At 40.4% G+C, this 50,108-nt stretch carries 50 protein-coding genes (1 of these 50 only partly in view); 21 read left to right on the top strand and 29 right to left on the bottom strand.

The window, feature by feature from the left end; translation table 11 throughout:
- From CLV81_RS09555 to CLV81_RS09570, 4 genes are all read left to right on the top strand, one after another.
- On the top strand, nt 1-450 hold the 3' portion of the coding sequence (locus CLV81_RS09555) for an NRDE family protein (protein WP_106144783.1). It extends 273 nt beyond the left edge of the window; 450 of the gene's 723 nt are visible here — the last part of the coding sequence; its start codon lies beyond the left edge, outside the window; its stop codon occupies nt 448-450.
- A gap of 1 nt (nt 451) precedes the next feature.
- Nucleotides 452-1,495 (top strand): ATP-grasp domain-containing protein, encoded by a 1,044-nt coding sequence (locus tag CLV81_RS09560; RefSeq protein ID WP_106144784.1) that lies wholly within the window; start codon nt 452-454, stop codon nt 1,493-1,495.
- A gap of 1 nt (nt 1,496) precedes the next feature.
- Nucleotides 1,497-2,069: a hypothetical protein gene (locus CLV81_RS09565; RefSeq protein WP_106144785.1), complete on the top strand. Its 573-nt coding sequence runs from the start codon at nt 1,497-1,499 to the stop codon at nt 2,067-2,069.
- 89 nt (nt 2,070-2,158) lie between these two features.
- Nucleotides 2,159-2,785, top strand: a complete 627-nt coding sequence (locus tag CLV81_RS09570) for a hypothetical protein (protein ID WP_146129874.1) — start codon at nt 2,159-2,161, stop codon at nt 2,783-2,785.
- A gap of 16 nt (nt 2,786-2,801) precedes the next feature.
- On the opposite strand, the gene CLV81_RS09575 is transcribed toward CLV81_RS09570, so the two are convergent.
- Genes CLV81_RS09575 through rpe form a run of 3 tightly spaced genes read right to left on the bottom strand, consistent with a single transcriptional unit; the run spans nt 2,802 to nt 5,252 of the window.
- Nucleotides 2,802-3,551, bottom strand: coding sequence for a hypothetical protein (locus CLV81_RS09575; protein WP_106144787.1), 750 nt, complete (start codon nt 3,549-3,551; stop codon nt 2,802-2,804).
- A 58-nt stretch (nt 3,552-3,609) separates the two neighbouring features.
- A complete protein-coding gene (locus tag CLV81_RS09580) occupies nt 3,610-4,593 on the bottom strand; it encodes a YpdA family putative bacillithiol disulfide reductase (RefSeq protein ID WP_106144788.1) in 984 nt (327 codons plus the stop codon).
- The gene (gene rpe / locus CLV81_RS09585) at nt 4,593-5,252 is read right to left on the bottom strand and encodes a ribulose-phosphate 3-epimerase (RefSeq protein ID WP_106144789.1); all 660 of its coding nucleotides are present in this window, start codon (nt 5,250-5,252) and stop codon (nt 4,593-4,595) included. The genes CLV81_RS09580 and rpe overlap by 1 nt, the downstream gene beginning before the upstream one ends.
- A 689-nt stretch (nt 5,253-5,941) precedes the next feature.
- Here rpe and CLV81_RS09595 point away from each other — a divergent pair.
- Nucleotides 5,942-6,484, top strand: a complete 543-nt coding sequence (locus CLV81_RS09595) for a conjugal transfer protein TraO (RefSeq protein WP_106144791.1) — start codon at nt 5,942-5,944, stop codon at nt 6,482-6,484.
- 213 nt (nt 6,485-6,697) lie between these two features.
- Here the strand turns inward: CLV81_RS09595 and CLV81_RS09600 are convergent, their stop codons facing one another.
- The 3 genes from CLV81_RS09600 to rpsO all read right to left on the bottom strand — a co-directional run bounded on the left by CLV81_RS09600 (nt 6,698) and on the right by rpsO (nt 10,404).
- The gene (locus tag CLV81_RS09600; RefSeq protein ID WP_073180565.1) at nt 6,698-7,561 is read right to left on the bottom strand and encodes a sigma-70 family RNA polymerase sigma factor; all 864 of its coding nucleotides are present in this window, start codon (nt 7,559-7,561) and stop codon (nt 6,698-6,700) included.
- 161 nt (nt 7,562-7,722) lie between these two features.
- The gene (locus CLV81_RS09605) at nt 7,723-9,945 is read right to left on the bottom strand and encodes a polyribonucleotide nucleotidyltransferase (protein ID WP_106144792.1); all 2,223 of its coding nucleotides are present in this window, start codon (nt 9,943-9,945) and stop codon (nt 7,723-7,725) included.
- A gap of 189 nt (nt 9,946-10,134) precedes the next feature.
- Nucleotides 10,135-10,404 carry a 30S ribosomal protein S15 gene (gene rpsO, locus CLV81_RS09610; protein ID WP_106144793.1) on the bottom strand — a complete coding sequence of 90 codons (270 nt, stop codon included), beginning with the start codon at nt 10,402-10,404 and terminating at the stop codon, nt 10,135-10,137.
- A 154-nt stretch (nt 10,405-10,558) separates the two neighbouring features.
- On the opposite strand from rpsO, the gene CLV81_RS09615 reads away from it, so the two are divergent.
- Nucleotides 10,559-11,440, top strand: a complete 882-nt coding sequence (locus tag CLV81_RS09615; RefSeq protein WP_106144794.1) for a hypothetical protein — start codon at nt 10,559-10,561, stop codon at nt 11,438-11,440.
- A gap of 134 nt (nt 11,441-11,574) precedes the next feature.
- Complete coding sequence (locus tag CLV81_RS09620) at nt 11,575-12,324, top strand: hypothetical protein (protein ID WP_106144795.1); 750 nt, start codon at nt 11,575-11,577, stop codon at nt 12,322-12,324.
- 30 nt (nt 12,325-12,354) lie between these two features.
- Here the strand turns inward: CLV81_RS09620 and CLV81_RS09625 are convergent, their stop codons facing one another.
- Genes CLV81_RS09625 through tamL form a run of 4 tightly spaced genes read right to left on the bottom strand, consistent with a single transcriptional unit; the run spans nt 12,355 to nt 17,458 of the window.
- A complete protein-coding gene (locus CLV81_RS09625; protein ID WP_106144796.1) occupies nt 12,355-12,852 on the bottom strand; it encodes a hypothetical protein in 498 nt (165 codons plus the stop codon).
- Nucleotides 12,853-12,856: 4 nt separating this feature from the next.
- A complete protein-coding gene (accD, locus tag CLV81_RS09630; protein ID WP_106144797.1) occupies nt 12,857-13,717 on the bottom strand; it encodes an acetyl-CoA carboxylase, carboxyltransferase subunit beta in 861 nt (286 codons plus the stop codon).
- Nucleotides 13,718-13,747: 30 nt separating this feature from the next.
- Nucleotides 13,748-14,815, bottom strand: a complete 1,068-nt coding sequence (gene fbaA, locus CLV81_RS09635) for a class II fructose-bisphosphate aldolase (RefSeq protein WP_106144798.1) — start codon at nt 14,813-14,815, stop codon at nt 13,748-13,750.
- 54 nt (nt 14,816-14,869) lie between these two features.
- Entirely contained in the window at nt 14,870-17,458 is a 2,589-nt protein-coding gene (tamL, locus tag CLV81_RS09640) for a translocation and assembly module lipoprotein TamL (protein WP_106144799.1), read from the bottom strand.
- A 23-nt stretch (nt 17,459-17,481) separates the two neighbouring features.
- Here tamL and CLV81_RS09645 point away from each other — a divergent pair, with 23 nt between their 5' ends.
- Nucleotides 17,482-18,207 carry a TrmH family RNA methyltransferase gene (locus CLV81_RS09645; protein WP_106144800.1) on the top strand — a complete coding sequence of 242 codons (726 nt, stop codon included), beginning with the start codon at nt 17,482-17,484 and terminating at the stop codon, nt 18,205-18,207.
- Between the two features lie 9 nt (nt 18,208-18,216).
- Here CLV81_RS09645 and porT read toward each other — a convergent pair whose 3' ends face one another.
- Nucleotides 18,217-18,915, bottom strand: coding sequence for a type IX secretion/gliding motility protein PorT/SprT (gene porT / locus CLV81_RS09650; protein WP_106144801.1), 699 nt, complete (start codon nt 18,913-18,915; stop codon nt 18,217-18,219).
- A 4-nt stretch (nt 18,916-18,919) separates the two neighbouring features.
- Nucleotides 18,920-19,648 carry a bifunctional demethylmenaquinone methyltransferase/2-methoxy-6-polyprenyl-1,4-benzoquinol methylase UbiE gene (gene ubiE, locus CLV81_RS09655; RefSeq protein ID WP_106144802.1) on the bottom strand — a complete coding sequence of 243 codons (729 nt, stop codon included), beginning with the start codon at nt 19,646-19,648 and terminating at the stop codon, nt 18,920-18,922.
- A gap of 193 nt (nt 19,649-19,841) precedes the next feature.
- Between ubiE and trkA the strand changes: the two genes are divergently transcribed.
- Together trkA and CLV81_RS09665 are read left to right on the top strand one after the other, a co-directional pair.
- Nucleotides 19,842-21,191: a Trk system potassium transporter TrkA gene (gene trkA, locus CLV81_RS09660; protein WP_106144803.1), complete on the top strand. Its 1,350-nt coding sequence runs from the start codon at nt 19,842-19,844 to the stop codon at nt 21,189-21,191.
- Entirely contained in the window at nt 21,191-22,681 is a 1,491-nt protein-coding gene (locus tag CLV81_RS09665) for a TrkH family potassium uptake protein (RefSeq protein WP_106144804.1), read from the top strand. The genes trkA and CLV81_RS09665 overlap by 1 nt, the downstream gene beginning before the upstream one ends.
- Before the next feature lie 16 nt (nt 22,682-22,697).
- Here CLV81_RS09665 and CLV81_RS09670 read toward each other — a convergent pair whose 3' ends face one another.
- Together CLV81_RS09670 and CLV81_RS09675 are read right to left on the bottom strand one after the other, a co-directional pair.
- Nucleotides 22,698-23,885 carry a pyridoxal phosphate-dependent aminotransferase gene (locus CLV81_RS09670; protein WP_106144805.1) on the bottom strand — a complete coding sequence of 396 codons (1,188 nt, stop codon included), beginning with the start codon at nt 23,883-23,885 and terminating at the stop codon, nt 22,698-22,700.
- 14 nt (nt 23,886-23,899) lie between these two features.
- Nucleotides 23,900-25,003, bottom strand: a complete 1,104-nt coding sequence (locus CLV81_RS09675; RefSeq protein ID WP_106144967.1) for a fatty acid desaturase family protein — start codon at nt 25,001-25,003, stop codon at nt 23,900-23,902.
- A 113-nt stretch (nt 25,004-25,116) separates the two neighbouring features.
- Here CLV81_RS09675 and rsmG point away from each other — a divergent pair, with 113 nt between their 5' ends.
- Nucleotides 25,117-25,752 (top strand): 16S rRNA (guanine(527)-N(7))-methyltransferase RsmG, encoded by a 636-nt coding sequence (gene rsmG / locus CLV81_RS09680; protein ID WP_106144806.1) that lies wholly within the window; start codon nt 25,117-25,119, stop codon nt 25,750-25,752.
- 160 nt (nt 25,753-25,912) lie between these two features.
- On the opposite strand, the gene CLV81_RS09685 is transcribed toward rsmG, so the two are convergent.
- The 6 genes from CLV81_RS09685 to CLV81_RS09710 all read right to left on the bottom strand — a co-directional run bounded on the left by CLV81_RS09685 (nt 25,913) and on the right by CLV81_RS09710 (nt 31,904).
- Nucleotides 25,913-26,434, bottom strand: coding sequence for a DinB family protein (locus CLV81_RS09685; protein ID WP_106144807.1), 522 nt, complete (start codon nt 26,432-26,434; stop codon nt 25,913-25,915).
- Between the two features lie 116 nt (nt 26,435-26,550).
- Nucleotides 26,551-27,189: a DUF4377 domain-containing protein gene (locus tag CLV81_RS09690; protein ID WP_106144808.1), complete on the bottom strand. Its 639-nt coding sequence runs from the start codon at nt 27,187-27,189 to the stop codon at nt 26,551-26,553.
- A gap of 145 nt (nt 27,190-27,334) precedes the next feature.
- Entirely contained in the window at nt 27,335-28,963 is a 1,629-nt protein-coding gene (pruA, locus tag CLV81_RS09695) for an L-glutamate gamma-semialdehyde dehydrogenase (protein ID WP_106144809.1), read from the bottom strand.
- Nucleotides 28,964-29,035: 72 nt separating this feature from the next.
- Complete coding sequence (gene apaG, locus CLV81_RS09700; RefSeq protein WP_106144810.1) at nt 29,036-29,422, bottom strand: Co2+/Mg2+ efflux protein ApaG; 387 nt, start codon at nt 29,420-29,422, stop codon at nt 29,036-29,038.
- A gap of 4 nt (nt 29,423-29,426) precedes the next feature.
- On the bottom strand, nt 29,427-30,629 hold the full coding sequence (locus tag CLV81_RS09705) for a DUF3667 domain-containing protein (RefSeq protein WP_106144811.1): 1,203 nt from the start codon (nt 30,627-30,629) through the stop codon (nt 29,427-29,429).
- A 30-nt stretch (nt 30,630-30,659) separates the two neighbouring features.
- A complete protein-coding gene (locus CLV81_RS09710) occupies nt 30,660-31,904 on the bottom strand; it encodes a type IX secretion system plug protein (RefSeq protein ID WP_106144812.1) in 1,245 nt (414 codons plus the stop codon).
- Nucleotides 31,905-32,053: 149 nt separating this feature from the next.
- On the opposite strand from CLV81_RS09710, the gene CLV81_RS09715 reads away from it, so the two are divergent.
- From CLV81_RS09715 to CLV81_RS09755, 9 genes are all read left to right on the top strand, one after another.
- A complete protein-coding gene (locus CLV81_RS09715) occupies nt 32,054-33,406 on the top strand; it encodes a Na(+)-translocating NADH-quinone reductase subunit A (protein WP_106144813.1) in 1,353 nt (450 codons plus the stop codon).
- A gap of 3 nt (nt 33,407-33,409) precedes the next feature.
- The gene (locus tag CLV81_RS09720; protein ID WP_106144814.1) at nt 33,410-34,663 is read left to right on the top strand and encodes an NADH:ubiquinone reductase (Na(+)-transporting) subunit B; all 1,254 of its coding nucleotides are present in this window, start codon (nt 33,410-33,412) and stop codon (nt 34,661-34,663) included.
- Nucleotides 34,664-34,665: 2 nt separating this feature from the next.
- A complete protein-coding gene (locus tag CLV81_RS09725; RefSeq protein WP_106144815.1) occupies nt 34,666-35,415 on the top strand; it encodes a Na(+)-translocating NADH-quinone reductase subunit C in 750 nt (249 codons plus the stop codon).
- A 2-nt stretch (nt 35,416-35,417) separates the two neighbouring features.
- Nucleotides 35,418-36,065 carry an NADH:ubiquinone reductase (Na(+)-transporting) subunit D gene (locus tag CLV81_RS09730; protein ID WP_106144816.1) on the top strand — a complete coding sequence of 216 codons (648 nt, stop codon included), beginning with the start codon at nt 35,418-35,420 and terminating at the stop codon, nt 36,063-36,065.
- 10 nt (nt 36,066-36,075) lie between these two features.
- Complete coding sequence (gene nqrE / locus CLV81_RS09735) at nt 36,076-36,819, top strand: NADH:ubiquinone reductase (Na(+)-transporting) subunit E (RefSeq protein ID WP_106144817.1); 744 nt, start codon at nt 36,076-36,078, stop codon at nt 36,817-36,819.
- Nucleotides 36,820-36,821: 2 nt separating this feature from the next.
- Nucleotides 36,822-38,132: an NADH:ubiquinone reductase (Na(+)-transporting) subunit F gene (gene nqrF, locus CLV81_RS09740; RefSeq protein WP_106144818.1), complete on the top strand. Its 1,311-nt coding sequence runs from the start codon at nt 36,822-36,824 to the stop codon at nt 38,130-38,132.
- A gap of 87 nt (nt 38,133-38,219) precedes the next feature.
- On the top strand, nt 38,220-39,080 hold the full coding sequence (locus tag CLV81_RS09745; RefSeq protein ID WP_106144968.1) for a DUF4846 domain-containing protein: 861 nt from the start codon (nt 38,220-38,222) through the stop codon (nt 39,078-39,080).
- Nucleotides 39,081-39,103: 23 nt separating this feature from the next.
- Nucleotides 39,104-39,466: a Na(+)-translocating NADH-quinone reductase subunit F gene (locus CLV81_RS09750; protein ID WP_106144819.1), complete on the top strand. Its 363-nt coding sequence runs from the start codon at nt 39,104-39,106 to the stop codon at nt 39,464-39,466.
- A 1-nt stretch (nt 39,467) separates the two neighbouring features.
- Nucleotides 39,468-40,475 (top strand): FAD:protein FMN transferase, encoded by a 1,008-nt coding sequence (locus CLV81_RS09755; RefSeq protein WP_106144820.1) that lies wholly within the window; start codon nt 39,468-39,470, stop codon nt 40,473-40,475.
- On the opposite strand, the gene CLV81_RS09760 is transcribed toward CLV81_RS09755, so the two are convergent.
- The 3 genes from CLV81_RS09760 to gpmI form a co-directional block, all read right to left on the bottom strand.
- On the bottom strand, nt 40,468-41,244 hold the full coding sequence (locus tag CLV81_RS09760) for a class I SAM-dependent methyltransferase (RefSeq protein ID WP_106144821.1): 777 nt from the start codon (nt 41,242-41,244) through the stop codon (nt 40,468-40,470). The genes CLV81_RS09755 and CLV81_RS09760 overlap by 8 nt on opposite strands.
- A gap of 41 nt (nt 41,245-41,285) precedes the next feature.
- Nucleotides 41,286-42,104 carry a type I methionyl aminopeptidase gene (gene map, locus CLV81_RS09765; protein WP_106144822.1) on the bottom strand — a complete coding sequence of 273 codons (819 nt, stop codon included), beginning with the start codon at nt 42,102-42,104 and terminating at the stop codon, nt 41,286-41,288.
- Between the two features lie 72 nt (nt 42,105-42,176).
- Nucleotides 42,177-43,697, bottom strand: coding sequence for a 2,3-bisphosphoglycerate-independent phosphoglycerate mutase (gpmI, locus tag CLV81_RS09770; RefSeq protein ID WP_106144823.1), 1,521 nt, complete (start codon nt 43,695-43,697; stop codon nt 42,177-42,179).
- Nucleotides 43,698-43,907: 210 nt separating this feature from the next.
- Between gpmI and CLV81_RS09775 the strand changes: the two genes are divergently transcribed.
- Entirely contained in the window at nt 43,908-44,294 is a 387-nt protein-coding gene (locus CLV81_RS09775) for an ankyrin repeat domain-containing protein (RefSeq protein ID WP_106144824.1), read from the top strand.
- Nucleotides 44,295-44,387: 93 nt separating this feature from the next.
- Here CLV81_RS09775 and CLV81_RS20650 read toward each other — a convergent pair whose 3' ends face one another.
- The 6 genes from CLV81_RS20650 to CLV81_RS09800 form a co-directional block, all read right to left on the bottom strand.
- A complete protein-coding gene (locus CLV81_RS20650) occupies nt 44,388-44,555 on the bottom strand; it encodes a DUF6747 family protein (RefSeq protein ID WP_170068329.1) in 168 nt (55 codons plus the stop codon).
- Nucleotides 44,556-44,671: 116 nt separating this feature from the next.
- Nucleotides 44,672-45,436, bottom strand: a complete 765-nt coding sequence (locus CLV81_RS09780; RefSeq protein WP_106144825.1) for a M48 family metalloprotease — start codon at nt 45,434-45,436, stop codon at nt 44,672-44,674.
- A 40-nt stretch (nt 45,437-45,476) separates the two neighbouring features.
- On the bottom strand, nt 45,477-46,214 hold the full coding sequence (locus CLV81_RS09785; RefSeq protein ID WP_106144826.1) for a M15 family metallopeptidase: 738 nt from the start codon (nt 46,212-46,214) through the stop codon (nt 45,477-45,479).
- Nucleotides 46,215-46,286: 72 nt separating this feature from the next.
- Nucleotides 46,287-47,468, bottom strand: coding sequence for a gliding motility-associated C-terminal domain-containing protein (locus CLV81_RS09790; RefSeq protein ID WP_106144827.1), 1,182 nt, complete (start codon nt 47,466-47,468; stop codon nt 46,287-46,289).
- Between the two features lie 2 nt (nt 47,469-47,470).
- On the bottom strand, nt 47,471-48,124 hold the full coding sequence (locus CLV81_RS09795; protein ID WP_106144828.1) for a hypothetical protein: 654 nt from the start codon (nt 48,122-48,124) through the stop codon (nt 47,471-47,473).
- A gap of 4 nt (nt 48,125-48,128) precedes the next feature.
- The coding region (locus tag CLV81_RS09800; RefSeq protein ID WP_211297994.1) for a beta strand repeat-containing protein at nt 48,129-50,108 on the bottom strand (1,980 nt) is incomplete at its 5' end.

A 50,108-nucleotide genomic window follows, 5' to 3' on the forward strand; every position in this document is an offset into this window, starting at 1 on the left:
TCAAAGGAATCACCAGAAAAATACCTTGATGAAATTGACCTGGAAGGGATAGAACCGTTCACTGTAGTGCTATTCCAACAAGGTCGATTATTGGAGATGCGTTGGGATGAAAACGAACAACACAAAAAAAACCTAAACATTTCAGGGAACTATATTTGGTCTTCGGCAACCCTTTATGATGAAGAAGTGATACGACACCGAGAATCGCTTTTTTCCAATTTTATGGGGAATGTTTCAGATGTTAATCCGGAGGATGTGGTTGATTTCCATTCCAACAATCATTCAGATTTTGAAAATGGCTTTATTATAGACCGTAAGACGGGTTTGAAAACGTTCAGTGTCACCCAAGCCGTTTTAAAAGAGGATGAAGTTTCCTTAGGGCATTTTGACCTTTTGAACGATAAGAAATCAATTATTTCATTTAATACGGACCAGTTAACCCTCTATTAAAATGAAAAACTGGCAGCTAAAACTACATAAATGGACACACTGGGAGTATTGGCCCTTCCCCTTGGTCTACTATCCTATGTTTCCAGTTTGGCTGTACTTCTCTTTGAGGGCACGTTCTTTTTTCTTTTTCAATGCCGCTAACCCGACCATGAAAAATGGAGGGATGGCAATGGAATCCAAAATGCAGATTTACGATTTGATTCCGCAGGGAAATTATCCAAACACGATATACATTTCCAAACAAGAGAATTTGGAAAACGCCCTGAACAAAGTCTTTTCATCTCGAATTTCATATCCTTTTATCGTAAAGCCAGATATTGGAATGAAATCATTCGGGGTGGATAAGATTAGGAATCAAGAAGAATTTCGCAGTTATTTCTTGCGAATGCACGATGATTTCTTGGTGCAAGAATTGATTCCCTACCAAAACGAATTGGGTATTTTTTATGTCAGAAAACCAGGAGAAGAAAAGGGAAAGATTACTGGAATGGTATCCAAGAAGTTTTTATCTGTCATTGGAGATGGAAAAAGCTCGATTTTACAATTAATTAAGCGGAACCCTCGAAGTCACTTTCAATTGAAGGCGTTGCAAAAAAAATACGGTTTCAAATTGAACATGGTTTTGGATGAAGGAAAAGAATTTATTTTGGTTCCCTTCGGAAGTCACACAAGAGGAGCTGAATTTAGAGATGTTAGCCACTTGCTCAATGATGAGCTTTTGGAAACCATAGATGGAGTTTGTTCCAAAGTGGAAGGCTTTCATTATGGACGTTTGGATGTACTCTATAATTCTTTTGAAGAATTGAGCAGAGGCGAAAAATTCAGCATAATAGAGATTAATGGAGCAGGAGGGGAGCCGACCCATATTTATGACCCAAAACATTCGGTTTTCTTTGCTTGGAGGGAAATTTTCAGGCATTGGAAAATGATGAATGATATCAGTATCATGAATCACAAAAAGGGATATACCTATCTTAGTTTCAAGGACGGTAGGGCTATGTTGAAGGATAGCAATATTGTAGAACAACAAATAAAAGCTATTTAAGATGAAACTGAAGTTTGCTTTTTTGTTTTCGCTTTTCATTTTATCTGCGATTTCAGTATCTGCCCAGAAAACCCCAGCAAATGAGGGAACATATCTCGGGGTATCTGTGCAAGCCTATCCTGCTGGAATTATTCCCACTGTAAATCTGGAGACGTATTTAAATGAAAAATCTTCACTCTTGTTTAGGTTGGGAGCCAATTTTACAGATAGACAAGACTTCAGCGATGTAAACCTGACGGAAGAAGGAGAGGGTTTTGGAGGCTCGATAGGGTTTAGAAAGCATTTTCCTTTAAAAACCGGAAAAATCGTGGCAGGACTGATTACGGATTTATGGAGTTTGGAAATTGATTGGACCGATGTTGGGCCAGCGGACAACCCAATTTCTGGTACCACAGATATTCTGGTATTGCAACCCTATTTGGAAGGGGGTTACTTTCTACCCATAAAGAATTCTTCTTCGCAAATTGGTCTCACCCTTGGATTTGGGCGTGAAATCAATATTGTTACAGATGGCGATGAGGTGGCACAGGACTTTATCGCAAGTATTGCTCTTCAGTTTATGTTTGGCCTTTAGGTTTTGATTTCATGAAAAGGAATTTGAAATTTTCGTTTCTTATTCTTTTTATGGGCTTAAGCAGTCCAGCTTTTAGCCAAACTCCGAAAGTGAAGTTTCTTCCAGAGGATTTTCGAGCTTCCGATTACGAGAAATATTCTTTGAAGAAAAAATTTCCAAAAGAAATAGAGGCTCAAGTACTAACTGCCCTGTCTTTTTATCCACAATTGCTGGATACTCGCATTAAGTTTCGATTCAAAAAGAGAAAGACCCCATTGACCTCAAGGCCCAGAATAATGCACGTCTTCTTGCCTAAAAAATGGCGAACCTACATAATTACAATCAGCTCGGAAACTACTGAGAGTTTTGCTCCGATTTTATTCTCAAGGCTTCCATATAATGCGCAAATAGGAGTATTGGGTCATGAAATTGCCCATGTTCTGGAATATAGGACACAAACCAGTTTTCAGTTGATTGCCTTGGGTTTCAAACTGGGAAACCCTCATTTTACCGATAAGTTTGAATTTAGGACAGATGAGCGCACCATATCCCACGGCTTGGGATATCAACTGTTTGGTTGGAGCTCTTTTGTCCGTAAAGAACTTAAGGTAGCCGAATGGAAAGGTGCTTCGGAAGTATTGGAATCAGGAAATATTCCAGAGGCAAAAGAACGTTATATGAATCCCAAAACCATTAAAAAATACATGGTTGAAAATCCCATTTATGACATCAAGTAAGAAGTCATTATGTGTTTTAAGACCTATATGCTTGAATGGCCTCATTAAAAAACGTTATTGCTTCTTTCTTATTAGTGCGGAAAGCTGGAAGAACGGCACCTTTAAAACCATCATCCACCCAGTGTCCTTTGCTTAAGGGTTTGAAGTTAGAAGTGTCCAAACCTGTGTGTCCGTGATAACCGCTGATATAAAAATAATAATCATCCATAAGTGAATCAGGAATGGTGAGCCCCATGCCTACTGCGGTTTCCAAATCCTCGTCCAAAGGTGAGAAAGCCCCAGTGTCAAAATGGTGTGGCCAAATTCGAATGTCAGAACTCAAGTGATTTTCTTTTAAGACCTCGGAAAGGACCGTATTACCCATTATTCTTAATTGAACCAGCTCCTCCACTTTCTCCGGATTGTTATGCTGGAATGTTTCATCTGTACCCATTTGATAAGGAAGATCATAATGAAGCTTGTATTCATAGGTTTTTGAAGAATTCAAATGGGCCGAGACTTCTTTTAACCAGTTGACCACCTCTTCATGTGATTTTCCATGAAGGGCAAATGTTTTTGGTTCACCAGATACCCACTTCAAGGAAAAACTGGGATAGTCCAAACAAAGTTTAGTTCTTTTCTGGTCCAAAGGCCATGTTTCAAGACCCTTTTCTGTGTTCGAAAAGGCCAAGTTGGTGTGACTGTCATCCTCTTTTTTTTCCAAAAAACTGATTGCTGTTGTGGCTAGGTACTGTGCTGCCAAATGCAGCTGCATGGGCATGTCCATACTATTGGTTTAAGGTTGTCTTCTAAAAATAAGGATTTATGGCCTTATTTTTTCAGAATCAAGCCCTTGGGACCAATTGCATTTTTTCCAAAATCGATCTTATGATGATTTCGGCATGAATTCTTGAATTCTCAATGAACCATTTATGGGTTTCCATGCCTCCGCATATGACGCCTGCCAAATAAAGCCCCTCAACATTCGTTTCCATGGTATCTGGATTGTATTGAGGTAGTCTTTTTTCATCATTGGAAAGTTGGATGCCAAGCTGTTCCAAAAACTCGAAATTGGGCATATACCCTGTCAAGGCGAGGACAAAATCGTTTGGTAAATTGATTACTCCATCAGGTGTATCAACAATAAGCTCCTCCTCAAGAATTTCTTTTACTGTGGAATTGTAATAGGCCTTGATACTTCCCTCTTCAATGCGGTTGATGATATCCGGTCTAACCCAATACTTTACTCGCTGACCAACTTCCGGACCTCGAATAATCAAAGTTACATCTGCTCCCTTTCGGTAACATTCAAGTGCGGCATCAATAGCTGAATTGCTTGCCCCTATCACCGCCAATTTTTGACTTGCGTAAAAATGTGGGTCTTTGTAATAGTGCGAGACTTTGGGTAAATCTTCGCCAGGAACATGGATTTTATTTGGTAAATCATAAAATCCCGTGGCCACAATAATATTTTTAGTCCTATACCTATTTTTGGAGGTGTTGACGACAAAAGAATCTTCATATTTCTCTACATCATCTACGGATTCAAATAGATGAATATTGAGTTTGTTTGAAGTGACAATTCTCCGATAGTACTCCAAGGCTTCATTCCGTTTGGGCTTGGCCTCTTTACTAATGAAAGGAATATCATCAATTTCCAGTTTTTCAGATGAGGAGAAAAACTGCATGTTTATGGGATAATTGAAAAGGGAATTTACAATGGTTCCTTTTTCAATAATTATATAGGAGAGTCCTTTTTTTTTGGCCTCCAAACCACAGGCTATACCTATTGGGCCTCCACCAATTATAGCCAAATCATAATCCTGCATCACGAGATTTCATCTTTAAGGGCCGATATAGTAGCGGTAGGGTCTTCGCTTCCAAAGACAAAACTACCTGCAACCAATACATCAGCTCCAGCTTCAACTAACTTTTTGGCATTTGTCGTACTTACACCACCATCAATTTCAATTAATGCCTGAGAATTTTTCTTTTCAATTAGGTTTTTAAGGTTACTAACCTTTTTGTAGGTGTTTTCGATGAAGGATTGTCCTCCAAAACCTGGATTCACACTCATTACACAAACCAAATCAATATCTTGGATAATGTCTTCCAAAAGATTGACGGAAGTATGTGGGTTCAGTGCAACCCCAGCCTTCATATCTTCTTCATGGATAGCATGTACCGTACGATGTAAATGATTGCATGCTTCAATATGTACGGTCAAGTTATCACTACCCAGCTCAGCAAAGGTTTTAATATAGCGGTCTGGTTCAACAATCATTAAATGTACATCCAATGTTTTTTGGGTATGTTCAGCCATGGATTTTATAACCGGCATCCCAAAGGAGATGTTGGGGACGAAAACGCCATCCATTACATCCAAATGAAACCAATCCGCCCTACTTTGGTTGACCATTTCAATGTCCCGCTGCATGTTGGCAAAATCGGCTGCAAGTAAAGAAGGGGCTACCAAACGCTCACTCATCGTTCATTTTGTTTTAGGGTACAAAAGTAGCGAAATGAATCGGTATGCTTTTATACCGATAGCCGAGTAGCGATTCTTATTTCTTAATGGTTCAAGATGGATTCTTCTGTCTGTTCAAACATTAAAAAAATTGGATAGGGACGTCTACTCTTTAAAAATAATCAATGTATGGGGATAACCTTTTTTCTGTGGTCGTACGAGTATCTGCCTCATCGCTTCTTGATTTTTTTTATTGGAAAATGAAGCGTATCCACCTTTTCCATACTGGAGGTTTGAGTGCATGTCCATCATTTGATTTTTGCAATTCACTTGTTTCTGCATATGGGTTCGACTCAATTTCCAAGGTTTTGGAAGGAATAACCAATTGTATCAAACGATACCATATATATAATAAAGCCAGTGCAGCTAAAATCACTATTGTCCAAAAGGCGATCATGTGATAAAACTAGAGGTTATGCTTAAAAGAATCCTGTCTAATTGATGTATGCTGAAAGAAGTTTGATTAAACCCTATATCTACTTGACGATTTAAAGACCGAGCTACACCAATACTGTTTTCCGTTTTTATCAATTCATATACCTCAACCGTCAATTGGTGATTTGAGCCAATAAAACAATCTATACTTTGAGTGGCTAATCAAGGAAATTTTAAAAACTGGTAGTAGCCTAAATCTTATCCGTTTGATAAAAATGAGTAAAAGAAATGTTTTTAGTTTGGTTTTTTTGATTCTATTTATGTCCATAGTACATGCGCAGCGAAGTAATGCTTCCTTTGGTGTATTACCTATATACAAGGTAAATGGATATGGAATTAGTGGGAATTTCAACTATTATCATAATGCTACGGATTATTTTCAAATATCACTGGTGGCTGCCTTTTCCGAAGAACAGCCTAACTCTGCTGCAGCATTCCCATTTGAGGATTATCTGGTAAACCTTGGCTATTTCACTACAGTTTTGACCTCTACGAAACGAGGAATATCCATTTTTTTTGGTGGCGGACCTTCGTTGGGATATGAAATTATTAATGATAATATGGTTGAGGTCTCTTTTGGAGTTCAAACTCCAGAAAGTACATGGGTCTATAGAGCTTTTGCGTCCTTTGAGATGAATTTTTACTTGACGGACTCTTTATCATTGATAGTACCCACCACGGGTATATACCACTACAATAGCGAGGTTGAGGAGATAAAGTTGCTCTTAGGATTGGGAATCCGTTTTTATTTGAATTGATGTGTAAATGAGAATTTACCAGTATTTAGACGGGGGATTTTTATGGAGAAGAGCTTATAAATGAAAAAACTCCGGTAATCAGCCGGAGTTTATTCATCAATCAAAAAACGAACAGTCATGATAAACTGTTATAGGGTTACAAATTACAACTTTCTTGCCAAAAAACCAATTTAAGGTTTGTTTAACTGTAATTTGTGGTAATAATTAGGTCAATTACCCCAGATAGGTCTTTAAAATTTTACTTCTGGAGGTGTGCTTCAACCTTCTAATAGCTTTTTCCTTTATTTGTCGAACACGTTCTCTGGTCAAGTCAAAAGTCTCACCAATTTCTTCCAAGGTCATGGAGTGTTGCCCCGCTAAACCAAAGTATAGCCTGATAACATCAGCTTCTCTTGGTGTCAAAGTTTCCAAGGCGCGCTCAATTTCGGTACGCAAAGACTCATGCAACAATTCCTTATCTGGATTTGGAGATTCACCACTTCGCAATACGTCGTACAAGTTGGAATCCTCACCATCAATCAATGGTGCATCCATGGATACGTGTCGTCCAGAGTTTTTCAAAGATTGTTTAACATCTTCAACAGTCATGTCCAATTCTTTGGCAATCTCTTCTGCCGATGGCACACGTTCATGAGCTTGCTCCAAGAAAGCAAAAGTCTTATTGATTTTGTTGATAGAACCAATCTTATTCAATGGCAAGCGAACAATACGGGATTGTTCTGCCAATGCCTGAAGAATGGACTGACGAATCCACCATACGGCATAGGATATGAATTTAAATCCACGGGTTTCATCAAAACGCTGCGCGGCTTTAATCAATCCCAAGTTTCCTTCATTTATCAAATCGGGAAGCGTCAATCCTTGGTTTTGATACTGTTTTGCAACAGAAACCACGAATCTGAGGTTGGCTTTAGTTAATTTTTCCAAGGCTATCTGGTCTCCCGCTTTGATTCGCTGTGCCAATTCTACTTCTTCATCGGCAGTAATCAAATCCACCTTACCGATTTCCTGTAAATACTTGTCCAACGATGCGGTTTCCCTATTGGTAACCTGTTTTGTAATCTTTAACTGTCTCATTTAATTTCCCTTCAATATTTAGTTCGTGAGCAGAGCTCATTAGTTTATACGTAGGAAACTTCAAAAAGTTACAATTTGATAAATTTTATTTGAAATATTTTTTGTAAATGAAAAAACCCTGGATGATTGTCCAGGGTTTTTGATACATATTAAAAAGAGGTTTAATCTCTTCTTGGTTTTCGATCACGATTGTCGTTTCTACGATCACCGCCACTTCTACGATCACCTTTATCACGTCTTGGAGGTCTTTCTACATACCCCTCTGGTTTTGGCAATAAGGCTTTTCGTGAAACCTTTTCCTTTTTGGTCCTTGGATCCAAACCAAAATACTTTACATCGATTACATCACCAAGATTCACAACATCGGTTACTTTGTCCGTACGTTCCCAAGCCAATTCAGAAACGTGCAGCAGTACCTCGTTACCAGGAGCTTCGTTATATTCAACTACGGCACCAAAGTCAAGCAATTTAATCACCTTCACCTCATAAATACTCCCCACTTCAGGTTTGAACATAACGGCGTCGATTTTTGCGATTACAGCATCAATACCCGCCTGGTCAGTACCTAAAATCTCAACAATACCTTCTTCAGTATCTGGGTCTTCGTTGATAACAATGGTAGTATTGGTCTCTTTTTGCAATTCTTGAATTACTTTTCCACCAGAACCGATAACTGCACCAATATATTCACCAGGAATAATTTTGGTAACAATTTTTGGAGCATAGGATTTAACCTCTGGTCTTGGAGTCTCAATGGTGTCTGTCAGGTGCTTCAAAATATGTAAACGCCCGTCTTTGGCCTGCATCAAAGCTTTTACCAAGATTTCATACGAAAGTCCTTTTACTTTAATATCCATTTGACAAGCGGTGATACCATCAGAAGTACCGGTCACTTTAAAGTCCATATCTCCCAAGTGGTCCTCATCACCTAAAATATCGGAAAGTACTGCGTATTTGCCTGTTTCGGTATCGGTAATCAATCCCATGGCAATACCAGAAACTGGTTTTTTCAATTGTACACCAGCGTCCATAAGTGCCATAGTTCCAGAACAAACAGTGGCCATAGAGGAGGAACCATTAGATTCCAATACTTCGGATACTACCCTTACAGTATATGGGCAGTCATCAGGAATCATACCTTTAAGCGCTCGCTGTGCAAGGTTTCCATGACCTACTTCTCTACGGGATGTTCCACGAATTGGTCTAGCTTCTCCAGTTGAAAAAGGAGGGAAGTTGTAGTGCAAATAGAAGGTTTCTTCGCCCTCATAAGATGGCATGTCGATCACATTGGCTTCTCTGGAAGTTCCTAAAGTCACCGTGGCCAAAGCTTGGGTTTCTCCTCTGGTAAAAATGGAAGAACCGTGAACAGATGGTAGATAGTCCACTTCGCACCAGATGGGACGAATTTCATCCGTCTTTCTTCCATCCAAACGTAGGCCTTCCTCCAAGGTTAGGTTACGTACAGCTTCTTTTTCCGCTTTGTAAAAGTATTTTGAGACCAAGTCTCCAATTTCTTCCAATTCCTCTTCAGAAAATGCTCCTTTAACCTCTTCTTTAATAGCCTCGAAAGCTGCACTACGCTCATGCTTGGCGGAACCTGCCTTGGCGATGGCATATACTTTATCATAGGTAAGACCGTGAACTTTCTTTTCAAGTTCTTCGTCCTCAACCTCAGGGTCGTATTCACGAGTCTCTTTCTTTCCGAAAGCTTCTGCCAGTTTAAGTTGTGCCTCACACTGTACTTTAATAGCTTCATGAGCAAATTTGATGGCCTCAACCATTTCCTCTTCAGAAATCTCGTCCATTTCACCCTCAACCATCATTACAGAATCCGCAGAGGCGCCGATAACCATATCAATATCTGAATCTTTAAGCTGCGCTCTGGTTGGGTTAATAATCAGTTCTCCATTGACTCTACCCACGCGAACCTCTGAAATAGCACATTCAAATGGAAAATCTGAAAGTTGGATGGCTGCTGAAGCAGCAAGTCCTGCCATTGCATCGGGCATAACATTTTCATCATGGGACATCAATTGAATCATCACCTGAGTTTCGGCATGATAATCCTTGGGGAATAATGGTCTTAGTACCCTATCCACCAAACGCATCGTCAATACTTCGCCATCACTTGGTCTAGCTTCACGCTTAAAGAACCCTCCAGGATAACGTCCGGCTGCTGCAAATTTCTCTCGATAATCCACAGTTAGTGGTAGAAAATCGACATCACTTTGTTTGTAATTGGAAACAACTGTACATAGCAACATACATTTGCCAGATTGGACCACAACAGAACCATGGGCCTGTTTGGCCAATTTTCCGGTTTCGATAGAAATCTCCCTACCGTCACCGAGGTCAATGACCTCTTTAAAAGTTTTTGGAATCATAAAAATAATCTTACTCGGAACGTTCCGAGTCGTTAAACATTTGGTCTACCGCCTTCCGGACGGTCGGGTTGTGTTGTTGTGTTGACCAATGAAAAACTGAATGTAGCTTTTTCAGTATATCCTGGAGCTACCAGGAAATGCGGTTCAAAACGAACCAAAATAAAAGGGAGGCCAAGACCTCCCCTATATTTATTTTCTAATACCTAGTTCTTTGATTAGAGAACGGTATTTTTCAATATCTTTTTTCTTTAGGTAATCCAAAAGGCTTCTCCTTTTACCTACCAATTTCACCAAAGAACGCTCAGTTGCATAATCTTTGTGGTTCTTTTTAAGGTGTTGCGTCAAGTGGTTAATACGGTAGGTGAACAGAGCAATCTGTCCTTCCGTAGAACCTGTGTTTTGTTCGGAACCTCCGTGTTTCTTGAAGATATCCGCTTTTACTTCTTTAGATAAATACATTCCAATATTATTTTAAATGATTTTTATGTATTTGATTGTCTTTCAATCAGCGTGCAAAGATAATCCTTTTTTTAGATTGAAAAATTTTTTCAATGCGAATTAAACCTTTTTGAAAAGTTCTGGTCATAGAGACAAATCCTAAAATTCAATCATTATGAAAAAGAGTCTCAATCCAATGAACTTTATGAAAATTGCTCCATTTGCTTTGGTGCTATCCTTTTTTGTGCTCGCTTCCTGTACCAACGAAGAGGAAGACCCCATTGTGGAAGCTTCCAATGACGAATTGATTACTGTGGCGGAACTGCAAGTTAGTGATGAAACTGAAATGATTTCCGAAGAAGTTTCAACCATCGCTGAAGATGTTTATGCTGCGGATGAAATTTCCCTTACTGCCAAAAGTGACTATGCTTCTGACTATTTACCAGATTGTGTCACGATTACTACCGTAGTAACGGATACAACCCGTGAAAAAACCATTGATTTTGGCGAAGGTTGCGAATTACCAAATGGAAATATGCTAAGTGGTATTATAAACTTGAGCTATGCCAAGGATATGGAGGCTGCCTCAAAATCCATTGCACTTACCTTGGAGAATTTTACCTTTAATGGTGTTGCCGTAGAAGGTTCTGCGGATATTTTGCGAGTGCGCTCCAATGAAAATGGAAATCCCCAAGGAACTGTCAATGCCTCCTTTGAAGCTACTTGGCCAAATGGCGACACGGCTTCCTTCACAGGTACTCGAACCCGTGAATGGATAGAAGGTTTTGGTACTGGTTTTTGGGGGGATAATGTGTTCCTAATCACTGGTAAAAGAACATACATAGGTAGACTTGGCAATGTATACATGAAAGAGGTGATAGTTCCATTGCGTAGAGAGTTGGCCTGTAGGTTTATTGTAAGCGGTATTTTGGAAATATCAAGAAATGATAATACTGCTAGTCTCGATTTTGGGGACGGAAATTGTGATGCCAAAGGTACCTTGACCCAACCTGATGGCACTGAAACGGAGGTTTTCTTAAGGAGGTTTCTAAAGTAGAGTAGGCTTTGTATCTCAGTTTGAGAAGGCGTGTTTGTTGAAACACGCCTTTTTTATTGGAAATACCTCCTAATACAGATTCAATAGCGCAATTTGAATCAAAATGTGTCGTTTTTAGAACAAACCAAATCTTTATGCGACTACGACTAGGCTCCTATTCCCTAAAAATTAAATCGTATACTGCCCAAGAATTGGGGCTAAAGAACGTTTCTGAAAAGTTGATCTTCAATGTTTACCAAAAGGTGTTTCATATTTGGTATGTTCCCATATTTCCGGTAGAGAAACATTGGAAAATACTGGATGGCACCACAAAGAAGGAGGTTGAGGAGACCAATTCAGCAATGCGTTCTGCCCTTGATTTGAAGATGCTTAAAAAACGTAGTCCATTTTGGAGCTACACAGGTTTGATAATCGTTGCACTTCCGGTTCTTTTTCTTTTGGGATATGTAGTTTATGGTACCATCAACGTTTCATCGAATGGAATAAGTAAAGCCTTGGCGAAGAATACCCGAATTTCTGAGAAGCAAAAGTTGGCTCAAACACCAGAAATAGGAGATTTGTATACTTTTAAAATATTGAGTGTTGACCGGGTTACCGATATGAATGGACAATCCGCAGGGTATAAATCTTCATATTTTTCCTCACCCTACGACGTGGATTTTTTTGTGAATTACATTTCAAAAGACTCTGTGGGATTTGACCATAATGATATAGAAGGGAGTACAAATTATACATTTGGACTCAAGCGCCAGTTCAAACTAGCAAAGTCCGACATTGTTCTTGCAGCGCAAAAATATCAAGATTTAAGTATTCTGGAGTACCCCAACGAAGAACAAGCGCAGACCAAAAAAATAGTGGGGATATTCCAGATACAAAGAGATTAGTGGTATCCTGGATTGAAACGACTGAGTTTTTCAAAATGCGCAACCACTGGGCAAGGGCTGTTCACTTTCTAGATTTTTTGCAAAATCACTGGAAAGCTCAAAGGCGTTAAAACCATCGGAAACACTACCACGAAAGATATTTATGCCATAGCCGGAATTGTTCATATGAGCCCTTATATAAACTTTCGTACCCGCTGAGATTTGTACTTGGCCACCACTTCTGGTAAAAGGTTGTTCATTAACATGGCTATGTGCCAGAATCCTTCTATAAACTAGATTTCCTTCCATGTCGATTACCTCCCACCAATCTGCGTACTGATTGCAACCTAAGTCGGGACTTGATATGGTCACTTGGAAGGTATAGGCGTTCTCACTTCCGGAAATGGAAACTGCAGTTACTTTAGCCAAATCAATAGATTCGAAAGCCATTCCGATTTCTTCACTCTCTTCTTTTGCATTTTCACCCGCGGAACCACAAGCAAAGAGGAGGCCTAAAAGAATCCAATGAAGAGGAAGCAATTTGACCATTCCCTTAGCTTCGGACAGGCTGATTGGTAATCAAATCGATGTATAGATTGATTTTGTTCTTTAAGTCCCTTCGATGGGAGATAAAATCCAAAAACCCGTGTTCCTTTACAAATTCAGAGGTTTGGAAACCTTCCGGTAAATCTTTCCCCACTGTGTCTTTTACTACTCGCGGACCAGCGAAACCAATAAGTGCCCCTGGCTCGGAAATGTTGATGTCGCCTAGCATGGCATATGATGCCGTTGTTCCTCCCGTAGTTGGGTCTGTACATAATGAAATGTATGGAATTTTGGCTTCTGCCAATTGGGCTAATTTGGCCGATGTTTTGGCCAACTGCATAAGGGAAAGTGCAGCCTCCATCATTCGTGCTCCTCCGGATTTGGAAATCATAAGAAAAGGAATCTTACGTCTTTTTGCCACGTCGATGGCACGGGCAATTTTCTCACCCACAACGCTACCCATGGAACCTCCAATAAAACTGAAATCCATACAAGCGATTACTAATTCCCTGCCCATAGACTTGCCAACAGCGGTACGGACCGCATCTTTTAGTCCAGTTTTCTGCTCAGCTGCTTTTAAACGCTCTGAATATTTTTTGGTATCCACGAATTTGAGTGGATCTTTTGAGGAAAGCTTGGTATCCAACTCACGGAATTTATTGTCATCGAACAATATTTCAAAATACTCTTTGCTTCCAATTCGAACGTGGTAATCGTCCTCAGGGCTTACATAAAAGTTTTTAGCAAGCTCTTCCGACTCAACAATTTTGCCTGTGGGAGATTTATACCATAAACCTTTTGGGGTGTCTTTTTTCTCCTCAGTGGCAGTTTGAATTCCTTTTTCCTTTCTTTTAAACCAAGACGACATGTAATAGAAATTTAGTTATACCACTTTTTGTTACAAACTGTTGACGTTGTTCAGGTCCTCAAAAGCCTTTTTCAAACGCTCTACAAAGGATTTTTCCCCTTCCCTTAACCAAACCCTGGGGTCATAGAACTTTTTATTGGGATTTTCATCTCCGTCAGGATTACCAATTTGAGATTGAAGATAAGCAGATTTACCCTCTACATAATCCCTGACACCAGCCATAAATGCATACTGTAAATCTGTGTCAATGTTCATTTTAATTACACCATAACCAATGGCTTCGCGAATTTCTTCAACCGTAGAACCTGAACCTCCATGGAATACAAAGTCAATATGATTATGACCTACTCCATATTTTTCGGAAATAAATTCCTGCGAATTTTTCAAAATTTTAGGCGTAAGGGTAACATTACCAGGTTTGTAAACCCCATGCACATTTCCAAAAGCGGCAGCTACGGTAAATCTTGGGCTAACCTTGGAGAGTTCTTCATAGGCATAAGCTACTTCTTCAGGCTGGGTGTATAGTTTGGAACTATCTACATCTGTATTGTCCACACCATCTTCTTCACCACCAGTTACTCCTAGTTCAATTTCTAGAGTCATGTCCATTTTGCTCATGCGCTCCAGATATTTTTTACATATTTCAATATTCTCTTCGAGAGGTTCTTCAGAAAGGTCTATCATGTGCGAACTGAAAAGGGATTTTCCAGTAGCCTTGTAATGCGCTTCACTAGCATCCAGCAAGCCGTCTATCCAGGGCAATAGTTTTTTCGCACAGTGGTCGGTATGTAAAATGACAGTTGCTCCATAGGCTTCTGCCATTTCATGAACATGTTTAGCTCCAGCAACTGAACCTAGGATGGCCGCTCTTTGGTTATCGTTTGAAAGACCTTTTCCAGCATTAAATTGGGCCCCTCCATTGGAAAATTGGATAATAACGGGTGAATTTAGGGCGGCAGCTGTCTCTAGTACGGAGTTGATGGTATTGGAACCTATAACATTTACCGCTGGTAATGCGTAACCATTGGCTTTGGCGTGGTCAAAAATTGCTTTTACCTCGTCGCCAGTGGCAACTCCTGGTTTTATATCGTGGGACATAATGTGCGTTAGTAAGGGTTAAAATTAGGCAACAAAAGTAATAAAATATTTCTGCTAGAATGGGTAATTGATACCAACATTAAGGACTGAGTTTCTGAAATTATATTCGGAAAACCATCTCCTGGATTGTTCAAGAGCAGGATTGTAGGTCTTAAAACCGACATCTAACCTAAAAACAAAGTAACTGAAATCATATCGTAGACCCATTCCGCTCCCCAAAGCAATATCGGCCAGTGAAGCAAAACCACTAAAGATAGCATCTGGATTGTCCTCGTTGTCAAAAACGTTCCAAATGTTACCGGCATCAGCAAACAATGCGCCTTTTAGGTCACCAGCGATTGGGAATCTGTATTCGAAGTTTAATGCAATCTTTAGATTGGCTTCGTTGAAATCATTCAGGTTGTTTGTACTTCCCGGTCCGAGTTCATATGCATTCCATGCCCTATTGTCGTTGGAACCACCAGCAAAATAACTACGTACAAAAGGTATACTTTCGGCATTTCCATAAGGAATGGCCAAACCTAAAAAGGACCGAAGTGCAAATACCTCCGAACCTCCCAAACCCCAATGCTTTATGTAATCAAGTTCCGTCTTAATATATTGAGAGAAAGGTACTCCGAATACCAACAATTGACCGTCTTCATTTTCATTGAAGGGGATAAAACTTGAAGAAAGCGAAAGTGCATTTCCAGCACTTTCAATTTTGGCCCTAATCTGATAAAAGTCGTTATCGTTGACATCGGACTTACTGTTTTTTGTATAGGTGTAGCTACTGGCAAAAATGAGGTTGTTTTCGGTAAGACGTTGTTGTCTTTCTTCTATACTGTTTACCTCACGGGTATCTTCCTCATTTATTTCTGGAATTTCACCATTTTGTACCGCATCAATGAAATCGTCGGCCCCACCAGGGATTCTTAGAATAGGCTCTGAGGTGTCCTCATCAATATCAAAAAAGTCGGCATATTGTGGGTCATCTTGGATTTGATCGGCAATCTGATCTAAATTATTGAAGGTGTTTTGATAGATGTTGAAGAAGTTTTCTGGATTCGTATTGCGGACGAACTCTACATTCATCAACTCAATATTATGCTTTAATCTTAGGTTAGGGGACCAATTATAAGATAATATGGTATTCAAAGTCTGCCTATCGAGTCCAATGTTCTGTTGAAAATTGGTTCCCACCAGAAATCTGGATTGTGGGAGCATATAGTACGGGATAATTTTCTCCGTGTTAATTGGAAACCATATCCTTGGAAATGTAATGTTGATATCACCACCAATCTCCGAGGTAAACGTTTCTCCCGAGAAGGCTGCCACATCGCTTAGCAGACCAATTGCCCCCCTCGCTGTAATATTTAGTGTTTCTGCACCTCCAAATACATTTCTGGTAATCACCGAAGCACTTAGGGCCGTTCCTAACCGTTGTATATTGGAATGGGTGACATCAAAATTCAGACCTAAGGAAAATTTGGGGCGAGGCGCCAAATAAATATTGGTATTTAATTGGGTGTCCGTTGAATCTGGTATAAACTCAACATTAGGATATTTAAAGGTGTTCAGGTTTGTGATTTGCCGATAGGTACGGATTCTATCCAAATCACGATAAATACTGTCGCTTTCAAAAAAAATGGCATCGGCCAATGCTTTTGGCTTATACTTTAGTTCGTCGTTGTAGAAAATAGTATAGTCTTCATATTCAATGGACTTCAGCGAGTCTGAAGAACTTCCTATGAGGTAATCACTGTAAATATTTATCTTATTGAATCTATGTACTTTATAAGTGTTTGTTGAATCCGTAGGGCTTGTTCCTGCTGGATTTTGAATATTGAGCTGAACTTCCATCAGCTGGTCATCCGAAGCCTTTATAGTATCCCTGGAAATATCGTAATTAATGGAGCTTTCCTGAAAATTGTACACGCCGGAGTTTCTAAACAAAGCGGTAAGCCGCTCTCTTTCTAGATTGAATTGGGTCAAATCGAACTGGTCATCTTTTTTTATCAAGGAAAGGTCAGCGGTACTTTTATAGATTGAGTCTAGGTCAGGAGATAGGATGTTTTTATAGACGGTATCTATAACATAAGGTTTGCCCAAATTTATTTTGTAAGCTATCTGAGCCCTTTTTTTTCTTCTGGATTTTTCTATTTCATAGGCTCCGGTATTGTTAAAATATCCTTTACTGTTATAATATGCCTTGATTCGGTCTACTGTTTTTTGGGATAGACTGGTATCAATAACCACTGGAGCCTCACCAATTCGTTTTAAAAACTCACTGGCGCCTTTAACCACAAACGACTCCTGTAAACGAACCACTTGTTTCTTGGATAAAAGGCGATTTAATCTTTTCTCTCTTTTTTCCTTACGATACAACCAATTTTGGAAAGAAGAATCCGGATTTTCTTTAGCAAGGTTATATAGGTTTAAGCGAAGGGGATATCCCAATAAATTGCTGTTCGGTTTTTGGACGATAAGACTGCTAATGGTTTCATCCCTAATCTTTTCATCATCTGCAAAAACAGAATTTTTGGTGAGCAGAAGTTCATCATCACCTACCTTTTTTAAGGTATTGCATCCCATAAAGGTAGCCATGAGCAACAATAACCCTATTTTTGCCTTGTTACCCATTTCATGGAAAAGAACCCTCATAGGCGCCAAAATTAACGATTTAGATGGTTACCAAAAACCAAATTAAACTAGTTACAAGCTTACAGCAAAAAAAGTACCGAAATCAACATGGGCTATTTATAGTTGAAGGTTTAAAAACGGTTCGCGAAATATTGAATTCGGAATTGAAGCCCTATGCCATCTTTGTTGACCAAGAAAGACATAAAACTGATTTGGGAGATTTGACATTTTTAGTTTCTCCCAAGGTTCTTGCACAAATGAGCGGTCAGAGTAACCCAAGTGGAATCCTTGGTGTTTTTCATATACCAGAATCAGTGCAACCTTCTTTAGATAATTGGATCATCGCCTTGGATGCCATCCGTGACCCAGGTAATTTAGGTACTATTATTAGGCTTTGTGATTGGTTCAATGTAAAACATCTGGTTTGCTCTAAGGATACTGTGGATTGTTATAATCCTAAGGTCCTTCAAGCCACCATGGGTTCAATTGCTAGGGTAAATGTTCATTACATGGACTTGATTGATTTTATTTCCAAGAATGATTCTGTCCCAGTAATGGGTACTTTTATGGACGGAAGTCCCCTGTACAAGGAGTCTTTCCCGAAGCGTGGAATTTTAATCATGGGAAATGAAGCCAACGGTATTTCAAATCCTATTGAGGAACAAGTTACCCATCGTATAGGTATTCCTCAATTTGGAGAACATTCAACAGAAAGCTTGAACGTAGCATCTGCAACGGCCATTTTGCTCAGTGAAATACGAAGAGGTTGAATTAATCCCTTATTCGAAAGTAAAGTTAATGAAGATCCCACGCGTCCGCATGGCGTTGATATTTCCCGTCCATGGACTGTTTGGGTCATTGTCAGGAACAAGTTCGTCGGTCAATGCAAATACGCCTCGTATAGAAGGTGAGAACTTGAAGTATTCCGTATAAATATCAATTCCAAATCCTAGCTCATAACCATATACATTTTGCTTCATGCGAAACTCTCCGCTACTATTATCGTCCAAGCTGTCTTCTTTGGCACCCAAATTTAGTGAGGTGTACAATCCTCCCGTAATAAATGGTTTCCAGTTTCCGAATCTTTTGGCACTTACTTTTAGCAAGAGAGGGAACCTTATATATGTAGAGCGCACTTCTCGCAAAGCATCCTGTTCGGAGGTGAATCCAGGAAAACCAAGTAATCTTTGAGTATAGAGCAATCCTGGTTCGAAGCGCAAGTCCAAAAAATCGTTGATTCTTAACTCTCCTATCAATCCTACGTTAAAGCCAAAGCTGGTGTCAACTAAAATGTCTTGACCTATATCATTTTGATATTCGAATTGGAAATCATATTGGTTAAAACCCAGGTAATAACCCCAATTCAACAGTTTCTTATCTTCATTTTGAAGATTGAGTATGGGGTCTTTTGCAAACTGGGCCAGAACACTTGTGCTAAGGAAGAGACACAGGAAAAGAGGTAATAGGATGTTTTTCATTCAATTATTTTGTCGCCACATAAATGGATGCTACCCCAAATGTTTGGGGCATGTTCTCTATTCCTATAAACCCAATTTTGGCCAAAATATTGTTGAAGTCTTTTCCATGGGGAAAAACGGAGGCTGATTCGCTAAGGTATTTGTATGCAGAGCGGTCTTTTGAGAAAAGTTTCCCAATTCCTGGAAGAATGTATTTGGTGTAAAATGCATACCCTTGTTTAAAGGGGAATTTTGTAGGGACTGAGGTTTCCAAAACGACCAATTGACCCCCGGGGCGCAGCACTCGAAGGATTTCTCCGAGACCTTTTTCAAGATTTTCAAAATTTCTTACCCCAAAAGCTACGGTAATAGCATCAAACGTGTTGTCCTCAAAGGCCAGATTTTCACTGTCTCCTATCACCATATCAATAGTGTTTTCGAGATTTTTTTTGGATACTTTTTCTTTTCCTACTTCAAGCATACCTGGAGAAATATCCAGGCCAACAACCCTTTTAGCACCGGTATTGGCCAATGCGATGGCTAAGTCACCGGTTCCCGTGGCAATATCCATTATGGCTTTTGGCGATTTCTCACCGACAAGTTTTACCACTTTTCTTCTCCACTTTACATCTATTCCGAAAGAAATAACCCGATTAAGCCCATCATAATTCCCAGAAATGGTATCGAACATTTGTCGTACCTGTTCCTTTTTTCCTAGTTCGGAATCTTTATAGGGGTTAACTTTCTTCGACATAACAGCAATTTCCGCGCAAATATACAACTTCGGAATATGGAAGGAGTATAAAATATTTGTGTAATTTTGACCCGGAAATACGGAAATCTTTCCATTATATGCGAGGTACTAGCCCTTTGGATTGTAGCTTATACAGTTTTTATAGCATAGCGTACAGTAGAATCTATTTAGAAAAACAGTTTTTTTCCAACCGATGAAGATTATTATTGCGGGAGCCGGTGAGGTTGGCTTTCATTTGGCGAAGTTATTGTCTTATGAAGCTCAGGATATCACTTTGATTGATACGGATAAGGAGAGTTTGGCATATGCGGATAACCATTTGGATATTCGGGTGCTGCGTGGAGATGCCACATCGATTGAAGTGCTTAAGGAAGCCCGAGTGGAAAATTCAAATTTGGTGATAGGTGTAACAGCTTCCGAAACTACGAATTTGACACTTTGTCTTTTAGCGAAACAGTTGGGTTGCGAAAGAACCATTGCACGTATCTCCAATACCGAATTTGTTGATAACAAGGACTTAATCAAGTTCGATGAGTTGGGTATTGATGAGCTCATTTCGCCCGAAGAGTTGGCAGCCACTGAAATACAATTGCTTCTCAATCAATCCGCTTTTAATGACACCTATGAATTTGAAGAGGGACTCTTGACCATGATAGGGGTATTTTTACCCAAATCCGCCCCATTTGTGGGGAAAATGGTGAAGGAGGCGGCCACAATCTTTCCAGAATTACACTTTATGCCCATTGCCTTGCAACGAATGGGAACCCAGTTTACTGTAATTCCTCGGGGAGATACAGTGTTCAAAGAGGGGGACCAGGTTTATTTTATCACTTCAGCAGGAGGGGTGGATGAGCTGTATAAGCTTACAGGTATGCAAAAAAGGGAAATAAAGAACGTTATGATTCTTGGCGGGAGTAAAGTTGGATACAAAACTGCCCGAGACCTTTGTGCAAAAAAGTTCAACGTAAAGCTTATTGAAAAGAACAAGGAAAAGGCCTTTGATATTGCGGATGATGTTCCCCATGCATTGGTCATTAACGGAGACGGACGAAACGTAGAGCTTTTGGAAGAGGAAAGTCTAGAATCCATGGATGCATTTATAGCCGTTACAGGAAATTCGGAGACAAACATCATGTCTTGTCTGGTGGCCAAGTCCAAAAACATAAAGAAAACCATTGCCCTAGTTGAGAACATGGATTATTTCCAGCTTTCGCATTCCATTGGGGTCGATACTTTGATCAATAAAAAACTACTTGCCGCAAACAATATCTTTAGATATATCCGTAGGGGAGAGGTTTTGGCATTAACCCGTTTGAACAACTTGACTGCAGAAATTCTTGAATTTGAAGTAAAAGCAGACTCATTGGTCAATGGGGAGATTATTCGGGAACTTGATTTTCCTAGAGATGCCATCATAGGTGGGGTCATTAGAGATGGAAAAGGAATTATTGCCTTAGGGGATTTCAGAATTATGGAAGGAGATAGAGTCGTTGTCTGTTCCAAACCCAAAGCCATTTCCAAAATAGAAAAGCTGTTCCGATAATGGGCCTCAACACGCGAATTATCGTGCATATTATGGGGCTGTTGCTTTTGTGCAATGGTTCGTTCATGCTATTGGCAGCGTTTGCCAGTGGCATATATAAGGATGGAGCCACTTTAGACATCACTTTGGCAGCCATTGTGACTATGCTTTTTGGTGTAATGGCCATGTTTTATACACGTGGGCATAAAAAAGAAGTCAAACGAAGGGAGGGATATTTGGTGGTCACTTTGGGCTGGTTGGTCATGTCGCTTTCAGGTTCCTTGCCCTATATCTTTTCTGGAACAATACCTACGGTTACCAATGCATTTTTTGAAACAATTTCGGGATACACCACCACTGGCGCTTCCATTTTGGATGATATTGAGTCCTTACCTAAAGGAATACTGCTTTGGAGAAGTTTGACCCACTGGATTGGTGGTATGGGAATTATTGTTTTGGCCATTGCTATTTTACCATTATTGGGTATTGGTGGAATGCAGTTATTTGCTGCCGAAGCCCCTGGTCCTGGAGGAGACAAACTACACCCGCGAATTACGGATACAGCCAAACGTTTATGGCTCATCTATGTTGGTTACACGGCTGCTGAAACCCTCTTACTAAAGTTGGCAGGAATGTCCTTTTTTGATGCCTTGAACCACAGTTTGGCAACCCTTTCAACGGGAGGATTTTCCACAAAAAATGCCAGTGTTGCATTTTGGAACCATGAACCGCTGATTCAATACATCATCATCCTTTTTATGTTTTTGGCCGGGAGCAATTTTGTGCTGAGCTATTTTGCCTTTACCGGAAAAGTACAGCGTATTCTTAAGGATGAGGAATTTAAGTACTATACCAGTTTTATTGTTCTTTTTACGATTATAGTTGCTTTGGTTGTCCTATTTAAGGCAAATGTTCCTGTCTCAGACTTCCATCCCATGGTTTGGGGCGAAGCTGAAAGTGCTTTTAGACACGGGCTTTTTCAGGTAATTGCAGTGGTCACCACTACGGGTTTTGTTACTGCTGATTTTACAGGTTGGACTCCATTTTTGACCGTATTTTTCTTCGGAATTATGTTTTTGGGAGGCTCGGCGGGCTCAACCGCCGGTGGAATAAAGGTAATGCGTCACTTATTGATCATTAAAAATGGGCTATTGGAATTTAAGCGCACCCTTCACACCAATGCCATTATTCCCGTAAGGTATAATAGTAAGACGGTGACCGAACACATCGTTTACAACATAATTGCTTTTTTTGTGCTTTATATGCTCCTTTTCATATTAGGTTCCTTGGTATTGGGATTTTTAGGATTGGATTTTGTTTCAGCAATAGGAGGCTCAGCATCGTCACTGGGAAATGTGGGGCCTGCTCTTGGCAGCCTCAATCCTGTCAGCAATTACAATAGCTTGCCCAATGCTGGTAAATGGTGGTGTGCGTTCCTGATGCTTTTGGGAAGGCTGGAACTATTTACCGTACTGATACTCCTTACTCCTTACTTTTGGAAAAAAACCTAGGGAATCAAAAAAAAAATTAGACTACAGCAGCGATTCTTGAAATAGCTTCCTTTATCTCATCCACACTGGCAGCATAAGAAATCCGAATAGAATTTCCATTTCCGAAGGCATCACCCGTTACGGTTGCAACATTGGCTTCTTCCAGTAAATACATGGCAAAGTCAGAAGCATTGTTGATTTGTCTTCCGTTTAAAGTTTTACCAAAGAATGAGCTAATATCCGGATATACGTAAAACGCACCTTGCGGTTCGTTGCATTTGAAACCAGGAATCTCGTTTAGTAATTCAAGAATTAGTTTTCTACGATTTTTAAACTCATCCACCATGTATTGTACCCGGCTTGGTGATTCCAACAATGCGGTAATCACAGCCCTTTGGGCAATACAGTTCGCTCCGCTGGTAACCTGTCCCTGAAGTTTATTGCATGCTCTTGCAATATATTTAGGGGCACCAATATATCCAATTCGCCAACCTGTCATGGCAAAAGCTTTTGCCACACCATTTACGGTAACAGTTCTATCATACATATCCTCAAAGCCACCCATGGAAGCATGAGCTGTCACACCATAGTTGATATGCTCGTAAATTTCATCACTTACCACTACAATCTGAGGGTGCTTTTGAAGGACATCGGCCAAGGCTCTCAATTCTTCCTTGCTGTAAATGGAACCGCTAGGGTTACAGGGGGAGCTGTACCAAAGCATTTTGGTTTTTGGAGTTATCGCCGCCTCTAATTGGGCAGGGGTCATTTTAAAATCATTTTCAATCGAGGTTTCTACTTCCACTGGAACTCCATCCGCCAGTTTTACGATGTCGCTATAGCTTACCCAATAAGGGCAGGGTAAAATAACTTCATCACCTTTGTTCAAACAGGCCTGGGCAACATTATAGAGTGCTTGTTTGGCTCCGGTGGAAACCACAATTTGTGAGCGGTCATAGTCAATACCATTGTCCCTTTTGAATTTGGTGATAATGGCATCCTTTAACTCGACATATCCATCTACAGGAGTGTATGAATTGTATCCATCATTGACCGCCTGTATCGCAGCCTCTCTTATATAGTCTGGAGTTTTAAAATCTGGTTCGCCTAAGCTTAACCCAATGATGTCTTTGCCTTCTGCCCTAAGTTCCCTGGCCTTGGCGGCCATTTCCAAAGTCGCGGATGGAACTAGGTTATTGATTCTATCCGAAAGTTGGTCGCTCATAAAATGCCATTATTTTATTGGTACTGCAGTGCCGGATTTCTGCCCAGCTCCTTCAAATGTTTGAAGTGCGAAATTATAGCTTTTCTGGTAGTTTTATACTCGTTGTATGGCAAATTGAATTCTTTAGCTGTCTGTTTCACAATTTTTGAAATTTTTGTGTAGTGTACGTGGCTAATGTTAGGAAAAATATGATGTTCCACTTGATGATTTAAACCTCCAGTAAACCAGTTTATAATTTTGTTTCTGGTTCCAAAATTTACTGTGGTAAAGAGTTGATGAATGGCCCAGGTGTTCTTCATGTTTCCGGTTTCATCTGGAAGTGGGGTCTCCGCATCTTCAACAATATGTGCCAACTGAAAGATGACGCTCAAAATCACCCCTGCCACATAATGCATGATAAAAAATCCTAAAAGTACTTGCCACCATGCAATTTTCACAAAAATCAAGGGAAGTACAATCCAAATGGTCAAATAAATGACTTTTGTAATGACCAATGTACTCCAATTCATAGCAGGGCTTGGAAGCTTTCCATAGGATAATTTGCGCTTCATATAGCGATACATTTGTTGGAAGTCCGTTGTAATGGCCCAATTAAAGGTCAATAGCCCATATAAGAAAATGGAGTAATAGTGCTGAAAACGATGGTGCTTTTGCCATTCCGCATGCTTGGAGAAACGAAGAATTCTTCCTGCCTCCATATCTTCATCGTGTTCATGGATATTGGTATAGGTGTGGTGCAATACGTTATGCTGAACTTGCCAATTGTATACATTCCCTGCCAGGATGTAAATTGACCCTCCCATAAGTTTATTGACCCATTTTTTGTTTGAATAGGAGCCATGGTTACCATCATGCATGACATTCATTCCCACTCCTGCCATTCCCACTCCCATGGTAATGGACAGAAGTAAATAGGCCCAAAACGGTAAGTTGAGGGTCAGCATTAAAAAATATGGTGTTAAGAAAACAGCAAACATGATTACCGTTTTAAGGTGGAGTTTCCAGTTCCCGGTTTTCTTGAGGTCATTTTCGTTAAAATACTGATTGACTCTTTTATTTAATGTTCTGAAAAATTGGGCAGAGTCTTTTCGTGAAAACCGTACGGTATTCTTTTCCATAAAAAGGTTTTTTACAAATGTAATGAAAATGCCCACTACGGACCATCTCTAATTGGAAAACGGGCATGGGAAAGCAAAAGTATTATTTTAGCCAAAATTAACATCCTTACCAAATGGACGTAAACTTGATATTGAAGTATTTCTCTAACCTGAATGATGAGCAGAAAAGACATTTTGAAGGACTGGAAGAGTTATATCAAGATTGGAATGCCAAAATCAACGTGGTTTCCCGCAAGGACATTGATGAATTATATCTTAGGCATGTACTCCATTCATTGGGAATAGCGAAGATTCAAAACTTTAATGAAGGAGCAGAGATTTTAGATGTAGGCACGGGAGGAGGATTCCCGGGTATTCCTTTGGCCATACTGTTTCCCGAAACCCAATTTACGTTGGTGGATGCCATTGGCAAAAAAATTAAAGTAGTACAGGAGGTCATTGATGGGTTGGAACTAAAAAATGTAAAGGCATTTCATACGCGTGTCGAAGATTTGAAAGGCCAATATGATTTTATAGTTAGCAGGGCAGTAGCTGCCATGCCCACCTTTGTGCATTGGACCAAGGGTAAAATCAAAAAAAATTCAACCCATGAGCGTAGAAATGGAATCCTTTATTTAAAAGGTGGCGATTTATCCGAAGAGTTAAAGGATTATTCAACGGCTCAGATATTTGATCTAAAGGATTTTTTTTCAGAGGATTTTTTTGAAACCAAAAAAGTGGTTTATCTACCGCAGAAGTTTAAGGGTTGATTTTTAAAAAAACTTATAAAAAAAGACTGTCTAAAAAGTTTAGTCTTGTCAACCTGAACTTGTTTCAGGTTCTCTTGAATATTTGTATTTCATACTATTGAGATTCTGAAGTGAATTCAGAATGACGACTTTCATCCTTTTTTAGACAGCCTCAATTTTTCTATTGCGGTTGACTCCAGGGGGGAGTAACTTTATTTGAACGGGCATACGCAATCAACTGTCCCTTGTGCTCTCCGTTATGTTCCATGATAACCAGAAGGCCGGAGAGTGTATTCAGTTTTGCAAAACCGAAATCCACTTCATCGCCAAATTTGGAAGATTCCACTTGGGTAATTTTATCCAGAACAAACTCGTTCGATTTTTTTAAGGCAGCAATGATGTTTTCTTTTCCAGTAATCTTACCTAAGTTCATCATATCTACATCTTCAGGAGGTGGAAACCCTAACTTTGAAGCAAGGAAGTAATTCCCTCCTGCGACATGCAACAAGGCTTCTCCCACGGAATTTACCCCTTCCATGGGCCTCCAATCGTATTGTTCTTCGGAAAAAGCTTCAGCAAGCTGGATTACTTGGCCTTGGTTTTGGGTCAAGATTCCTTTAATGGTCTGTTGTACGAGTTTGTCTTCTTGTGACATAGCGGAAAAACAAACCATTCCTAGGAATAGAATTAGAATTTTTTTCATAGTGATAGTGAATTAATGGTTGAATGTTACCCGATTTTCAGGAACTTTTAAAGATAATCAATAAAAAAGTTCCTAGGATTGGATATTCCTAAAGCATTATGAAAAGATAAACAAGTCTATTTTTGAGTGACAAAACAGGCAAAATCATCTGGTTGCCAAATTATCTTAAGGTCCGACAACTCATTTTGGTCAATTTCACTATCTCCTAAAAAACCGATGGACGTTCCCAAACAATCTAAGACTGGAATTACTTTGTTGATTACCGGGTTGCAGTCAAAATACAGGAAGACTGGTTCTCCTTCATATTCTGCTTGTGAAATGTAGCAGTATTTGGTTTGTTCATTGATATTCAATTCCCTTCTTTCAATTTCTATTCGAAGCCATTCCAGGTCTGTTGCTGGTTCTTCAAACTCACAACTAACCTCTGTTCTGGAAACAATCTGGATAAGTTGATACCTGAAAGAAGAGCCATCGGGTGGAGGATTGTCAACTCTGGTTCTCTCAACCCGTAAATCGTAGATAAAACCGGGCTCAAAGTCAAAATTCTCAATGGGGTCAAAGAAATTGAACCAACTATCCCCACCAATCTCATCACCTTCCTGAACCTGCAAGCATTGGGTTGGAAAGGCTCCTGTGCAATCCAGTGTAAAATAGTTTACCCTAAGGTTTATTAGTCCCTCTTCGGAATCGTCAGAGGAACAGCCCAGAAAACACAGGGATGTTAAAAATAAGATGAAGTAGAGGTGCTTGGCCATCGTTGTCTTGGTTTACATAAGGATGTCCACCAAAACAATAGGTTGCTTTGAATTTGCCATATCCATATAAAACTTACCTGACCCGTCAAATGGTCACAATCAAACGAGATTCAAAAAATGTGTCTCGCAAACTGTACGAAACCGGCTATCCCAAAAATGGATATCGATAATCCTCTGGGGTGACAAAAGTCTCTTTAATCAACCTCGGAGATACCCAGCGCAAAAGGTTCTGCGCGGAACCTGCCTTATCGTTCGTTCCTGAAGCCCTTGCACCTCCAAAGGGTTGCTGACCTACAACGGCACCGGTTGGTTTATCATTGATGTAAAAGTTACCTGCAGCGTTTTGTAATACATGAGTGGCCTGTTCAATGGCATAGCGGTCTTGGCTCATCACTGCACCGGTTAAGGCATATTCTGAAGTGGAGTCTACCAATTGAAGGGTTTCTTCCCACTTATTGTCTTCATAGACATAAACAGTGACCACAGGTCCGAAAAGTTCGGTTTCCATCGTGGTATATTTTGGGTCAGTAGTTAATATTACTGTTGGCTCGATAAAATATCCAACTGATTTATCGTAACCCCCACCAGCAATTATCTCTGCATTGGTATCGGTTTTTGCCTGATCTATGTATTTGGCCAACTTGTCAAATGAACCTTCATGGATTACTGCTGTGACAAAGTTGGACATGTCTTCAGGTGAACCAGGTTTGTTGAAAGACGCAATGTCTTTTTTGACCAACTCCAGTGTTTCGTCCGCTGTGGATTTAGGTAAATACACCCTTGAAGCTGCACTACACTTCTGTCCCTGGAATTCAAACCCGCCACGCGTTATGGCAGTGGCTACTTGTTGTGGTTTGGCTGAAGGGTGTGCTACGATAAAGTCTTTCCCCCCTGTTTCTCCAACTATTCTTGGATAGGTCTTGTATGTGTGGATATTAGTTCCAATTTGTTTCCATAGCTCCTTGAAGACAAATGTTGATCCCGTGAAGTGCAACCCAGAAAAATCTGGACTTGCCAATACAGTTTCTGTTATCATTACGGGGTCTCCCATGACCATGTTGATCACTCCACCGGGTAAACCAGCTTCTTGAAACACATCCATTATTACCTTTGCCGAATATACTTGGCTGTCACTTGGTTTCCATAAAACCACATTCCCCATCATTGCAGCACTTGCAGGAAGGTTTCCAGAAATAGCTGTAAAGTTAAATGGGGTAATGGCATAGACAAAACCTTCAAGTGGGCGATATTCCACTCGGTTCCAAATACCGTCAGAAGAGTCAGGCTGTTCTGCGTAAATCTGGGACATATATTCCACATTGAACCGAAGAAAGTCAATTAACTCACAGGCAGCATCAATCTCTGCTTGATGAATGGTCTTGGATTGAGCCATCATTGTCGCAGAATTGATTTTGGCGCGATACGGTCCAGCGATTAATTCTGCTGCTTTAAGGAAAATGGCAGCGCGCTGTTCCCATTTTAGATTCGCCCATTTTGCTCTGGATTCCAGTCCATTGGCAATAGCATCTTCAACATGTTTTTTCTCGGCAACATGATAGTGTCCTACCACATGTTGATGCTCATGGGGCGGTGACATGGGTTTTGAGTTTCCAGTCTTAATTTCTTCCGAGCCAATATATAAGGGAACTTCCACTTGGGAACTGTAATAGTCCTTATATTGTTGAAGCACACTTTCACGCTCTGGCGTACCAGGTGCGTAGCTTTTTACCGGTTCGTTAAATGCTGTTGGAACTTGAAAGAAACCTTTTCCCATGGTGGTATTTTTTAAATTTTAAAATGCCCACAAAGGTACTAAAAGGTACAGCGATAGTAAAAAGAAAATGGACTAGTTTATAGCAAAGGGTGCGGCAAACTTAAATAGTGGAATTTCCACTTCAAAGTCCTCAGAATTACCCAAATTTACCATGTGGTAATATCCCATCATGGCTCCAATAGGGGAAGCCAATAGGCATCCCGAACTATAGGTATGGGATTTGCCAGGCTGGATAACCGGTTTTCTTCCAATTACACCTTCACCATCCACGGTCTCCATTTCTTTGAGGGTATCAAAAATATCCCAATGCCTTGCCATGAGCTGCACAGGGTGCTTGCTCTGGTTTTCAATGGTCACAGTGTAACCAAATGCGTAGTGTACTTTATAGTTTTTGAAAAAAGTTCCTTCAAAATTCGTCTTTACCGAGACCTTAATTCCTTTGGTAATTTGGGTGAACATAAGCTTAATAAGTAAATGCACTTCCTGCAAACAGCAAAATTGCCGTAAAGAATGCCAAAAAGACAAAAATCGTATTCAGAAAGATGTATTTAACAATCGTTTTAAATCTTCCTTGCCCATAGAATTTTCGCATCGCTTTATACAGATAAAATCCGAAAATCGTCAAAAACCAACCTGCACTGGCGGTACCAAAAATGGTATCTATTATCAGACTAAGGATGAGCAAGATAAACAATAAGGATTGGTTGTGGAAGCTAAAAATAAGATGATCGGTGTAGGTATATTTTTTTCTGATGTACACCAACCAGATAAAGGCTGTGAATATGGGAAGAAAGAAAAATATTACGAAAGGAAGCTTTCCAATGGTAGCATTTATAAAGCTTCCAGGGGCCTGAATCACCCGGAGCAAACTGGCAGCTGCATTGAAGGGCATCCGATTACTTCGTCGGTCTTCGATTTGATACTTTGCCACTGCTTCCTTAAAGGAATAAATAGTGTCTTTTCGAATGACCACGCTAAAAAAATCCATTTTCTTCATTGTTCTTCCAAACATGGAACTTTCCTTTTGAATGGATGCGAAGTATTTGGAAGGATTGGATAATATCAATGAGTCATTGTTTTCTTTGAATTTCTTTGGGTCAAAGTTTGTGATAGAATCCAAACCTTTCAATGTCTCCGATATTTTAAGTTCGTTCTTATCTAGGGAATCCAATTGTTTCAATGCCTTTTGAGCATTTTCATTTAAAGCAATTGTGTCATTGAAAACATTGGTCGAGTCAAGTGCATAAGAAAGTGGTCGCACTTGATTTATTATTTTCTCATCAAAACCACTAAACTGCCTATCGAAGTCAGAAAATGTAGTATTGTAGGTAAACATCAAAAAGTATAGAAAGGCCAAGCTTAGCAGAAAACGAAAAGGATTGGTATAGGTTATTCTTTTCCCGTTGATGTAGTCCTTGGTAATGCTTCCAGGCCTTATCAAAAGTGCAGAAAGTGTTTTGAGCAACTTGGAATCATAGTTTACCAAACTGGAGAAAAACTCATCAAAGAAATCTTTTAGAGTTACTTTTTTGGTACTGTTCATTTGCGAACAGTTTGGACAGAATTTATCGCTGACATCCAATTCATGTCCACAATTGAGACATTTTGTGCCACGGTACTTCAGCTCAAAACGCCCCCTTTTGATTAAGCTTGGTTTGTTATCCATTGCTTTGCAATGTTTGAGGCTAAAGATAGTTTAATTGGTAATATTTCTGGAATTGACGGAACCTATGCCTATAATGCTATCAAAGATTTCCCCAAAATCCCGATAGTAGACCAAAATAAGGTAGTTGTTTTCTGTAAAGTGAAAGTTGCCGCTAACGGTATTCAAATCTATGCTGCCATCCTCACGCTCAATGACATATTTATAGTTGTAAAACCCTTGCTTTATAGGCAGCACTAGTTCCATTCTTCCTTCATCCTCATTGAAGGTCATTTTGTTTTCCTCTTCAATGGTGTAATTGTTGAACTTTCCGATGACATAGACATTGTCCAAACCAATTTCGTTGGTGTAAGGTAGGCTGAAATGCACTTTTGTATATTCCGCTTCGCGCGATACATCTTCTCCTTGAAGGGTGCGAACCACAAAATCACCATTGATATCAGGGAAAAAAGTATATTCTTGGTTGTTCCTAAACGTGTTTTCAAAAAGGTAATGATGATAGAGGTCCGTGAGTTCGATTCTGGATATGGCAAAGTTTGTCGTCCTTAGGTCCTTAGTGTCAAAATTCAAAAACTCATTTCCGCCAAAAAAACCAGTTTCCTTATCATATCTATAAATCAATTCTTGGCCTAAAGTAAATTGGGGTGCAATGTTATACAGCGCTGTAGGCCAAAAATGATTTTGAATAATGGCGACCTTGATTTCTTTTTTTGGATTGACCACGGGGAAACCGGCAGTATTGATGGAGAATTGCACAACCTGCTTTTCATTCAAAAAGTCAAAATCCCTAGAACGACGAATTACTCCACCGACTTGGACCAAGTCTTTGTAGACCACAAATCTCCTAGAAAACTGTAAGTCCCCAGCCATGTTGTATATCTCCAGAACATAATTGCCAGTTGCCCTTAAGCGGACATTTTCATTGGGAATGGTAAGTCTATAATTGGAATAGGGCTGAAGTGTGGTGTAACTGTTTTCGTAATCTATTATACGTTGGTTATCCATCCCAACGAGATACTGGGATTTTAGCAGCTGAGAGGGTGTCCAATCATAATCGCAATGGATGATTTTATAATAATAATCCTGCTCATTTGCAGTCAGGTCATCAAACTCCAAGGTCATTGGCTCTCCCAATTTTATTACAGGAAACTGATCTTCAGTTGGACCTTTGAAAATAATGGTTTTGATGTTGGAGGGAGGATTGACTTCTTCCTGAACTTGTGCTGAAACCGAACACACAAGGAAAAACCATATAATTTGTTTAATCCAAATACGCATTTATACCTCGAATTTTGGGTAAAGGTAAACAAAAAGTGTGCCTACTGAATTTAGCTCCCAGTAATCCCAATTTTATGTTTAATTATTATGAAAACAATGCTTTTAGTACTAAATTTGCGTTCAATTTTTAACAAAAGGTCTACAACAATATGTCTAAAGACATCCGGATTAAAAAGGGGTTGAACATCAACCTTGTCGGGGCAGCTGAAAAGACTCTTTCCAAAGCCGTTAATAGTAACGTGTATGCCCTAAATCTAGACGATTTTCATGGAATAACCCCAAAAATGTTGGTAAAACAAGGGGCGGAAGTTAAGGCGGGAGAGCCGCTTTTCTTCAATAAATCCAATGAGAAAATGCTATTCGTTTCTCCTGTAAGTGGAGAGTTGGTGGAAATCGTAAGGGGGGCACGAAGAAGGATACTTACCCTTAAAATTCTTGCGGATAAAAGCCAAGAATATGCAGAACATGGTGTATTGGATTTAAGCTCGGCCGATGATCAAGTTGTTCGTGATTTTTTGTTAAAGTCCGGAGCATGGCCATTTATAAAGCAACGTCCCTATGATATTATTGCCAATCCAGAATCCACTCCAAAAGCAATTTTTATTTCGGCTTACGCGACTGCTCCTTTGGCAGCGGACGCTGATTTTGCCCTTCAAGGAAAGGAAGCTGAGTTGCAAGCTGCCATAACGGCACTTGGAAAACTGACTCCGGGCAAGATTCATGTTTCGGTAGGAAAATCCAGTAATTCACCTTTGGCTAACCTAGATGGAATTACTTTACATAAGGTTAGCGGACCACATCCATCCGGATTAGTCGGTACGCAAATCAATAAAATTGACCCTATTAATAAGGGAGAAGTGGTTTGGACCATTTCGCCTCAGGATTTGGTAATCATTGGAGAGCTTTTGCTAACAGGAAAGTTCAATGCTGAAAGAGTCATAGCCCTAGCTGGTTCGGTGGTTAAGTCGCCTAAATATTATACTACCAAGATTGGAGCGGAGATTTCTACGTTTTTATACGCCGCTGGTGTAAATCAGGAAAAATTCAGATTAATCAATGGAGATGTTTTAACGGGCGGTAAAACTCATCCAGAGGGATATCTTGGTTTCTATAATAATACGGTTAGTGTTATACCAGAAGGAGATGATTATGAGTTCTTTGGTTGGAATAAACCTGTTTTCAACAAGATTTCTTCTACAAGGGCTCTCACTTTTTCATGGATGCAGCCCAACAAGAAATATGACTTGGATACCAATACAAACGGTGAACACCGTGCTTTTGTGGTTACCGGTAGGTATGAGGAAGTGTTTCCATTGGATATTTATCCATTACAATTGTTGAAGGCTTGTATGGTTAAGGATTTGGACGAAATGGAGCTGTTGGGACTTTATGAAGTGGCTCCTGAAGATTTCTCTTTGACGGAATTCATTTGTACTTCTAAACAACCACACCAACAAATAATCAGAGAAGGATTGGATTTATTATATCAAGAAATTGGATAAAACATGGGATTGAAAGAAAAGTTACATCAGACCAAACTTAAGTATCAGGGGAAAAAGATGGCCCCTGCATTCAATGCTATACATACCTTTTTGTACTCACCAAACGAAACCACCCATTCGGGAGGGCATATTCGTTCAGTAGACGATTTAAAGAGAACCATGAACACTGTGATCATGGCTTTGGTTCCATGTCTACTCTTTGGTATGTTCAATGCGGGTTATCAACATTATTCAGCAATTAATGGTTTTCCAGAGAATTTCTCTGTAATGGAACATTTCATTACTTGGGATAATTTCTGGTTAGGTGCCATCACTATATTGCCATTGGTTATTGTATCCTACGGAGTGGGACTTGCTATTGAATTCGTGTTTGCGGTAATTAAAGGCCACGAAGTGGAAGAGGGATATTTGGTGACAGGAATGTTGGTTCCATTAATTGTTCCAGTTGATACTCCTCTTTGGATGTTGGCCATTGCCGTAGCTTTTGGTGTTGTAATTGGTAAGGAAGTGTTTGGAGGTACTGGAATGAACATATTAAATCCTGCTTTGACTATCCGTGCCTTCTTATTCTTTGCCTATCCAACCTGGATGAGTGGAGACAAGGTTTGGGTACACGGCGCAGTCGAGAGGGCAGGTACGGCCGATGCTATTTCTGGAGAAACCATTTTAGGATATTTGGCACAAGGAAATTCTGATTTTTCATACTCACTTTCAGATATGTTTTTCGGATTTATCCCAGGCTCGGTAGGGGAGACATCAACCTTTTTGATTCTTCTCGGCGGTTTGTTCCTTGTTTTCACTAAAATCGCTTCCTGGAGAATAATGCTGAGTGCTGTTTTAGGCTCGTTGGCCATGGGATTGATATTTAATGGCGTTGTTGAAGCTGGATGGATTCCTGAATACAGCAAATTCTATGGATTGATGAGTTTTGAATATTGGCAACATCTTTTAGTAGGTGGATTGGCATTTGGTATTGTCTATATGGCAACCGACCCTGTAACGGGATCTCAAACCAACAAGGGAAAATGGATTTATGGATTCTTGATTGGATTTATGTCGGTTATGATTCGGGTGTTCAATCCAGGATATCCTGAAGGTGTTTTCTTGGCTATTCTGTTGCTGAATGTATTCGCACCAACCATTGATCACTATGTGGTGAGAGGAAACGTGAAAAGAAGAATGAAGCGATTGAAAAACGCCACAATACTTCCCAAAGTGACAGGCGAAGTTGAAGAACTTAAAACCGAAACCGTTTAATCATGGCATTGAATACAGAGAAGAATAGTTATACCGTATTGTTTGCGGTGATTATGGTGGCTGTTGTAGGCTCGCTATTGGCCTTTCTTGCATCCAGTCTCAGTGGAAAAATTAAAGAAAATGAGCGCTTTGAAAAGCAACAGAATATTTTATATGCCATGGGGATTAATGAAAACACTCAGGATAGTGGAGTTAATTTCATCCCAACTAACGTGGTTGAAGATAGATTTCTGGAAGAAGTTAAAGGTCAGTATGTTTGGGTGAATGGTGAAATTGAAGAAGATGACCAAGCATTCCTTATTGATATAAAAAAGGAATTTGCGGCCTTAAAAGCTGGAGATGATGCAAGGTTGCCCATTTTTATGGGTGAAAAAGATGGAGAGGAATTATATGTATTGCCCATGTATGGTAAAGGACTTTGGGATGCCATTTGGGGATTTATGTCCGTAGACAAAGATATGGTGGTTCAAGGGGTATATTTTGACCATAAAGGTGAGACCGCCGGATTGGGAGCTAACATTAAACTGAGGTTCTTCATGGACGATTTTATTGGAGAGTCCCTAATGGAAGGACAAAGTTATTCCGGTATAGCGGTTTCAAAGACCAATAACGACCCCCTTAACGAAGACAAACAAGATAATGAGGTTGACGCAATTGCCGGTGCTACCATTACTGGAAATGGGGTATCAGCAATGATAAAGGAAACTTTGAAGTTATACAGACCTTATTTGGAAACAATTAGAAATAATTAGAAATGGCATTACTCTCAAAAAAAGATTCAAATCTTATACTAGATCCATTAGCGGATAACAATCCAATTACCATTCAAGTACTGGGAATATGTTCTGCTTTGGCAATTACTGCGGAGCTAAAGGCGTCATTGGTGATGGCAATTTCCGTAATCTTCGTGATGGGAATTGGTAACATTGTTATCTCGCTACTTAGAAACGTAATTCCGTCTAAAATCAGGATTATTGCCCAGCTAATAGTGGTAGCTACATTGGTAATTGTGGTGGACCAGGTTCTAAAGGCTTTTGCTTACGAACTGAGTAAAACATTATCAGTTTTCGTGGGGTTGATCATTACCAACTGTATTATTATGGGGCGTTTTGAAGCGTTCGCTCTTGGTAATGGGGTATGGAGGTCTTTTTTAGACGGTATTGGAAACGCCTTGGGTTATGGAGTTATTTTGGTAATTATTGGATTTTTCAGGGAACTGTTGGGTTCAGGAACTTTATTCGGAATCCCTGTTTTGGGTGACCCTATTGCCAAGACGGGACTGTACTCTATTGGTTATGAGAACAACGGATTTATGATTATTCCTCCTGCTGCACTGATTGTGGTTGGTATCATTATCTGGGTGCAACGTACTAGAAACAAGGCATTAATTGAAGAAGCATAAATAAGGAAGCATGTTAGAGCATTTAGAGTTATTTTTTAAGTCCATCTTCATAGACAATATGGTTTTCGCGGTCTTCTTGGGAATGTGTTCCTATTTGGCCGTATCAAAAAAAGTATCAACGGCTGTAGGATTGGGGGCAGCGGTAATCTTCGTGTTGGCCGTAACCGTTCCTCTTAACTGGCTTTTGGACCAATATCTTTTACAAGATGGTGCCTTGGCTTGGTTGGGTCCAGAGTACGCTGATTATAATTTGAGCTTCCTTTCGTTTATCATGTTTATTGCAACAATTGCAACCATGGTGCAATTGGTAGAGATTGTAGTGGAGAAATTTTCTCCAGCGCTTTACAATTCATTGGGTATTTTCTTGCCATTGATTGCGGTAAATTGTGCTATTTTGGGAGGTTCTTTGTTTATGCAGGCCAGAGAAATACCCTCTTTGGGATTAGCACTCAATTACGGGATTAGTTCAGGAATAGGTTGGTTCTTGGCCATTTTGGCTATCGCAGCTATCCGAGAAAAAATTAGATATTCCAATGTGCCACCGCCACTACGAGGGTTGGGGATCACATTTATCATAACTGGATTGATGGGAATCGGGTTCCAGAGTTTTGGAGGTATGCTTACTGGTGATAACGAACCACCTGAAGGTACCAGCAATACTACCGTTGAAAAAACCATTGAAGAAAAAGAAATAAATAAGGAAATCGAAGATGAAGAAAAAGCGGTTTCCTATAACGAAGTTCTAAACAAATAAAGATGATTCTAGCCACAAGTACGGGAGGTACCATTCTAATTACAGTTGTAGCGTTTCTTGTTTTATTGTTGCTCTTGGTGGCCCTTTTGCTATTTACCAAGGAAAAACTATCTCCATCAGGTCCTGTTACCTTGACCATAAATGGAGAAAAAAAGATTGAAGTTGCCTCAGGGGGAACCTTACTGTCTACCTTAGGTAACCAAAAGGTGTTCTTGCCTTCGGCATGTGGAGGCGGTGGAACCTGTATCCAATGTGAGTGTCATGTACTTTCAGGTGGTGGAGAAGCTCTTCCTACGGAGACTCCTCACTTTTCTAGAAAAGAACTACAACACGGAGCACGATTGGCATGTCAAGTAAAGGTAAAGCAGGATATGGAAATTACCATTCCTGAAGAAGTCTTTGGTATCAAAAAGTGGGATGCGAAAGTAGTTCGTAACTACAATGTAGCGTCTTTTATCAAGGAGTTCGTTGTAGAGATTCCTGAGGAAATGAATTACAAGGCCGGGGGTTATATTCAAATTGAGATTCCTCCGTGTGAAGTGAAATATGCAGACATGGATATCACGGCCCATCCAGAGGAACATGAGACTCCGGATAAATTTAAAACGGAATGGGATAAATTCGGGCTTTGGCCTTTGGTGATGAAAAACCCCGAGACTGTAGAACGAGCTTATTCCATGGCCTCTTATCCAGCGGAAGGTCGTGAGATTATGTTGAATGTCCGTATTGCCACACCGCCATGGGACCGTTCCAAAAACGGATGGATGGATGTTAATCCCGGTGTTGCCTCTTCTTATATTTTTGGATTAAAACCTGGAGACCCAGTAACGATTTCAGGACCATTTGGTGAATTCTTCATCAACGAATCTGATTCTGAAATGTTGTATGTAGGCGGAGGAGCAGGTATGGCACCCATGCGTTCACACTTGTATCACCTGTTCAAGACCTTAAAAACCAATAGAAAGGTAACCTACTGGTACGGTGGGCGCTCTAAAAGGGAACTTTTCTATATAGAACATTTTAAAGATTTGGAGAGGAACTTCCCTAACTTTAAATTCTATATGGCGTTGTCTGAACCTTTGGAAGAAGACAATTGGAAAGTAAAGAAGGATATCAATGACGAAGAAGGGGACGGATTTGTCGGGTTCATACATAATTGTGTGATTGATAACTACTTGGACCATCATGAGGCTCCAGAGGATATTGAATTGTATTTCTGTGGTCCTCCTTTGATGAACAAAGCGGTTCAGAAAATGGGAGAGGACTTCGGTATTCCAGATGAGAACATCCGCTTTGATGATTTTGGTGGATAGAAACCACGGATTTAACCTCGAGCGCAGTCGAGAGGTACAAAATAAACCAAACCGATGCGAAAGTGTCGGTTTTTTTGTTCAATGAATATGAAGAAACTACTGTTGATAGTTCTTGGCATTTCATTGCTTTGCCTTGTTGTTTACAAAGTAAAGCCCGTAAAGCATACAGTGACAGCTCTTGTAACTGAACCAAAATTTATCAATGAGGATAGTCTTACGATTGTATCCCGGGTAAACGTGCCTGTCGGTTATGAACGTATTGAATATCCTGACGGGTCGTTCGAAGAATACCTAAGGAATTACAAGTTAAAACCCTACGGAAGTAAAATTATCAATTATGATGGCACGGAATATTTTTGGCAATATGGACACATCGGAATTCTTGAGATTCCGGTTCCTGAGAATGGCCTTCAACAATGTGCAGATGCCTTGATTCGTATTCGAAGTGAATATTTATGGGAGAACGATAGAAAAGAAGAGATTGGTTTTAACTTTACTAGCGGACATCATTGTGCATGGAAGCAATATGCCGAGGGCTATCGTCCAAAAATAGATGGAAATAAGGTGAGTTTCCATAAAATAGCACTGCCTGACGATTCCAAGGCAAATTTTTATAGATACCTGAACCTTGTTTACACCTATGCTGGAACCCTTTCACTCTATCACGAACTACCTAGAGTTGAAAACGCCAAGGACTTAAAACTAGGTGACATGCTAATAAAAGGAGGGAGTCCAGGTCATATTGTGATGATATGCGATGAAGCGGTCAATTCGGATGGAGAAAAAGTGTATTTGTTGTTTCAAGGCAATACCCCGGCCCAAAATATACACTTGGTCAAAAATCTTGAGGAACCGTCAATGTCGCCCTGGTATACTTTAGAAAAAGATAGGGTTATTCCTGTGTCCAATTACACCTTCCAAAGCTCAAAATTCGTACGCTTCAAATGACTTTTAAGCCCTAATTTTGCACTATGGGAAAACCACTTACAGAACAAGAACTTCACAACCTTGCCATGAACATAGTAGGGCGACAATTGGAGGCCGATGGCTTTGAGTTTATGGCCATCAACAGTAAGCTTCAAAAGAACCCACAATACGTATGTTTGAAGGAAAAGATATTGCACTTCATTGTCGTTAGAAACGTAAGCTATCCTGAAAATCCAATGGTATACGATGAGGGTTTGATGGAAAAGGTAAAAAATCACGCTGATAAGTTTGAGGCTAAAACCTACTTTGCAGGAGTGGGTCTTTCCAATGCTTCAAACCAAAGCCTTCCAGTGTATCTCAATGAGGAGTATGTAGTTGAATATCAGGGACTAATAGAAATACGATAAGATGCGAAAAGTTTTAGGGATACTATGCTTGATATCCTTTTTTGGATGTAAAAACGGTCCAGTGAAAAATCAAAACGTTGGTAATGCTCTGGGCACAACATATTCCATATTGTATATAACCGATGGGCAAGTTGATTTACAAAAGGAAATCGATTCTGTCTTTCAAGTGGTGAACCAATCGATGTCAACATACATTCCTGACTCAGACATCTCTAAAATCAATAAGGGGGATTCAACCTTGGTGGTCGACCATATGTTTCAAGAAGTCTTTGAACTCTCAAAACGGATACATGACGTTTCGAACGGGTATTTTGACCCAACTGTAGGTGTTTTGGTGAACGCATGGGGGTTTGGTCCTGAAAAGGCGATGGAATTGGATAGTACACGTGTTGATAGTCTGTTGCAATATGTTGGATTTAACAAAGTAGGGTTGACTGATTCCAATACAATTCGCAAGGAACGAAAAGAAATCTATTTTGATTTCAATGCGGTTGCAAAGGGATATACCATAGATAGATTAGGAGCATTGCTTGAATCTAAGGGAATTGAAAATTATCTGGTTGAGCTAGGAGGTGAAGTATTGACCCAGGGTACCAATATGATTTCAAAAAAAGAGTGGACGGTGGGTATAGACGACCCTCAGGCGGAGAATGAAAGAAAATTGAAACGGATAATTCGCTTAAAGGATAGGGCAATGGCCTCATCAGGGAACTATAGAAAGTTTCGTGTTGATTCTGAAACCGGAGAGAAATATGTGCATACCATCAATCCTAAGACCGGATTCACAAAAAATTCTAAGGTTTTGGCTACCAGTGTTATCGCTAACACCTGTGCAGAAGCAGATGCCTTGGCCACAGCTTTTATGGCAATGGATTTGGATGATACCAAGAAGTTACTTTTGATATCGAACATATTAGGAGGTCCTGAGGTCTATGTTGTTTATTTGGATAGTGAAGGAAAAACCAAGGAATATATGACCCCAGGGTTTGAGAACTTGGTAGTTAACTGACCATAGGTTTTCTGACAAGCGGAATTATTTCCCCTTTGGCTAGCCGATATTTTTCCACTTCGTTTTCGGAAAGGTGAGCAGTGTAATCTACTTCTTCCACAATAAAACCAATACTTCTTAATTTGCTGAAATAATCCCTGCCATATATACGAACATGGTCATATTGACCAAAGATTCTAGCACGCTCCTTTTTATCTGTGATGCTATCATCTTCAAAAGTAGTTTCCCGTTTCAAATCCTGTGGAATCTGAAAAATACCCCATCCTCCGGGTTTCATCACTCGATATAGTTCTTGCATGGCCTTGGTGTCATTTGGGATATGCTCCAGTACGTGATTACATAGAATTACATCATAGCTATCGGAGTCAAAGGGAAGGTTACAAATGTCAGCTTTCACTTCGGCCAAGGGAGAGTTTAAATCTGTGGTGGTGTATTCGATGTTTTTAAGCTTTTTAAACCTATTATGAAAAGCCTGTTCTGGAGCAAAATGCAATACCTCTAAATTCTCTTCGAATAAACTGGTCTCTCTCTGTAAATAAACCCATAACAAACGGTGACGCTCTAAAGAGAGGGTAGAGGGGGAGAGTACGTTTTCCCTTGGACTTTCGTAACCGTAGGGTAGAAATTTTCGAAAGGACTTTCCATCAATGGGGTCCACGTATTTTGAACCTTTCATAGAGAGTGCAATCAAAGGTCTTACCCAATAGCTCAGTTTGATAAGCCACGGTCTGGGAATCAGGTTTAGAAAAAACTTAAAGACTTTTGACACGAATTACGTCAATTTATAATAGTGCTCTCGAATTTTGAAATCTACAGGATAATAGGTGATTTACGAAATTCTTCCTCTTCGTTACTTTCTATACCTAGAGCATCATAGATATATTGAAAGGTAGATAGCAATTCCGGTTTACCATCCACAATGGCCACATCATGTTCAAAGTGTGCACTGGGTTTACCATCCGCGGTAAGAATGGTCCATCCATCATTTAACTGCTTAATTCTTCTCGTTCCCATGTTTATCATAGGTTCAATGGCAACCACCATGCCCTCAACGAATTTTTTACCACGCCCCCGTTTTCCATAATTTGGCATTTGAGGATCTTCGTGCAAATCGGTCCCTAAACCGTGTCCTACCAATTCTCTCACTACGCCGTAACCATGACTCTCACAATGTTTTTGTATGGCAAACGCAACATCTCCTACCCGGTTACCCACTTTTAACTCCCGAATTCCTATGTAAAGTGACTCTTTGGTGACTTTGAGTAGTTTTCTGGTCTCCTCGGCAACTTCTCCCACTTCAAAGGTGTAGGCGTGATCACCATAATATCCATTTTTAAGGGCACCACAGTCAACGGAAATAATGTCTCCGTCCTTTAAAAGTTGATTATTGGGAATGCCATGAACTACTTGGGCATTTGGACTCCAATTCAGCGTATTTGGAAAATCGTACATACCTAAGAATCCAGGTTCCGCTCCTTGTTCACGGATAAATTCTTCGGCAAGTCTATCCAACTTTAATGGGTTTGCTCCAGGTTTTATTTCAGAAGCGAGCATCCCTAAAGTTCGGGAAACAACAAGGGCGCTTTCGCGCATCATCTCAATCTGCTCTGGAGTTTTGATTTTTATCATGCCTGCAAAGATAGGTTGAAATGAATTAACTACATCTTAGGATGAATCCAATCAGTAAATACCAAAGCGTCGTTAAACCAATGATTCTTGAGTCATAAGTTTTGGCTTTTCAACTCCCATTAGCGAAAGAATAGTAGGAGCAATATCACCAAGCACTCCATCCTTTATCGATTTAATGTCGTTATCAACAATTATCAAGGGCACAGGATTGGTTGTATGTGCGGTATTAGGGCTTCCATCTGGATTCACCATAGTGTCACAGTTACCGTGATCTGCAATAACAATGGTGGTATATCCATTATCCAATCCGGTTGAAATGACATCTTTTGCGCAAGTGTCTACAGTTTCACAAGCTTTTACTGCAGCTTCCATTATTCCAGTATGCCCTACCATATCTGGGTTGGCAAAGTTTAAGCATACAAAATCAGCTTCTCCCTTTTGGAGTTCAGGAACAATGGCATCCCTAATGTCAAATGCGCTCATTTCCGGTTTTAAGTCGTAGGTTGCCACTTTTGGTGAAGGACAAAGAATTCTACTTTCCCCTTCAAAAGGTTCCTCACGACCACCATTAAAAAAGAAAGTGACATGTGGATACTTTTCGGTTTCCGCAATTCGGATTTGTTTTTTGTTGGCCTTGGCCAAAACCTCTCCCAAAGTCTCACGTATATTTTCCTTATCATAAATAACATGAATCCCCTCAAAAGAATCATCATAGTTGGTCATGGTGACGTAATGAAGATTCAATTTTTTCATATTGTATTCCGTGAAGTCTTGCTGACTTAACACTTGGGTAAGCTCTCTTCCTCTGTCCGTTCTAAAGTTGAAGAAGACTACCACGTCACCTTCCGCTATTTTTGTTATGGCATGCCCGGTTTCATTAATGGCAAATATGGGTTCGATAAATTCGTCTGTAACTCCGGCATCGTAACTATCCTGCATACTCTGGACAATGTTGGAACTTGGTTTTCCCTCTCCATTAACAACCAAATCGTAAGCTTTTTTGACCCTTTCCCAACGTTTGTCCCTATCCATGGCATAGTATCTACCAATAACAGAGGATACTTGAGTTTTTTTACCACTACAGAAATTAATCAATTCTTCTAAAAATCCCTTTCCACTTTTAGGGTCTACATCTCTTCCGTCCGTAAAAGCATGAACAAAAGCCTTGCCTGAGCCCTGGGCTCCTTCAAAAGCAGAAATCAAAGCTTTTAAGTGATCTATATGGCTATGAACACCACCGTCGCTGACAAGACCTAAAAAATGAACATTTTTATTGTTTTTACTGGCATAGGCAAAAGCATCTGACAGAACTCTTTCGTCCTTTATGGTATTTTCTTGTACTGCTTTGTTGATTTTGGCCAAATCCTGATATACAATCCTACCTGCTCCAAGATTCATGTGGCCAACTTCACTATTGCCCATTTGTCCTTCTGGAAGTCCCACATTCATCCCATCGGTTAGAAGGTTCGCGTTAGGATACTTTTTGTAAAGTGAATCAACAAAGGGGGTATTGGCTTGTTCAATAGCCGAAACCTTTGGGTCTGGAGATTTTCCCCATCCGTCCAAAATCATAAGAATGACTTTCTTGTCCATAGTGAAAAATTGAAATTCAAAAATAGGATGATTTAGTTGGATGCCCTAGCGTTTTTGAAGGTTTTAAACTTGTGATTTTTACATTTTTTCGACCAAAAAACTGCAAACTTTGTTAAAATTTGGTTATAGAAGTGTTAATCGTGTAACATTTGGAGATAGAACGAGTCTATCATGATATAAAACTTATTTATAATCAAAAATTTATTCATCATGAAAAAAACAATCCTAACAGTGACTGCAGCATGTCTATTATTGGTAGCTGGCGTAAGCGCAAACGAAACTTCTTTCCCAACGGTAGAAGTAGAAACCTCAATCTCTTATGAGATTAGCTCTTTTTGTATGGCCATCGTCAAAGGGGACATTGACACTGTTAAAAAATTAATTGAGCTTGGAGAAGATGTGAACAGAAAGTCTATGGGCATGACGCCATTGCACTACGCTGCCCGTTACAATCGTGCAGAGATTGCTGAAGTTCTTTTGGCGAATGGAGCAAATGCAAAAAAAAGATGTGATAAAGGATATACGGCACAAAAATATGCCGAGCTTTCTGGAGCCATGGAGGCTTTGGAAGTAATAAATTCTGCTGTGAAAAAATAGAAAGGAGTTTATTCGTCCAATTAAAAAAGCCCTTGCAATTGCAAGGGCTTTTCTTTTTCAAATGTATAGTGTTCTTGTAAAAGAGTAGTTCTCTTAAAACTCAAAGCCAGTAAAGGCCCTGTACAAAAAAGCATAAAGTGCCATTCCTATAAGAATGGCGCAAAAAATTGAATACGCCTTTAAAAACAACACCAAGTAGCTTGGTTTGCAATCGTCAAAGGCTTCTTGATAAAGCGACTTAAAATGTAATAGTGTTCCCATCTGTTCTCGTATTAGGGTAGCACAAACGGGTTGAAGAAAAGAGTAATTGATTTGGGGTTACTCAAAGGTAATGAAAACTAAACAATCCTATTTTTTAATCGATGAATGTGCAAATTCTATCGACCTGAATATTTTTTGATAGCTTCTCTGATTTTTTCAATCCTATTTTCTGGGTCAGGGTGCGTGCTTTGGAACTCTGGAACTCGATTGGGGCCGGCAGCTCTTTTTAGAATTTGCATCACCTTTATCATTTCATTTGGGTCGTATCCAGATTGAATCATTAAAAGCACCCCAAGTTCGTCGCTCTCCAGCTCATCGCCCCTTCCATTCTTAAGTAGGGTATTTTGCCCTATTCCACTTACCAATCCGCCCATATCGCCACCAACACTAGCTCCCATGGTCAAGGTTTGCCAAAAACTACTTTCGGCAATACGTTCGGCAGAATGCCTACCGATTACATGACCAATTTCATGCCCCAAAACTCCGGCCAGTTGAGATTCGTTCAATTGAGAAAAAAGGGCATAGGTAATAAAACATTGTCCTCCTGGAAGGGCAAAGGCATTGATTGTTCTATCATCTGCAAGCAAATGAAATTGAAATTCATAGGGAGTCTCACGAGCTATACTATTTTGGACCAAACGATGGCCAACAGCATCAACCAGAGATTGCATACGTTCATCCGGATAGAGCCCTCCATGTTGTTGGGCCATTTCTGGAGCACTTTGGAGACCAATGGCAATCTCCTGCTCTGCGGTTATGTTTATATTTTGTACCCTGCCTGTATATGGATTTTCTTCTTGGTTGCTACAGCGTTGAATAAAGGCAAAGACCACAATTGCCAATCCAATAAGTATTCGGATTTTCCAACTTCCTCTTCTCATGGTGTTAGTGTTATAGTGAAAGGAAGATACGAAAAATAGGTTATAACAGCTTGGGATTAATATCCAGAATGTTATCCCTAATGTATGATTTTAAGAAACCCAAGGTGAAATGTTCAGAACCAATAAATTCCTCATTTTGAAGTAGTTTCACAATATTTTTCTTTCGGAAAGCGGTCAACATTGGAATGGAAATTGGCGCATAGCTATAGTGCCAAGGTTCATATTTGAAGCCTCTTCGTTTGGGTTCGTCCGTGTAAACCAAGTAGAAACCAAAACTCTCGGAATGCTCGTCCAGCCATTTTTTTAAACCTTCAAAAGGTCCCCCGCTTTCAAACTTTTCAGGAACTAAGACACCGCCATTGGTTTTTGGATATCCATCAATAATATCTATGTCAGTACCCCAATGATGTCTACTGGTTCCAGGTATTGTAGAATATTCAATGATTTTGTCGATGGCATTCAATGGAGACATACCATCGTCTTCCGTGTATCGAATAAATTTTCTTTCCCAAATGCTTTCTTGCCTGTAAAAATCGCGAAAGCTAGAAACCATTTTAATGTTAAAACCATCTTGATAGGCCGCTTTTTTCATTTCTACAAAAGCGTCATGGGCTTCCTCCCTCAGATTTATGTCCTTACCAAATAGGGGAATATCTTCTTTACCCATTAATTCTGAAATGGTGTATTCGGAACTATTTTGATTGGCTGGAAGAGCAAAAGGAAAGGACAGGGCCGTACTGGCAGCAACGGTTGTTTTAACGAAAGATCTTCTTTTCATAAATGATTGACGAATTTGCAGCAAGTTAAGAAGTATTTCGAAGTCTACACACGGGAAGCAGTCCTATATCTATTATTGAGAATCTGAGATATAAAGGTACCCTTGAAATTTCTCTCTTGTATCGTTTACGGTAAGTACGTAAAAATATACCCCTGCCGATAAACCGGAGTTCCTACTGATTACAGCATTTCTGTTTGAGCGTCCGTTAAATTCATTGGCATAATTCAATTTGGAATATACCAATACGCCATATCTATTATAAATATTCAAAATATTGTTGGGTACTGTTTCTATACCTTCTATCAACAAGAAATCGTTGACCCCATCCCCATTTGGCGTCAAAAAATAATTATCTAATTCTAAAACTGAGAAAGGTTCCAAAAGTTCATCTGTGCCACCGAGTGTGATTATTTCATAATCACTTGGCAAAAAGGTGTTAGACGTAATGCTTCCGTTGTTTAAATTACCGTTTACTCCAGTATTACCGAGACTTTCCCATTGATTGGATTCTCTGTTCCAACCCACAACCATTACATTTTCGGTACTTTCAGCTAACAAAGAAATATTGCTTTGCGAATCCCATGTTAAGGTAACCACTGAGGGTTCACTGCCCTCCAATGTCCAAAACTCAAAGTTGCTTATTTGAAGATCATCTGTTGCAACAATATCTGTGTCAAAAAATTCACTCAACGAAATTGGAGCATTGGGGTCTTCAAAAAAATAGGCACACCGAACCAAACTATTTACACTATTGGAAGTCACAGTTAGATGACGTATTCTGTTTCCCTCACCTACAGGAAAAGTAATCAGCGATTTATTACTAGCTCCAGCATATCCATTGATATGGTTTTCATCTCCAGTACCGGTAAAGAAGGCATCATTGATAAAATTGAGGTAGTTGTTCAAGGTATTCTTTTCCGTCAAGATATTGCCAGAGATGAAGTTGGCATTATTGGTGACCCCAACCCAAGTTTCCAATTGTAACCCATTATCAGCAAAGATTTCCAAGTCATTGAATACAGGATTCGAATTTCCAGAAATAGTTAATCTTGAGTCACTATAAAAACCGGTTAAACCTCTGTTATTTACAAAAAAGCCATCATCTATCAGGTTTAAATGGAAACCCACGGACGCCTCAGAGTGAAATTGTAATGAACCAAAATTATGAAATGCCTGTTGGGCATTTGCGGACGACCCCAAAATGAGCAGAATAGGGATTATACTATTTCTTGATATGGACTTTTTCAAACTCATCTTTACCTGTAGGCTTGATAAATAACGACTATTCCATCAGCAAAACTATCTGTGTTTAGGGTGAAACCGTCAGAATTAAAACTTGTAACGGTAGCTGAGGTGACGCCCAGATTATCTCCATTTTGATTACCATAGCGTAGACCTATACAATGGGAGTTTGATGCAAAACGAGAAATATCATTAATGGAGTTTCCGTGGCCACCAACATAAATCACCTGTTCTGTAATACTGCTGGCATCATTTCGCGCAAATCCTGTCATAGAGCCGAAGGAATTGGCAATTCCCCGTTCGTTGTTTCGAACAGAATTATCTGAATTTAGACTGAAACTTTCAACATTGGCATAGGCTGCAAAAGTTACATAGCTAGGCTCAAAAGGAATACCGGTTATATTCTGATTTCCGCTTCCTGTTATTTGAAAAGTTCCCACATAACTGTTGGAAATGTTAGGTACCTCTACCCAGCCAGAGTTACTGTAGAAATGTATGCTTCTGGTTGTTGTATTGTAAACTAATGACCCTTCAATAGGATTTGAAATGGCGTTCATTTCTGTTCCACTGACGTTGTGAATACCCACTAAATCACCTGCGGTTACCTGTGCTTTTAAAAAAGAAGCCCAAAGTAAAACAACAACTAAAAGAGTTTTTTTAAATATCATAAATCTATAAATCAAGTACGGTAAACATAAATTCAGAGTTAAAACGATTTCTATCGGAACCACCGTTATCATTATCTCCTACAATAACCTCAAAACTAGTAGTGGTCTGACTGTTGTAGGATATTCCAGGGTCATCGTTGCCAGCACCACCTCGTCCAGGTTGTGTTAGCTGGATAATGTAATTGGCATCTGAAACTAAACCGGCTGGTAGGTTCACTCTGTATCGACCATTTCCACCAAGTTTTGTGACCGTAATACCTGCGGTTGCTTTTACTACGGAACCATTTGATGCAATTTTGCCAAATGCCTTGATTGGGCTCTCGTAAAAAGCACCCCCATTGGTGCCTACTGTGATACTATTATTGGTTTCAGTCCCAACTACATTGGCAGTTTGGGCAGTATTTTCTTCATTGGTATAGGTGATGACACCAGTCGTATTATTTTGCGCAAGGTTGGTAACTGTTTCGTTAACTGACCCACCACCGTCACTTAGAGTAATAGTAGTGCCAGCTTTGGATAGTGTTTGAGGTGGTCCAACTGGCCCCTGAGGTCCGGTAAGGTCCGCTGTTGTGAAGCTTGTCCCATCGGTAAAGTTCAGGGTGAAGGTCCCGTTTCCGTTGTCCACTGTCGATGCTATGCCGTTCCCGTCGGCACCGTTTGTACCGTTTGTACCATTGGTTCCGTTCGTTCCATCTGTTCCGTTGGTCCCGGCCGGTCCTGTAAGGTCCGCTGTGGTAAAGCTTGTCCCATCGGTAAAGTTGAGGGTGAAGGTCCCGTTTCCGTTGTCCACTGTCGATGCTATGCCGTTCCCATCGGCACCGTTTGTACCGTTCGTACCATTGGTTCCGTTCGTACCATCTGCTCCGTTGGTCCCCGCAGGTCCCTGAGGTCCTGTAAGGTCCGCTGTGGTAAAGCTGGTCCCGTCGGTAAAGTTGAGGGTGAAGGTCCCGTTTCCGTTGTCCACTGTCGATGCAATCCCGTTCCCGTCGGCCCCGTTCGTACCGTTCGTACCATCTGTTCCGTTGGTCCCCGCAGGTCCCTGAGGTCCGGTAAGGTCCGCTGTTGTAAAGCTTGTCCCGTCGGTGAAGTTCAGGGTGAAGGTCCCGTTACCGTTGTCCACTGTCGATGCAATCCCGTTCCCGTCGGCACCGTTTGTACCGTTCGTACCATCTGTTCCGTTTGTTCCATCTGCTCCATTGGTCCCCGCAGGTCCCTGAGGTCCGGTAAGGTCCGCTGTTGTGAAACTTGTCCCATCGGTAAAGTTGAGGGTGAAGGTCCCGTTGCCGTTGTCCACTGTCGATGCAATCCCGTTCCCGTCGGCACCGTTCGTTCCATCTGTTCCGTTGGTCCCAGCCGGTCCCTGAGGTCCCGTAAGGTCCGCCGTGGTAAAGCTGGTCCCATCGGTAAAGTTGAGGGTGAAGGTCCCGTTACCGTTGTCCACTGTCGATGCTATGCCGTTCCCGTCCGCACCGTTTGTCCCATTGGTACCATTTGTACCATCGGTTCCGTTTGTTCCATTGGTCCCCGCAGGTCCCTGAGGTCCGGTAAGGTCCGCTGTTGTAAAGCTTGTCCCATCGGTGAAGTTCAGGGTGAAGGTCCCGTTACCGTTGTCCACTGTCGATGCTATGCCGTTCCCGTCCGCACCGTTTGTCCCATTGGTACCATTTGTACCATCGGTTCCGTTTGTTCCATTGGTCCCCGCAGGTCCCTGAGGTCCGGTAAGGTCCGCTGTTGTGAAGCTTGTCCCATCGGTGAAGTTCAGGGTGAAGGTCCCGTTTCCGTTGTCCACTGTCGATGCTATGCCGTTCCCGTCCGCACCGTTTGTCCCATTGGTACCATTTGTACCATCGGTTCCGTTTGTTCCATTGGTCCCCGCCGGTCCCTGAGGTCCTGTAAGGTCCGCTGTGGTAAAGCTGGTCCCGTCGGTAAAGTTGAGGGTGAAGGTCCCGTTACCGTTGTCCACTGTCGATGCTATGCCGTTCCC

The sequence above is a fragment of the Flagellimonas meridianipacifica genome, from assembly GCF_003001695.1.
In the GTDB taxonomy this organism is placed as follows: domain Bacteria; phylum Bacteroidota; class Bacteroidia; order Flavobacteriales; family Flavobacteriaceae; genus Flagellimonas; species Flagellimonas meridianipacifica.

Bases quoted from the DNA above. Each gene is read 5' to 3' on its own strand.
- CLV81_RS09560 (WP_106144784.1), top strand. From the start codon at position 452: ATGAAAAACTGGCAGCTAAAACTACATAAATGGACACACTGGGAGTAT.
- CLV81_RS09565 (WP_106144785.1), top strand. From the start codon at position 1,497: ATGAAACTGAAGTTTGCTTTTTTGTTTTCGCTTTTCATTTTATCTGCG.
- CLV81_RS09575 (WP_106144787.1), bottom strand. From the start codon at position 3,551: ATGGACATGCCCATGCAGCTGCATTTGGCAGCACAGTACCTAGCCACA.
- CLV81_RS09580 (WP_106144788.1), bottom strand. From the start codon at position 4,593: ATGCAGGATTATGATTTGGCTATAATTGGTGGAGGCCCAATAGGTATA.
- rpe (WP_106144789.1), bottom strand. From the start codon at position 5,252: ATGAGTGAGCGTTTGGTAGCCCCTTCTTTACTTGCAGCCGATTTTGCC.
- CLV81_RS09595 (WP_106144791.1), top strand. From the start codon at position 5,942: ATGAGTAAAAGAAATGTTTTTAGTTTGGTTTTTTTGATTCTATTTATG.
- CLV81_RS09600 (WP_073180565.1), bottom strand. From the start codon at position 7,561: ATGAGACAGTTAAAGATTACAAAACAGGTTACCAATAGGGAAACCGCA.
- CLV81_RS09605 (WP_106144792.1), bottom strand. From the start codon at position 9,945: ATGATTCCAAAAACTTTTAAAGAGGTCATTGACCTCGGTGACGGTAGG.
- rpsO (WP_106144793.1), bottom strand. From the start codon at position 10,404: ATGTATTTATCTAAAGAAGTAAAAGCGGATATCTTCAAGAAACACGGA.
- CLV81_RS09615 (WP_106144794.1), top strand. From the start codon at position 10,559: ATGAAAAAGAGTCTCAATCCAATGAACTTTATGAAAATTGCTCCATTT.
- CLV81_RS09620 (WP_106144795.1), top strand. From the start codon at position 11,575: ATGCGACTACGACTAGGCTCCTATTCCCTAAAAATTAAATCGTATACT.
- CLV81_RS09625 (WP_106144796.1), bottom strand. From the start codon at position 12,852: ATGGTCAAATTGCTTCCTCTTCATTGGATTCTTTTAGGCCTCCTCTTT.
- accD (WP_106144797.1), bottom strand. From the start codon at position 13,717: ATGTCGTCTTGGTTTAAAAGAAAGGAAAAAGGAATTCAAACTGCCACT.
- fbaA (WP_106144798.1), bottom strand. From the start codon at position 14,815: ATGTCCCACGATATAAAACCAGGAGTTGCCACTGGCGACGAGGTAAAA.
- tamL (WP_106144799.1), bottom strand. From the start codon at position 17,458: ATGAGGGTTCTTTTCCATGAAATGGGTAACAAGGCAAAAATAGGGTTA.
- CLV81_RS09645 (WP_106144800.1), top strand. From the start codon at position 17,482: ATGGTTACCAAAAACCAAATTAAACTAGTTACAAGCTTACAGCAAAAA.
- porT (WP_106144801.1), bottom strand. From the start codon at position 18,915: ATGAAAAACATCCTATTACCTCTTTTCCTGTGTCTCTTCCTTAGCACA.
- ubiE (WP_106144802.1), bottom strand. From the start codon at position 19,648: ATGTCGAAGAAAGTTAACCCCTATAAAGATTCCGAACTAGGAAAAAAG.
- trkA (WP_106144803.1), top strand. From the start codon at position 19,842: ATGAAGATTATTATTGCGGGAGCCGGTGAGGTTGGCTTTCATTTGGCG.
- CLV81_RS09665 (WP_106144804.1), top strand. From the start codon at position 21,191: ATGGGCCTCAACACGCGAATTATCGTGCATATTATGGGGCTGTTGCTT.
- CLV81_RS09670 (WP_106144805.1), bottom strand. From the start codon at position 23,885: ATGAGCGACCAACTTTCGGATAGAATCAATAACCTAGTTCCATCCGCG.
- CLV81_RS09675 (WP_106144967.1), bottom strand. From the start codon at position 25,003: ATGGAAAAGAATACCGTACGGTTTTCACGAAAAGACTCTGCCCAATTT.
- rsmG (WP_106144806.1), top strand. From the start codon at position 25,117: ATGGACGTAAACTTGATATTGAAGTATTTCTCTAACCTGAATGATGAG.
- CLV81_RS09685 (WP_106144807.1), bottom strand. From the start codon at position 26,434: ATGAAAAAAATTCTAATTCTATTCCTAGGAATGGTTTGTTTTTCCGCT.
- CLV81_RS09690 (WP_106144808.1), bottom strand. From the start codon at position 27,189: ATGGCCAAGCACCTCTACTTCATCTTATTTTTAACATCCCTGTGTTTT.
- pruA (WP_106144809.1), bottom strand. From the start codon at position 28,963: ATGGGAAAAGGTTTCTTTCAAGTTCCAACAGCATTTAACGAACCGGTA.
- apaG (WP_106144810.1), bottom strand. From the start codon at position 29,422: ATGTTCACCCAAATTACCAAAGGAATTAAGGTCTCGGTAAAGACGAAT.
- CLV81_RS09705 (WP_106144811.1), bottom strand. From the start codon at position 30,629: ATGGATAACAAACCAAGCTTAATCAAAAGGGGGCGTTTTGAGCTGAAG.
- CLV81_RS09710 (WP_106144812.1), bottom strand. From the start codon at position 31,904: ATGCGTATTTGGATTAAACAAATTATATGGTTTTTCCTTGTGTGTTCG.
- CLV81_RS09715 (WP_106144813.1), top strand. From the start codon at position 32,054: ATGTCTAAAGACATCCGGATTAAAAAGGGGTTGAACATCAACCTTGTC.
- CLV81_RS09720 (WP_106144814.1), top strand. From the start codon at position 33,410: ATGGGATTGAAAGAAAAGTTACATCAGACCAAACTTAAGTATCAGGGG.
- CLV81_RS09725 (WP_106144815.1), top strand. From the start codon at position 34,666: ATGGCATTGAATACAGAGAAGAATAGTTATACCGTATTGTTTGCGGTG.
- CLV81_RS09730 (WP_106144816.1), top strand. From the start codon at position 35,418: ATGGCATTACTCTCAAAAAAAGATTCAAATCTTATACTAGATCCATTA.
- nqrE (WP_106144817.1), top strand. From the start codon at position 36,076: ATGTTAGAGCATTTAGAGTTATTTTTTAAGTCCATCTTCATAGACAAT.
- nqrF (WP_106144818.1), top strand. From the start codon at position 36,822: ATGATTCTAGCCACAAGTACGGGAGGTACCATTCTAATTACAGTTGTA.
- CLV81_RS09745 (WP_106144968.1), top strand. From the start codon at position 38,220: ATGAAGAAACTACTGTTGATAGTTCTTGGCATTTCATTGCTTTGCCTT.
- CLV81_RS09750 (WP_106144819.1), top strand. From the start codon at position 39,104: ATGGGAAAACCACTTACAGAACAAGAACTTCACAACCTTGCCATGAAC.
- CLV81_RS09755 (WP_106144820.1), top strand. From the start codon at position 39,468: ATGCGAAAAGTTTTAGGGATACTATGCTTGATATCCTTTTTTGGATGT.
- map (WP_106144822.1), bottom strand. From the start codon at position 42,104: ATGATAAAAATCAAAACTCCAGAGCAGATTGAGATGATGCGCGAAAGC.
- gpmI (WP_106144823.1), bottom strand. From the start codon at position 43,697: ATGGACAAGAAAGTCATTCTTATGATTTTGGACGGATGGGGAAAATCT.
- CLV81_RS09775 (WP_106144824.1), top strand. From the start codon at position 43,908: ATGAAAAAAACAATCCTAACAGTGACTGCAGCATGTCTATTATTGGTA.
- CLV81_RS20650 (WP_170068329.1), bottom strand. From the start codon at position 44,555: ATGGGAACACTATTACATTTTAAGTCGCTTTATCAAGAAGCCTTTGAC.
- CLV81_RS09780 (WP_106144825.1), bottom strand. From the start codon at position 45,436: ATGAGAAGAGGAAGTTGGAAAATCCGAATACTTATTGGATTGGCAATT.
- CLV81_RS09785 (WP_106144826.1), bottom strand. From the start codon at position 46,214: ATGAAAAGAAGATCTTTCGTTAAAACAACCGTTGCTGCCAGTACGGCC.
- CLV81_RS09790 (WP_106144827.1), bottom strand. From the start codon at position 47,468: ATGAGTTTGAAAAAGTCCATATCAAGAAATAGTATAATCCCTATTCTG.
- CLV81_RS09795 (WP_106144828.1), bottom strand. From the start codon at position 48,124: ATGATATTTAAAAAAACTCTTTTAGTTGTTGTTTTACTTTGGGCTTCT.